Raw genomic sequence first — 57,671 nt, 5'->3', positions numbered from 1 at the left:
TTCTGGTAACCAAAGTCCTTATATAAGATAAATCAATTTTAATGGAGTGTTGTAACTATGAAAATAAAGCTTCTCAAATAGTTATAAGATGCAAGATGTGCAATAAAACAAATAATCTTCAAAAATAAATCCCGATTTCTTTGGATTTCTCAAGAATGTTATATACATTTGCCAACGAGGGTATAACTAATAATAGGCTTATGGTCGTAACTCATTCTTTGAATGGATTTCACTCTCCGTCTACGGAATATATCCTTCTTTTTCGTGACGTTTGAGAGCTGGCTGAAATTAGGACAACATAATTTCAGCCATAAAATTTTATATACATTTTGAGTTATCCACTTTTTAATGCTTATTAATTTTACAGGCCCATGAGACGATATTTAAACTCATTGCCCGACCATCCAGAAAACAACGTGAAGTACCATTACGGTGGTATCAACTCTTCTTACAATCGTATCGGCAGATTGATGCTTCGTGAGGACGGAAGTGGTGCTATCGAGTATTACTATGGTAAAATGGGTGAGGTCTTTAAGACGGTACGTACGCTGATTATGCCTAATCAGGCAGTGGCAACCTACATCACGCAGTGGAAATATGACAGTCATAACCGCCTATTGGAAATGATTTACCCCGATGAGGAGAAAGTAACCTATGGCTGCAACCTCGGTGGGCAGGTAGACCACGTCCGTGGTTACTAGGCTTATTTTAATACTTGAATTATTCTATTTATGTACAAAAATCAGTTATGGCAGTGTTATTCAATTTGTATACTATGAGGAAGATTTTTTTATCGACTACTTTGATAATATTAATTATAAATACTTTGTCTTCATGTAACTGTTTTTATAAACGAAAGACTTTAAGAATTGCAAATAGTATATCTGCAGCAGAATCTCAAGAGCGAGGTGCGCTTGTGTCTATATATAAAACAGATAGAACTGCAATAGTATTTGATAGTATATGTATTCACATAAAAGGATCATTTGTAGAACATCCGTATAATTACAGAGATTACAATAGTGAAGCATTAATAGTTGATAGAGATAGCTACCAATTTATAATTATCTTATCAGATAGTGATAACTTGCAAAGCAAAGGTTATGGAGAAACTTGGGAAATAGATAACATTCCTGCATTTGAAGCACCGTACACGCTTAATTATTATTTTGAAAGGCAAGTTCCACCCGATACCATTGTGGTTACAATCTATGACATTCGTGATTTACCTAAGAAAAAAGTTATAAAGGAAATATCTTTTTACAAGCCACAATAGCAATAGAGAACAGAATGTATAACATTAAAACAGCAAGACTATGGTAAACCATATATAGATTGTTTGAACTTACCCATACAAGGGTATGCCCCAACACCCATATAAGGGTAACGGGCAATGCCCTTGTATGGGTATTAAAAGCCGTAAGCAATAAACAGGAAAGAATAGTGTTTTATATAGTTGATAACCATAAACAATTAAGAACATGCGTAGAAGTACTGGACGTCTCGAAAATCACATGAACACTATGGGATGGAAAATCTCCAATAAACATTATGCGAAATGGAAGAAAATGTGGGAAAATCTTTTAAAGCACCTCAAACTCGCATTGCTCCAATGAATCTTGGTGGTGAGAAAAAACGTAATATGAATGCTGGAAAACAAGATTAAAATCAACAGCTGTATACGGAAGAACTATTTTTTGGAAAGAAACTAAATAAAAGATTAATAATGAGATTTTGTGCTATATTGATACTTTCTGTGATTTCAATTCTAAATAGTTTAGAATTGAAATCACAAACTGTTGTAAAAATTTTAAGCAATGGTTGTAAGGTAGAGAGAAGTTTATTTCTAAACGAAAAAAAATCGGGGTGTATAATAAACGAGGTAGATTGGTTAAATTGTCCGCAGATGATATCAAATATCAAAAGATATTTTTAGATCAATCTTACAGCCTGATTGATTATGGAATAATTCTAAAATATCCCGAGGTCATATATAAAGATGCGTGTATTATTGCTGATATTTTGTCAAGTTATGACCCAAGCGAAATCTTATCGTTTACAAAGCCTATAGGGGAGCGAAAAAAGATTTCTATACAAGATATCAATAAGTATTACACGTATCTTGATGCCAGTGTTGACTATGTATTTAGTATTAACATTATAGTCAAGGATAGTCTTATTACCCAATATAGTTATACTTACAAGCCCAATATGTCTGACGTCATTATTTCATATACATGTGTATTTACTTATGATAAAAATAAACGAATAGTAAAATTAAAAAAAATATATAGACGACACTATGAAACAAAAGAAATCATATATGAAAACAAATAACACACGATTTTTGGTAATGTTCCAAATTGGGACTTGTCAAAATAAAAAGAACAATAAACGTGGCACACAAACGCCAAGCCATCGCAGCAATAAATGAAAGAATGTATAGCATTAAGAGACATTTTAAAAAAGGGTAAATCGCGCACAGGAAAAGTAGAGCAGGGAAATATATATGGTATTCTAAAAGACTCTATGAAGGCATATAATAATTGGATTAAAAACCTTAAAAACAAAGGAAAGGAATTTAGGTTTGAAATCGATAAAGATGTAGATCCAGATAAGGCAATGCCAATACTTGACAGAATAAAAAAATATTCCAACCATAGAAATTGACTTATGAAAAAGTTTGTATTATTTAATTTTTTGTTGTTACTCTTGTTTGGTTGTAAAGACGATACGAATATGATTAAATGTAAAGGAATTCCCGATGTAAATCAAGCGTTTGCTTATATGTATTTCAAAACAGAATATGAAGGATATTTGTTTGGAACCTATACAGAATATGAAGAATTATCAGAAAAAGAATTAGAAAATCCAAATAATATTCCCAAATCAACAGACGAGGCAAATATTTATAAAACTATCGATGGAGGAAAAAATTGGGTTAAAATAAATTCAAGTTTAAATTATAGTTATTTTAACATAGGTACTCAACTAAATGATTATATTTATATTTTACGAAATGATGTGAGAGAAAATTATAATTTTAGTATTGTAGCTTTTGATATAAAAAAGAAAATATTAAAAATTTTACAAATATAAAACCGATATCTGCAATTTGGACTAATAATAGTAAAATATTTTATACGAATAACAGAGGTCCAATAAAGCTATACTCATTAGATAAAAATCAAAATATAGATAGTATTGATATTGAAAATTATGCCTTGCAAGGTTTAGGTATAAACGAAAAGTCATATGCAATTTTTAGTAGTGGTGAAACCTCGTATTTTGGAAGTACAGAAAAAGAAAATAAAGAAATAAGACTTTCTATAACGCCCCAAAGTATAGTAAGACAAGGTAATAATACTATAATAATTGCTGGGAACACGTTAACAGATAAAAATGAAATTTCAATAATAAGCTATAAACCCAATGCACGGCAATCGAGGGTTATAAAAATAATCAAAAATTATTCTATCATTAAAAACTTACAATCTAATGACAAAGCAATAATAGGTTTTATTGGTAATATAAAAGGTGCTTTTACAGAATACGATTTGCTTTATAGTTTAGATAAAGGCAAAACTTGGCAAATCAAAAAGTTAGAAGAGCCAAACTATGTACGCCCCAACTGTCTAATTAATAATATTGTTTATATATACAGTGGTGGTGCTAGAATGCAAAAAATAGTATTATAGTAGTGGTTGTATCTTATAAAACACATACAACACGGTAATGCTTTAATTTGGGAATTATCAGAATAAATATCTGATAATCAATGTAGTTATAAACAATTAGGTATAAAGGTAGAGATCGATTCTCTGCCTTTTGCTATTTTTACGCAAAAAAATGATGAGCCAACAAAAAGTTTTTGGAATTATTGCTGTCCGGTAAAAAACAAACTGAAAGCTCTGTATCTCTTTCCCATCGGTGTTGCAGCCGTTTTACTTATCCAGGGGCTTGGTTTTCAGTTTCAAACTGTAAGCATTATAAAATGTGCTTTTTTGACAAGGAAAGCCCTATAATAACCAAATAAATTAATGAAATCATAAGTTTAAGCCTATTTTATCTAACACAGATAACTTCCAAAAGTTTTATCGGACACCAATAATTAACATTGAGTTTCTTACATTCTCGTTAGTAAATCACTTCAAAGCCACTTTTCAATGAGATATTAATATCGACAAGAGGTTGATAATCAGAACATGCCTTCTTGGTAATATGTTCTAATTGAGTGTCGCAATTAGGAAAAACGAAGCCTTCTCAAATAGCCATGGGATGCAAGATACCCAATAAAACAAAAACCTCAAAATAAATTTCGATTTCTTTGGATTTCTCAAGAATGTTATATACATTTGCCAATGTAGAAATCATCCGCTTACAGTGGACGACAACAGCATGTATTCTCGCATTGCTACGATGCCGATAGCAAGCGCACAGTGAAAACGAGTGGCGAGCATGAAGCCATCTATGTGAATTATCGTGCAAGTCGAGTGCAATACTAAGCTTGCTTCAATGATGACTATTAATGGCACAAAGGATTTAGGAAAATAGGAAAGGGCATCTGCAAGAAAATGTAGTAGATATTCAAGCACTCCAAGATATTCTAAAGAACCTCCAGCTAAACTAACCAAATTACGTGATGGACAGGAATGGAAAAATAAAAAGGAAATATTTGGGAAAAGACAGAAAACATAAAACCCATTATGATGTTACAAATCCTAAAACAGGAAAAAGGTTAACAGGGTTGATTATAATGGTAACCAAATATCACCAAATGGATCTAAAAATAAAACAAAAAATTATGCAACACCCATATAAAAAATACGAGCAGGATAAAACCTGGGCTATAGTAAATAATTTAATAAACGATTTGTTAGATAACAATGATATTGAACTACAGACACCTATAGAGTATGTTGTAGGCTATATATGTAAAGGCTTGTTAGATAGTAATAATCTAAATCGGAGTTGTCAAAAAAAGAATAACAAATATTGAATGAAAAAAGTTGTACTATTAAATGTCGGCTTATTAGCCATCCTTATATAAGTTTGTTTCTCGTATAATCATAGAAAGACAATTGTGAATTGCGAGAAAGAGATAACTGATTTCTCAGTACTGGAAATTAATTGCAGCAGTGGTTATCGGGGTGGCTCAAACCTTCTAATAAAGTTCAACACAAAGCAATATTATGTAGGAATTACTACGAGCCAATGTAAATCATTTAATCCCCAAACAATAAAATTATTTTACGTAAAAAGCAAATAGAAAAATTAAAGAGACAAATGAATCGGGCCAATGAACGTAGAAATTTCAGTGGTGAAAACCATAGTAGAAACCATAAAGGTAATAGGTGATGGACAAATATACTTTTATAACCAATTATCAATATGGGAAAAAAACAGACGTTTTACAAATAGATGCAGTTTCTATGAAAGTTGCAATGAACCAATGGGTTGACGCGTTGGATTTTCCACATATTGGTAATATTAGCAAGTCTAAAGCGAAGCAACATATATATAGTGGAGATATAGAGGAAATACCCTTGAAGAAGTTACATCATATTAGTTGCTTATATGAAAAAGTCAATGGAAAAATAATAGAAGCATATATTGTTCAGCATTGTCATCTTCTTTCAGAATTGCAAACTTTTAATATTATTGTTTTATTTAAGGGAGGAACATATGTAAGACAAATACAAGCAGATGGTTACCGTGAAGCGATTCGTCTTTGGGGAAAATACCTATCTTGGCACTTTTATAATAGCATAGAACGGCAAACAATAAAGGAAGTACTTAAGAATAATTTTGAAGAACTTATAAATTCCCTAATGCCTAAGGTTTGGTCATTCTCCTTAGTGGTAGATAATTCTATATTGGAAATGTTCATAGTAGAGTGTTAGTGAAATGAGAGTCCCATATTCTTTAGTATTTAAATACCTCTTAACACCCATATAAGGGTATTAAAACCGCAAGCAATAAACAAGAAAGAACGACATTAAATGATTGATATGTGTGGAAGAATAGGCATCACCAAGCAGCGCACTTACTTGAAGTATTGCAACGGAGCGGAAACCTTCTACAGCTACTACTCTACACGCAGACGTTTGCAAAACCTTGTAGTGAATGCTAAGGCAGGTACTATTATGAACGATACTTGGGTCTATGGTAAAAAAGAATTTTATGAAGGGATTATTGGATGGTAATGTTGTAACTTCTTTCATAAGAAGTTATAATACAAATATGGATATTAGGAAAATAAAGATGGAAATTATAATTAAAATGATACTGTCACAAATACAACAGGATGGGAGTCTGGCTCCCGATTGCGAAAAGATAATAATCATGATGGATAACACGATGCCATTATACCCTACAAAATGAGAGGAGAAGGTATAAGACTCGGTGGTAACATTAAAGAAATATGAAAATGGACAGAAATAGTAAGGATAGAAGACTAAAATGTATGATTTGCTCTTTATGCGTCATATTAATAATATTTGGCTGTGCTGATAAACAGAATAGATATGGCATAAATTTTAACGACCAAAGGAGTATTATAAAGTTACCTCTATTGGATTCTTCTTGGAAATACTACCCCTCCTATACATCTGAGGGAGGTACTTGGGTTAATCCGCAAAAAAAGGACGGAGTACCTTGTTATTTTCAAAAGCGCAATTTAATAAAGAACAATAGGATAATTTGTGAAAGTGATATATATTTGGGAGACAAAACTTACATGACGATAGATGGAAGTATACGAGAATCTTTGACTGTTACATACTATTTCAAAAATAAGAAATGGGAATACGTCTATCATACAGCTAAAAGAAATTACAATAGTAGTAACAGCCCTTCTCGAATTAAAAAATTATATAATAGCGTTGATATCGTACTATCAAAGTGTGAAGCGGACTCTATACTCTTCTCTTGGGATTTATGATTGAATTGTGAATAGTGATAACCATGTCAATGTTATTGAATATGATTATTTAGGTTCAGCAAAAGAGAGTGTAATCAGACTCTTCTGATAGTTTCTCCAAGTAAGGTTCTTTTGCAGGGTCTTGGGTGATGACCTTAAAAGATTCACCAAGAAGCCTTGCTCGGACAAAGTCGCTCTTTGTCTTTGCTCCCGACTTGCGGTAGAGTCTGATAAGTTTCTGCTGGTCTTCGGGGTTCGGTATTCTGATGTGCCATCTGTCCCATCGTGGGCAGGTGGCACATCTGCCGTCTGGCTTCTTTTGTTTCTGCTTTTTCATTGCTTTCTAATCACGACCTTGGAGTGATTTAATCCCCCATTTGGGGCAAGGGTCTTTGTGGTACAAATGGCAATTTGTGGTACAAAGACACATCTTGCCAGTATAAAGAAATGATATTTTTACTGTTGATATTACCTCCTGCTATTTCCTTACCAAAGTTCAGACTTATCGATTTCATGACTTATTGACTTATTGATTTATCAACTTGTCGACTGAGTTAAGTCTGTAGTTTGGTCAGTGAGTCAATTTTGACCTGAGTTAAAACTAACTTACTGACCAGCTGACTTATTGATTTACTTTATTCTTGACCATACCCTTGACTTAAGTTATGACTTCTTACGACACGTTTTGCCTTGTTAGCCTTCCTTTTTGCGTATTGGGTAATAGTGCCTTTCGAGCATGGCTTGTATGTCGCTTTGCCTGTAGATTATCTTGCCTCCGATTTTGCAATAGGCAATCGTTCCGCTGTCCCGATAGTCTTGAAGTGTACGGGTACTCAGACGTAACAGACTGCAAACTTCCTCGCCCGTAAGGTAAACCTCTCCGCCAAGCATAGGGCGAGCCGCCAAGCAATAACGCTCCAACTTCTTCAATGTGCCCTGCATCAGCTGTGCAAACATCTGCGTCTGAGAGTCTTTCTGTGTAACGATTTCGTTCTCGCCATAGTTCATTCACTTTATGCGTTCAGTAAATCCGTGATATCACTATCCTTGTAATAACACTTGTACCCAATCATTGAATAAGGAATTTTATCCATATCTCTGTATGATTGCAGGGTACGCTTGCTGATGCCGAGTCTGCGACATACGGCTTCGTTGTCGAGCCATTCGTCCTTTTCGGGCGGATTGCCGATGAGTTGTTCGATACGATGGACAAAGTCTGCAAAGTCGGAGCAGTGCTGCTCCCATGCCTTGCGGTCGATAATGATAAGTTTCATTGCATTCTTTTTGTTTTGATTACGTTATTGTTACACGGCAAACAAACTCATATACAGTCTGTTGCCACTATAGTTGTGTGCAAAGGTAAGCGTAGAACTACATTGAACAAAGCAACGCGGAAAAGCAAGGAAATAGAAGGAAGAGAAGTTAGTCTGTCAGTCTGAAAAGCTCCTAAGCTTTTTGTAAATAACTTATAAGCTTTTCATAGAAAGCTCATAAACTTTAAGCGCAAAGGCTGTTAGCTTTCCCTATCAGATTTGGAGCTGTCGCAGAAAAAAATATTATGTTCTGTATAAGAATGGTATGATTGCGGCAATGAGAAAAGGTGCCGATTCGTTTCATATCAACGAAAATGAAAGCAGGTAACTCTCGAGAGTTCGACAATTCGACATATCGATCGTCCGATAGTTCGATAAATAGATAGTTCGAACGATAGACCGTTTGGACGAAGGTAAGATTTATCTATTTCTCTATGGTTAAATAGATAAATCGTCCGTACAATTGACAGGTAGAATGTTTATTCTATGCGCTTGCGTCCAAAGAGCCTGAGTATGCCGTATTCGTTCGGGCATTCATAGCGTTCAGTAGTAGAAATGATTTTACATGCGAGGCTTTGCTATATTCTGCGAGAGGTATATCTCTTACTACATTTACTTACATCTCTATAAGCGTATCAAAATAATTGTTCTATATGCCAAAGATATCGCTAAGAAGAATAAAAAGATATTATAAAAGGACGGATGATAAATCCTTAAGATTGGGTATAATGGTTATTAAATCAACGCTTATAACATACATAGAATCAATAGGTTAAGAAAGGCATTAAAGAAAGTGCCCTTCTTGCTCCAAGAAGGGCGTATTCAACACACAAGAAAGGCATATTCTGCAATCTAATTAAGCCTCTTCTATTTGCTCAAAGGGCATGTGTATGATTTGAAGGCACAAAGAATATTGACAACAAGATAAAATAGTCACTCTCTCCCCCACCCTTTTCTGAATGAAAGGAGATGTCGGACAGGGGTAAGCTCGACATGACCTTGTATGTATAGAGCAAAAGAATTAGTTTCACCTCGTCTCCTATTAGACTCACCCCTACAATCTACAGGACTCTGCTCCTACTCTTCTCCACGCCTACAATCAATGACCGAAGGGAAATAATGGAGAAGGGAAAGAGCTTGAAACATAACCCTTCTTACTTTTGTATACTCCACCATTCATTATATATGAAGATCTTTTTAAAAGTAAAAACCATTTAGAAGGACTAAGATTTGTAGGACACAAAATTCACAGCTGAAACACAGCAAAGAGTACACTGACTGCAAGAAATTTTAATGATAGGTGTTAAACGTAGAATAACAAAAGCAAGAGTCAACTACTTTTTTATTTCTTGAATGGAACAAAAGGGCTTTCACTCAAAAAAACATGTCTTTTATTAAGGAGAAACGAAGTATACAGTTATGGAATTAAAGGAAATTTTAATATAAAATGTAATATAGGACAAAAAAAGTTTGCAATCTCAATAAATAATATTTATCTTTGTGGCCAATAGACGTAATACTCTTTATCTATTGTAGAACCTAAACAATCTTTTAAAGTTTATATACCTATTCTAATATAAGATTTCAGCGAAGAATAAAATACGTATAGTTTAACAAGACAGTTATTCAAAAATGTTTTAATAATCACAAGAGATCTATGGAAAAAAGAATTGCTCTATTCTTGTTTGGTCTGATTCTGTCGTTAGGCACAGCATTCGGACAAACAAAGATTAATGGAACCGTAGTTTCTCAGGGAGATGGAGAAGCCATCATCGGTGCGTCTGTCATGGTACAAGGTACTACGACGGGTACTGTCACTGATATAGACGGCCGTTTCTCAATCGATGTCCCTGCAGGAAAGAAACTCGTAGTCAGTTACATTGGTATGGTCACACAGACCCTTACGCCTAAAGACGGCATGAAGGTTGCCCTAAGCAATGACGACCATCAGCTTACGGAGGTTGTCGTAACGGGTATGACCCAACAAGACAAACGACTCTTCTCTGGTGCAGCCACCAAGATTGATGCTTCAAAAGCAAAACTCGATGGTATGGCAGACGTGAGTCGTTCGCTCGAAGGTCGTGCGGCAGGTGTGAGTGTTCAAAACGTGTCAGGAACATTCGGTACGGCACCGAAGATTCGTGTGCGTGGTGCTACCTCTATCTATGGTTCCTCAAAACCACTCTGGGTAGTTGATGGTGTCATTATGGAAGATGTGACTGAGGTCAATGCAGACAACTTGTCATCAGGAGATGCTGCAACACTTATCTCTTCTGCTATTGCAGGACTAAATGCTGACGACATCGAAAGCTTCCAGATTCTGAAGGACGGCTCTGCAACATCTATCTATGGTGCACGTGCCATGGGTGGTGTGATTGTTGTGACAACAAAGAAAGGTAAAGCTGGTAATAACCGTATTAGCTATACCGGTGAGTTCACGATGCGTATGCGTCCAAGCTACTCACAATTTAATATCATGAACTCACAGGAACAGATGGGTATTTATAAGGAGATGGCTGCTGATGGCTTATTCTCTTTTTCACGCACAATGCGTGCAGCCACAAGTGGTATCTACGGTAAGATGTACACACTGCTGAATACTTACGATGAAACTAACGGACGATTTGGTATTGCAAATAACCCAACTGCAATTAATGATTATCTTCGTGAAGCAGAGATGCGTAATACCAACTGGTTCAAAGAGCTTTTCAGCAATTCTGTCTCAATGAACCATTCTATCTCTATGTCATCTGGTACGGAGAAAGCTCAGTATTACACATCATTCTCATTCATGGATGACCCAGGATGGACTGAGCAGAGCAAGGTTCGTCGTATGACTTACTCTGTCAATGCAAACTATAACCTAAGTAAGAAAGTTTCCTTAAATCTTATTGGTAACACTTCATATCGTAAGCAACGTGCTCCTGGTTCAGTTAATCAAGATGTAAACGTGGTAACGGGTGAGGTAAATCGTGGCTTTGACATCAATCCTTATTCTTATGCTATTAACACCTCACGTGCCTTAGATCCAAATACTTTCTATGTTCGCAACTATGCACCTTTTAATATACATCATGAGTTAGCAAATAATTTCATTGACTTTGATGTTCTCGATTTGAAGATGCAAGCAGAATTGAAGTATAAGCCTATCAGTAAGGTACAAATCGCTCTCCTTGGTGCATATAAGTATTCTATCACTTCTCAAGCTTACCAGATTCGTGAAGGCTCTAACATGGCTATGGCTTATCGCGCTATGGACGACGCTACTATTCGCAATGCGAACCCTTGGTTGTATCTTGATCCAGACCAGCCTAACTCTTTGAAATACTCTGTATTACCTAAGGGAGGTTTCTATGACGAAACAAAGTATCGCATGAATAGCTGGGACTTCCGTGCAACGGCAAGCTATAATGATGTATTCAACGAGAAACATATCTTGAACCTCTATGGAGGTATGGAGATTAACAATACAAAACGTAACCGTAGTTTCTTTGAAGGTGTGGGTATGCAGTACGGATTAGGTTTCTTAGCTAATTACGACTATCATTACTTCAAGCATGCTGTAGAAGAGAATATGTTGTATTATAGTCTCTCTAATAGCTACAACCGTGACGTGTCTTTCTTCGGTACAGCAAACTATTCATGGAAGGGACGTTATGCTGCCAACTTTACAACTCGTTATGAAGGAAGTAACCGACTCGGTAAAGCTCGCACGGCTCGATGGCTACCTACATGGAACGTGTCAGGTGTGTGGAATGCACATGAGGAGCCATGGTTCCAAAAGACATTTAAGAGTGCAATGACACACGCTACCTTACGTATGTCATACTCTCTGACGGGTGATAAACCTGCTGTTACCAATTCGCAGGTGATGATTACAAGTACAAATTTCTGGCGTCCTTTTGCTATTGATAAAGAGTCTGGATTAGAGATTTGGAACTTTGCTAACCCTGATCTTACTTATGAGAAGAAACATGAGTTTAACATTGGTGTAGACTTAGGATTCTTAAATAACCGCTTGAATGTTGTATTCGACTGGTACACACGTAATAACTACGACCTTATTGGTCCACGTACAACAAATGGTACGAAGGGTACAATTACTGAATATGCTAACGTTGCAAGTATGAAGTCGCATGGTGAGGAACTGTCTATCTCAAGTAAGAATATCATGACGAAGAATTTCCAATGGACAACTGACTTTATCTTCTCTCATGTAAATACACGTGTAACCGACCTTGATAGCCGTTCACGTATTATGTCAATGGTGAGTGGAGGCGGTTTCACAATGGTAGGTTATCCTTACCGTGCACTCTTCTCTTGGGATTTCAAGGGACTTAACGAGCATGGAATACCACAGGTTATCAACCAGAATGGCAACCTTACAACAAGTGGTGTGGATTTCCAAAGCTATAACCTCGACCACTTAGTCTATGAGGGTCCAACAGATCCAACGATTACAGGCTCATTTGGTAACACATTCTCTTATAAAGGCTGGCACTTGAGTATCTTTGCCACTTACGCTTTTGGTAATAAGGTACGCCTTGACCCATTCTTTAGCACAAGCTATTCTGATATGTCTGCCATGCCTAAAGAGTTCCGTAACCGATGGACAGAAGCTGGTGATGAGAAGCATACGAATATCCCTGCTATAGCTGACCTTAGATCACTGCAGCAAGATGGCTATTTGTATCGTGCTTATAACGCATACAACTACTCAACGGAGCGTATTGCCAAAGGAGACTTTATTCGTATGAAGGAAATATCACTGAGTTATGATTTCCCTGTACAGATGATAAGACATCTTTCATTAAGTTCATTGAGCTTAAAGCTCCAGGCTACTAACCTCTTCTTGATTTATTCTGATAAGAAACTCAATGGTCAGGACCCTGAATTCTATAATGCAGGTGGTGTGGCTCTACCTGTTCCTCGTCAGCTCACACTGACATTGCGTCTCGGAATCTGATACAAACATATATAATTAGGAGAACTACAAAATGAAAAAGATAAATATTCTATTGGCAGGAGTAGGATTACTGTTTACATTCTCGTCCTGTAATGACTTCTTGGATAAGTTGCCTGATGATCGAGCTGAGGTAGACAACTTTGAAAAGGCTACACAGTTGGTGTCGTCAGCTTATCCTGATGGGTCCACTGATTATATGATGGAGTATTGTAGTGATAACGTAATGGATAATGGAAAAACTTTCAATTATCAAACAAATCAAGACCAACTATTTCGTTGGAAAGACGTGAATACTACAGGAAACGATGACCCACGACATGTCTGGGGAAAGATGTATTATGCTATCGGAAATGCTAATCAGGCTATTGCTGACCTTAGTAAGGTAAAAGATGGCGATGTTGAGGCTGTGAAAGCTGAGGCCTTACTCTGTCGAGCATGGTCAATGTTCCGACTCGCAACCGCTTTCTGTATGGCGTATGACGACTCAAAAGCTGATAAGTATCTCGGATTGCCTTATCCAAAAGAGCCTAACCGTTCAATAGATACACGTGGTACACTTCGTGAACTCTATGAGAATATTAATGCTGATATTGAAGCTGCGTTACCTCATGTAAGCGAATCTTATATGACAGTACCTAAATATCACTTTAATCTGAAAGCTGCATACGCTTTTGCTGCACGCTTTAATCTCTATTACCAGAAATGGGATAAAGCTGCTGAATACGCTTCTAAAGCATTAGGCTCTCAGCCAGCTTCTCTCTTACGCACAGTCTATCGTTATAAGACTCTCGGAGGAAGATGGGCTATTCACGATGCTTACATTAACTCAAGTGAGAATGCAAACTTTATGCTACAGACAGCAGTGTCTTCTGCTGGTGCTGCCACTTTCTATGGAGGATATAAGCGTTTTAATTCAGGTTACGATGTTATTCTTAATGAACTCTACTGGACAAAGATGCCATGGGGAGCAGGCTCTGTTGATAACACGCTTTATGAGTCGCACTTACTCTATGGTAATAGCCAGCAGATTGCTTACCCTCGTTTGTCTAATGAGTTTGAGTATACTGATGCTGCAAGGAGTAGAGGATTTATTCGTACTGTCGATGCTGTGCTCACAGCTGACGAAACATTGCTTGTTCGCGCAGAAGCGGAAATCCACTTGAAGAAGTACACGGAGGCACTGAATGATATGAATCTATGGATTAATGCACACTGTGCTCCTAATGTAGAGAAAAATGGCGTGGTAACGGCAACTCGTCCTACACTGACTCTACAATCAGTGAATGATTTCTTAGCAACAGTACCTTTGGTACCAGAAGAGATCACGAATAAATCGGACTTTGGCTTTAAGAAAGCATTGCACCCACAAGGCTTCTCAATTGACGAGACGCAGACGAACTTACTTTATATCTTGCTACAGATGCGACGTATAGAGACTTGCCAACTGGGAATGCGATTTATGGATATCAAACGTTATGGTATTAGAATAACTCACCTCATTGATGGTGAAGATCCTGTCTACTTCAAATCGGGTGACCTCAGAGGTGCTTTACAATTACCTTCTGATGTAATCGAAGCTGGACTGGAACCTAATCCACGTGAGAATTAAAAAAGGGAGGACAATGTATGAATACTATAAAAATATTTCTTTTCGCAGCAATAGCTGCATTGACTGTTGCTTGTTCGAATGATGATGTTGATGCGAACAACTCTATATTCCCTACACGAGAGGAGAATACAGACTCAACAGCATTTGATAAGTGGTTAAATAAAAATTATACTGAACCTTACAACATTCGGTTCAATTATCTTTATATTGACCAGAATAGTGACATGGGCTATAATGTTAGCCCTGCAGATATTAAGAAGTCTATTGCCTTGGCAAAGATTATCAAACACGTGTGGCTTGATGCATATACCGAATTGATGGGACCTGACTTTCTTAAACAACATTGCTTTAGAGAGTTCCAGCTGATTGGTTCTGCTCAACATAAGAATGACGGCTCTATTGTCCTTGGTTTTGCTGAAGGTGGTATTCGTGTGAATCTCTTTCAAGTAAATTACTTAGACCCTGCACATCTATATATTGAACAAACAAATCCATTTGCTTCGGGTAGTGATTTCGATTTAAATCGTGCTTATTTCCATACAATGCATCATGAGTTCGCACATATCCTTACGCAGTTGAAGGATTATTCTACTGATTTTCGTACAATCACTAAGGAGTATCACTCTGCTGATTGGGTAAACGTAAAAGACGAAGATGCAGGTAAAGAAGGTTACGTAACAGGTTATGCAAGTAGTGAATACAATGAGGACTTCGCTGAAGTGTTCTCATGTTATGTAACGGATACTGATGTAATGTGGCAGAAAAGACTTGCTCAGGCAGTAGCTGCTAATGGTGACGAAACTGGTAAGAAGGCAATTCTCGCTAAATTGAGTATCATTCGTAGTTATCTAAAGGACTCTTGGGGTGTAGATATCGATAAGCTACGTACCATTGTTTTGCGACGTGCAAGCGAAGTAAATAGTCTGGATCTGGAAACTTTAAATTAAGATTTAAGTATGAAAAATGTATATAGGTTATTAATAGCTACAACGGCATTTATACTTGTAGCTTCTTGCACACCAGAAGTGGAAGATGCATTTAATAAGCCTTCAGCTGCACGTATTGCTGAGTCTATCAAAAATACAAAAGATATCTTGACTGCAGCACCTAACGGCTGGCGAATGGCTTATCAAGGTTCTGGTGGCTTCGGTGGATACAATATTCTTTGTAAGTTTGGAACAGATAATAATGTTTTCTGTGAAGAAGAAACAGAGAATGTGAAGGCAACATCGCATTATAAGATTCAACAGGGACAAGGTGTCTTGCTTTCGTTCGACTCTTTTAATAGCGCTTTACATAAGTATTCTGATCCTGTTGGAGTACTGAATGGTAAGGCTATCGGACAAAATGGTAAAGGTTTTGAAGGCGATTTTGAGTTCCGTGTGATGTCTTGTTCAAAAGATAGTGTCGTCCTCGAAGGTCGTAAACATGGAGATCGTGTCGTTCTAACTCCAATGCCTGAAAACCTAACGTGGGCTACCTTCTTCGCAGATGTTAAGAATACAATTTCAGCAATGTACTCAGAGCGTTATAATCTAATCATCGATAATGAGACATATCCTGTTGAAATGAAATATCACACGTTAACTTTCGTCGGCAAAGAAGGCAAGACTATAGAGATTCCTTTCATTTATACAAAAGAAGGTATGGAGATTCTTCGAGAGAGTCCATTGTATGGAAAGAAGATGACCCGCTTTACTTATTCTGCTGATGATAAATGGCTTGATGTTAATGACAAGACAATACAACTTTGTCCACGTGCAGCAACTCCATTGGAAGCTCTTTTCCTCGACGATTGGTCATTTAATACTACTTATAGTAGTACGACAGAAGTGAATATTTGGCGTGATGTAGCCACATACGCAACAAGTCAGAATAATGCTATTGTAACTCTCTTCTTTAGTAACAAGCCAGGTTATCTTAGCTTCTCATCTTACGTTGGGAATGGCTGGGGAGATATCAAAGTAAATTATAGTGTAAGTGGAAATGATCAGCTAACCATCTCTGGTTTTATTACGAGAACTAAAACAGCTGATGAGAAGAATGGCACTAACTTCTATAATAATTTTAGACTGAAGGATATAGCTAACACCTTCCTCACCAATGGTAATCCTACGACTTATACATTAACTATCAATGATTCAAAGCATCCAACGTCTTTACGAATGACAAGTAACGATGATTCTAACAAATCATTCGTATTCGATAGAGGAGTTTGGCGTGTTGATTTCTAAAATAAAAAAAGGGAATGTGTCAAAATAAACACATTCCCTCTTTTTATTCCTAACCCCCAATACACTTTCCGTAAAAAAACCACTAACTTTTTAAAACTGATGAATGTCTTTACAAAAGCATTGCGAGCTCTTTCATAAAAACTCGATTATCTTTGTAAAAAATAAGTACGATAGTTTTGTCATAAAGCAACAACTATTTATGCAAAATAAAGTAAGACCTTTTCACAAAAAAGGGTGATAGATTTTACCAAAAGGTCTGCTCTTTCTTAAAAAAGGATTGACTTCTTTCTTCAAAATCGTTGAGTATTTTCGTTGAGAGGGTAAATCATAGTTCAAAGCGTGGTGATGACCCACCACAAAAGGCTTGGCCATTTCTTAAACATAGATTTGACCGTTTGCAAAGAAAGGGTTAATCCTTATTCAAAGTGTGGTGATGATTCACTATAAAAAGCATGACAAATCCTTAATCATTGATTTGCCTGTATGCTTGCAAAGAATTAATCATTATTCTAAGCATGGTGATGACTCACCATAAAAGGCTTGACCATTTCCTAAACATAAATTTCTCCATTTCCATAGAAAGGGGTTAATCTTTTTTCAAAGAGAGATTTAAACCACCATAAAAGGCTACACCACTTATTAAACATAGATTTGACTGTATGCATGAAAAAGGTTAATCGTTTTTCTAAGAGGAGTAAAAGTCCATCATAAAAGCTTACCGCCTTCTTCAAAAAAGCTCGACTGTTATTGCAAAAAAGATAGATAATTCGAACAAAGAGAACTTTGACAGTTTCTTCAAAAGAGAGGAGATGTCATTTTAAGGCACTACCTCTTTTTATAGTAAACGAATAATGAACATATTAAAAAGAACACACTTAAGCCAAAAGGATAAGTGCGTTCTAATTTATTATATTATATATAATCTAATATGTATACAACTTAGTTGTACCAGATCTCTCCACCAAGCGTTTGGTCTGTGTTGGTGTGTTCCCGACTATTCTGATTCTCGAAGTCATAGTCTTCGAAGAATTCATGTGTTTTGTTTTCTTTCATGTTAAATACCTCCTATTAATTAGACTAATTGGTAAATATATTATGTTATCCACTAAATGGCTGGTACAAATGTAAGTAAAAAGGAAACGAAAGTCAAGTATTTAGTCTAATTATACTAATTATTTAAACATTTTTTACCAACAAAGGCGTTATTTCGTAATAAAACAATGCTCTTTGTAGCATTACATTCACGCTTCGAAGGAATAAAGAATACAAATAAAACTAATACCAAGTATAGGTTAAGATATACTTGGGTGTACATTCACATTTAAACTCAAAAGTAAGATTCTGCCTAAAATTAGTGACAGTTCTTAATTGTGGATTCACTTTAATCTCTTGCAAAGCCAAATGTTCAGAAGAGAAGAGTTTATAGATTGTTTCTTTAGCACACCAAGCAGTAAGCGTATCCAAAGTATTTGTAAACATTTCATCACACCTAAGAAAGCGAGATGCGATACGATTAACTCGATTAGAAAAGTATTCTATATCAATGCCAACCTCATAATTTTGAGATAGAATTACAGCGACATAACCAATAGTATGAGTGATACTAATATGATATCCCTCGACCATTGGCTTCCCATCCTCATTATGTAAGACAGATGTCTCAAAGCCTAAGATTTCTTTTAGGATACGACGTACTCCTTCTTTCTCAGCCTGCTTCCCTTTATCAATCTCCAGCAAACCGATAGTTACCTTACCCTCAGCATCATTCGTTATTCGCACCACAGACTATAACCTTTACTTTACTAATACGTCGCTCTTCTATTTCTAAGACCTCAAACTTATAATCTTTATAAATTAAGACTTCATGTACTGCAGGGAAGTCACCTTTTATCTCTAAAAGTAATCCTGCTAACGAATCAGCATCACCTTCAATATCATCAAACTCATCATCAGGGAGATTAAGAATCTTAAGGAAATCCTTCAAGAGCGTCTTCCCCTCAAAGAGATATGTATTTGAGGCCAACTTAGTATAATTACGTTCGTCTTCATCAAATTCATCATTAATCTCACCAACTATCTCTTCGAGGATATCTTCCAGTGTCACAATACCACTTGTACCACCAAATTCATCTACCACAATAGCTATATGAACCTTATTCTCTTGGAAATCACGTAAGAGATCATCAATCTTCTTTGTTTCTGGCACGAAATAAGGTGGTCGTATTAAGCTTTGCCATCTAAAGTTTGCCCCTTTAGAAAGATGAGGTAAGAGATCCTTAATATAAAGTACGCCACGTATATTATCCTGGTTATCTTGATAAACAGGAATACGAGAATAGTTATTCTCTACAATACACTTCAATACAGTATCATACGAGCAGCGAATATCCAAATCAACAATATCCTGACGAGAAGTCATAATCTCTTTAGCCGTCTCATCACCAAAACGAATAATACCTTGAAGCATACTCTGCTCGTCCTTAATCTCCTCTTTATCTGTTAGTTCTAAGGCTTGTTCAAGTTCATCAACCGACAATTGTCTATTTTCTTTTTGGATAACCTTCTCAGCAAAAGCACCACTCTTCAAAAGTATCGTCTCTATAGGCCAGAACAATCGACGGAAGAACATAATACCTTTAACAGCTTTTCTACAGAAGGCCAATGGTCTACGTCTACTATAAACCTTCGGGATAATTTCACCAAAAAGAAGAAGAAGGAAAGTTAACAAAATGGTTACACAAAGGAATTGCAACCATTCGGCACCAAATGTAAACAAGCTGCCAAAGATGTAATTACACAACATGATGACCGCCACATTAACAAGGTTGTTTGTGATAAGCACCGTTGCCAATGTACGTTCACTATCATCCCTTAACAGTTCAATAAGCTTATCCGAAGAACTTTTATCCGGGTCAAGTGATTCAACATCAGTAGGCGAAAGACTAAAAAAAGCTATCTCCGATGCACTTGCAAAACCTGACAAAAGAAGAAGTAAAATAACCAACAGAATAGCAACAACAACATTGATATCTATTGGATTAACACTTATATAAGAAGAAAAATCTACTAAAAAGCTATCCATTAAAACGGTAAATTAGTTTCATCTATGGTATCAGCGGACCTATCATCAGTCTTATCACCAGACAAATTTTCCGCTTTACGAGACGCCGCAAGCCACTCAAGATTGTCACCATAAATCTCAGTTACATGTCGTCGTACACCCTTCTTATCATCATAAGAACGATAACGTACTCGCCCCTCAATATAGAGTTTATCACCTTTATGAATATATTTCTCTGCATACTTAGCCAATGCCTTGAATAAAACAATATTATGCCAATCCGTATGATCAGGCACAACAGTACCATTAGGAAGTGTATATCCACGTTCTGTTGTAGCCAACGTAAAAGAAGCTACACACTGGTCGGTATCATAGTATTTCACTTCTGGTTCACGACCGACATTGCCAATCAACATTACTTTATTCATAAAAGCATAATAGCAAAAAGGAATGTGGAATTACTTCCACATACCTAAGTATCTAAACTTGAAATTCTTACCTTTAGCTGATGGGAATTGACTTCTATTATCAACTCTGTCTTTTAAGTACTCTACAATGCGATTATAGCAATCCCATCCAGAAACAGCCTTACACTGTGCAACAAAATGTGTATCACGATATTCGTGCTTACCAGAAGTAGGGATTAGAACAACACGCTTGAAATCAAGTTCACCTTCATACCAACCCTCACGTTCCTCATTAAGGTGCATGATAGCAGGACTATCCTTACGGGCCATACCATCAACAGCTGGACGAAGCGCCTTCTTTTGCTTGAAGTCCATCATCGTAGCCGCTTCTGTCTTAATCACAATAAAATAAACACGTGGGCGCACCTTATAACGCTTAGGATAGAAAACATCATTAGAAGCATAATTTCTAATATCATCTTCCAACTCTGGAGTAAGCTGAATATCTGGTATAGAGCTTAGAAAATCTAACGCTTCATCGACGCTATGCACTAATACTTCATTATCGAAATATCGTAAGTATAAATTCATAAAGATAATGCTATGTATGTTTCTCTTTAAAAGAGCGGCAAACGAGACTCGAACTCGCGACCCCGACCTTGGCAAGGTCGTGCTCTACCAACTGAGCTATTGCCGCATTAAAAGGTAAGTAATAACAACTTACTAAACTATTCTATGTGAAGAGGAGGAGACTCGAACTCCCACGAAACAATTTTCACTACCCCCTCAAAGTAGCGCGTCTACCAATTCCGCCACCTCTCCAACATGTCCGTGACATTCTGAATAAAAAAGTGCCCAGAACAGGACTCGAACCTGCACGTCGTGAAACACACGCACCTGAAACGTGCGCGTCTACCAATTCCGCCACCTGGGCATAAACTAAAAGCAAAAGCTTATATATCTTTCAGAATATCAAAGAGCGGCAAACGAGACTCGAACTCGCGACCCCGACCTTGGCAAGGTCGTGCTCTACCAACTGAGCTATTGCCGCATTTAACGTCTCTCTTTCTCTAAAGAGTTAGACAAAAGTCGGGGCGACAGGATTCGAACCTGCGACCGCCTGGTCCCAAACCAGATGCGCTACCGAGCTGCGCTACGCCCCGTTGCTTTTCTTTAATGATTAACTCATTTCCGAATTGCGAGTGCAAAGGTACTATATATTTTCTGTACTGCCAAACTTTTCTACGTTTTTTTCAAGAAAAATTAATGTTTTTGCATTATTCTGTTAACTTTTCTCTGCTCTAATATTAAATAAACTATTGATTATCAAACTATAATAAAGGCATCACTCTATATCCATGTAAACTAAAATAAAATGTCCTTTCCTAACCTATCTACTAAGATCTAACGAACAGACCGCCCTTCTTTCCAAATAAAATTAGAGTATAATGATTAGGTTTATGCTTCAGATATGTGGCGTAATAGAGCTTATAAGGTCAGAAGAAGTAACCCCTCCCCCACCTCAACTACTAATTTTTCTCTCGTCAACCATCCTTGCTGAGAGGGAAATAATGATTGATATTACCCATACAAGTGGAACAATACGATTAACATTGACCTTTTATTAGCCTCCAACAAGAGCTTCATTGTGGCTACTTTCCTCTTCTCCTGTTCCCTTTAATCAGCACATGTTGTCTCGAAGAGGAAGTAAATCCAACGATTTGCAACCGCTACTTATATGTAAAACCGCTTATTACTCTTTGAAGAAAACTCTCCGAGAAGCCCCCACAGAATGATTGATAGCGTAAGAAGAAACACTATACATGATAGCAAAAATTGTAGAGATGTTTTATAAACCACTCCCCTATTCTTTCAAGCAAGGTTCTGAGGTGATATAAGAAAAGGCCCTTCTTCGTTCGAGAACATGCTCTTCTTGCATGTTGAAGACGCCCTTCTTGAGGCAAGAAGAGCATGTTCTCAAACGTTATTCGTAATAAATTGATTTATTGTAAGTTATAAACACGTAATTAATAGACATTACACTCGTCTTTTGAGAGTATTCAACGTTGTTCTATGTAATGGTTTTTCAATATATCAGTTTTTATCTTTTTTACATTGTTCTCAGCTTGTCACAACAGCATTCCATCTTATGCAGCCAGTGTTATTCAAGTTTATTACCCTCGTTTTAGCTTAATTCGTGCAATTCGTAGTTTGCTTTCTCAGTCCACTATAGGCAACAACTGACTATCATTCCTACAAGGAGATAATAACTACGAATAGTACTCACACGTTATATTTCGTCTTCAACTTCAGCTATATCAAGACTCAACACAAAAAGTAGGAAAGCCTCACAAAATAGGTAAATAATGAGTAAATAGAATCGTTTCTACCATAACAACAGACAGTATAGTACATATAGCAAACAGATATGAGAACTAACAAAACATAAAGAACACAATTTGTATTTTATCGCCCTACACATAATATAGGTGTAACTCCTATCGTACATGCCACTGAGAGATAACCATAAGACGTAGTCCTATCGAAGCATTTACACCTTATATATATAGTATATAAAAAAAGAACGAAGAGCTTACTCAATAAGAATAATCTCTTCGTTCTTAAATTATAGTTCCTTTATCAGAATCTATTAGTATCTTATTTTATAATACCTTGTTCCTTAAATATCTTTGTCAACGCCTGAACGCCACGTTCAACCTGCTCTTCAGTATGAGTAGCCATCAACGCAAAGCGTACCAATGTGTCTTGTGGAGCACAAGCAGGAGGAATAACAGGGTTGATAAATACGCCAGCCTCGTAAGCCAATCGCGTAACAATGAAAGTCTTTTCGATATCACGTACATAGAGTGGAATAATCGGACTCTCTGTATCACCAATCTCAAAGCCTTCTTCCCTAAAGCGTTTTAGAGCATAATTTGTAACCTTCCATAACTGCTCCAGACGCTCTGGCTCCTGCTCTAAGATATGAAGAGCTTCCAACGCAGCCGCTGTTGCAGATGGAGTATTACTTGCAGAGAAGATATAAGTACGGCAAGTATGACGAAGATAGTTAATGGTATCCTTATCACCTGCTATGAAACCACCGATAGAAGCCAAGCTCTTTGAGAAGGTACCCATAATAAGATCAACCTCATCAGTCAGCCCAAAATGGTCGCAAACACCTCTACCCTGACGGCCAAAGACACCTAATCCGTGTGCCTCGTCGACCATAACAGAGCAATTGTACTTATGCTTCAACTCTATAATTGCAGGGAGATTAGCAAGGTCTCCCTCCATAGAGAAGACGCCATCAACAACGATCAACTTAACAGCCTCTTTAGGAAGACGCTGGAGAATACGCTCCAAATCCTCCATATCGTTATGCTTGTAACGCAGTTGAGTTGCAAAACTCAAACGACGTCCATCTACAATACTCGCATGATCGCGGTCGTCACAGATGATATAATCACCTCGTCCCACAACCACAGCGAGAACACCAGCATTCACAGAAAAGCCTGTTGAGAAAACAAGCGCCTCATCTTTACCTTCAAAAGCAGCAAGTTCTTTCTCTAACTGTACATGAAGATCGAGCGTACCATTTAAGAATCGACTTCCAGCACACCCCGAACCATACTTATCAAGAGCACGATGAGCAGCATCAATCACACGCTGATCGTTTGGTAAACCCGTATAGGCGTTAGAACCAAACATAAGAATCTTGTTGCCATCAATATCTGTTACTTCTGTTCCTTGCTTACTTGTAATCTCACGAAAGTATGGATAGACACCTGCCTCCATAAACTTTTGCGGCTCGCGGTAGCTTTTGTACTTGTCTTGTAATTGTCCCATTATTTTTTAATATGGTGTAGTCAATGACTACTTAAATATTATTTTCAGGCTGCAAAGATACTAATTTAGAATGACAAAAAAGTCTTTTTGATTAGAAAAGTGGTTTTTAAACATTTTTACTCTCTTAATCTCCACGATATAAACAACAAATATGTATCTTTGTACAAATAAACTATGCGCTGATTATTTGGCACAATGAATAAGAAAAAATAACTTTTATCCTAAACCCAATATCGGGTACAGTCAGTAAAGCAGGAATTCCTGACCTTATTGAAGAACGGCTTGATAAAGATAGGTTTGACTATTGCATAGCAGAAACAAGTTATGCTGGCCATGCAACTGAGCTCGCAAAGGAAGCGGCAAAGGATGGTATTGATATTGTTGTTGCTGTAGGCGGAGATGGTACTGTCAACGAAGTTGGAAGAGCACTGACCCAAACAGACACGACAATGGGCATCCTTCCATGTGGCTCTGGTAATGGACTTGCCAGACACCTAAACCTACCCATGAACCTTAAGAAGTGTATTGACATTCTAAACTACTGCGATATTAAGAAACTTGACTACGGTATCATTAACGAACATCCATTCTTCTGCACCTGCGGAATGGGCTTTGATGCATTCATTTCTATGAAGTTTGCAGAAGCTGGGAAACGTGGTCCTATCACTTATATGCAGAAGGTTCTTGAGGAGGGATTGCGTTATGAGCCTGAAACTTACGTCATTGAAGATGAAGACGGAACGCATAGCTATAAGGCCTTCCTCGTCTCTGTAGCCAATGCCTCACAGTATGGTAACAATGCATACATCGCTCCTCAGGCATCAATGAGCGACGGACTGTTAGATGTTATCATAATGGAACCATTCGACCTCATCGATGCGCCACAAGTTGCCATAGAACTTTTCAATAAGACATTAGATAAGAACCTGAAGATAAAGACCTTCAGATCCAAGCATATACACATACATCGTAAGAGCGAAGGCATCATTCACTATGATGGCGACCCTATTACATCAAGTGCAGATGTAGATATTTCTATTGTCCCTAAAGGCATAAACATCATTGTTAACCCTAAGGGTGGGAAGGACTGTAGACAACCAAATATGTTACAAACAGCCTTTTCTGAGATATTCTACAACTTTGACTTGATGAGACAAGACCTTACCAAACAAAGTAGAAAAGTACAGGCAATCAATAAGAATCTGCTTCGCAAACTAAATATATAGAAACTCCATAACAAGGCGCATGGGCTTTACTTTTAAGCAATTCCATATCGTTGACAACCACACGGCCATGAAGGTCGGGACAGATGGGGTATTGCTTGGAGCTTGGGCACAAGGAGGTAAGAAGATTCTTGACATCGGAACAGGGACAGGACTCATCGCTCTCATGATGGCTCAACGTTTTCCTTTAGCCGACATTGACGCTATAGAGATAGACAAAGGAGCTTTCGAGGATGCTCAGCTTAACGTTTCACAATCTCCGTTCAACGATAGAATAAACATCATCAATTGTTGTCTACAAGACTATCAGCTATGTCATGAAACCTGTACTGAGGACGTTTATGATGCAATCGTCTGTAATCCGCCATATTTCATCAACTCATTAAAAAATCCTTTACAGTCAAGAACGACTGCAAGGCATGCTGACTCCCTCTCTCCACAAGAACTTATTTATTATGCTAAGAGGCTCCTTAAAACAAAGGGAACGCTCTCCATTATCATTCCCTATGACAACAAAGATATACTTGAAGCAGAAGCTATATTTAACGGATTATCAGTATTGAAGCTTGTAAACATTAAGACTAAATCTTCAAAACCAGCTAAACGCTGCTTAATAGAATTTGGGAAGGACGCTACTAAACAATGTGAGACGGAAGAACAAGTGCTGACCACCGATAAGGGGACACGCACAGAATGGTATCAAAATATTACACAAGAATTCTACATCAAGTAGGCATGAAGTAGATAGACAATAAGGTAAAAACATTACCATCTATCTCAAAGAGCTTATGCGTTGTTATATATGCTGTTTAACCATATCAAACAGCAAGCTTAAAGCCCCGAAAAACAGTTTTTCTTATTTACATTGCAACTCATCCTAACCACCATCTCTTCACGCATATAAACCAGTCTTTTTACAAGAGAGCCAATTAAAGCACAATTATTCTTTCAGTCTTTCGGTTTTATTTTGTACCTTTGCAAGCTAAAAGTAGGTATAAAAGAACTTTATGAAACAAAATAGCTCTATTCAAATGATTACTGATTACGAGGGTGATATGCCAAAGTTAGACATACAGGTCGACGGCGAGATACCCGTTTTCGTAACCCGTAACCTCGTTATGTTCCCTGGGATTCTCTCCCCTATCCTCGTTGGAAGGAAGCCAACATTAGAACTTGTTAGACACTTGGAAGAGAATCCAAACACAATCATAGCGATTGTCAGTCAGAAAGATAGCAACATTAACGAGCCTCAAGAGGACGACATCTATACGACAGGTATCTATGCACGCTTCGTTCGTGCCTTTGATATGCCTGGTAATTACGAAGGTAATAACCGCACAGTGATATTGCAAGGTCTTGGTAAGTGTAAGATAAAGAAGATTACAACGACAACACCTTACATGAAGGGATACACTGTGGCTATACCAGAAGAGGCTGAGCCAGAAAAGGACAAAGAGTTTTCTACAGCTGTAGAAGACATGAAGGTGGTCGTAAAGGAATATATCCATGGTAGTGACGACATTCCAGACGATTCACAATTCGCACTTGACAACATTAATAATCCTGTCATTGCAGTGAATTATATTTGCTCAACAATGCCATTCCCTGTGACTGACAAGATTCAAATGTTGGAAGAGAACTCTATCAAGGATCGTCTGTTTTCGTTGATGAAGGTGCTCAATCGTGAAATACAATTCCAGCATCTCCGTCAGGATATACGCTCAAAAACACGTGAAGATCTCGATGAGCAGCAGCGCGAATACTTCCTGCATCAGCAGATTAAGAATATTAAGGAGGAGTTAGGGGATGGCGATTCTGCACCTGACAAGAAGGAGTTGCTTGAGAAGGCAAAGAACAAGAAGTGGCCAGAAGAGGTTGCTAAAGTTTTCCAAAAGGAATTAGACAAACTCGAAACATTAAATCCACAAAGTCCTGACTATAGTGTACAAGTAAACTACTTGCGCACAATGGTTAGTCTGCCTTGGGATGAATATACCAAAGACGACCTTGATTTGAAGCGTGCAAAACGTATTCTTGACAAAGATCACTATGGTATGGACAAGGTGAAGGAACGTATCCTTGAATATATTGCAGTCCTTCAGTTGCGTGGCAATCTAAAGTCACCAATCCTCTGCCTTTATGGTCCTCCGGGTGTTGGTAAGACCAGTTTGGGCAAGAGTATAGCCGAAGCTATGAAACGTAAGTATGTTCGTGTGTCATTAGGTGGCCTCCATGATGAGTCAGAAATCCGAGGACATCGTAAGACTTACATTGGTGCTATGCCTGGACGTATCATCAAGAATATCCAGAAGGCAGGCTCATCAAATCCAGTCTTCATCCTTGACGAGATTGATAAGGTTACTCAGAACACTGTTAACGGCGACCCTTCATCAGCCTTGTTGGAGGTTCTCGACCCTGAGCAGAACAATGCCTTCCATGATAATTACTTGGATATGGACTACGATTTATCAAAGGTCTTATTCATTGCAACGGCCAATGACATCAATACAATCCCACGTCCACTACTCGACCGCATGGAACTTATTGAGGTTTCAGGCTATATCACGGAAGAGAAGGTTGAGATAGCAAAGCGCCATCTCGTACCAAAAGAACTGGAAAATACAGGTTTAGACCAGTTAGAAGAGAAACCAAAATTTGCCAAGGCAACGTTGGAGAAGATTATTGAAAGCTATACTCGCGAAAGTGGTGTGCGTCAACTTGAGAAGCAAATCAACAAAGCTATGCGCAAGTTGGCTTTCAAGCAGGCAATGGATAAGCAACTTCCTTATACGAAGATTACACCTGATAAGTTGGAGGATTTATTAGGTAAGCCACCTTTCACACGTGATATCTATCAGGGCAACAAATATGCTGGTGTGGTAACAGGTCTTGCATGGACCAGTGTTGGCGGTGAGATTCTCTTTATTGAGACCTCTCTTTCTAAGGGTAAAGCAGGTAAGTTAACACTGACAGGTAACCTTGGTGATGTCATGAAAGAGTCTGCTGTCATTGCATTGGAGTATGTCAAGGCACATATCAACGCATTGAACGTTGATTATCGCATCTTTGAACAGTGGAATATCCATATCCACGTACCAGAAGGAGCGACTCCAAAGGATGGTCCTTCAGCTGGTATAACGATTGCAACAAGTATTGCTTCAGCACTTACACAGCGTAAGGTGCGTAAGAACACTGCTATGACGGGTGAAATAACCCTACGTGGTAAGGTTCTTCCTGTGGGTGGTATTAAGGAGAAAATACTTGCTGCTAAGCGTGCAGGAATTACTGATATCGTGATGTGTTCAGAGAATAAAAAGGACGTTGAGGAGATTCCTGAGGTTTATCGTAAGGGTCTTCAATTCCACTTCGTTGAGAACATTCAGCAGGTATGGGACTTTGCGTTGACCGATGAAAAGGTAGAACATCCAGTAGACTTTACGATTGTTGAAGAAAAGAAGGAGGAAACAAAATAATGACATTTGAGCTTCAACATACAGATAATGCCAGCGATGCCCGCACAAGTATCATCACAACCGACCACGGACAGATAAAGACTCCTATCTTTATGCCTGTTGGTACCGTCGGTTCTGTTAAGGGTGTACACTTTGAGGAGTTGCGTAAACAGGTCAAGGCACAGATTATCTTGGGTAATACTTATCACCTTTACCTGCGTCCAGGACTTGATATCATCAAGGCTGCAGGTGGTCTGCATGGTTTCAATGGTTGGGATCGTCCGATCCTGACGGACTCTGGTGGTTTCCAAGTTTTCTCATTGACAGGTATTCGTAAACTGTCAGAAGAGGGCTGTGAGTTCAGAAGTCACATCGATGGTTCTAAGCATATCTTCACACCAGAGAGCGTGATGGATACCGAACGAATTATTGGTGCCGATATTATGATGGCTTTTGACGAGTGTCCTCCAGGGCAGAGTGACTACCAATATGCCAAAAAGAGTTTGGAAATGACACAGCGTTGGCTTGACAGATGTATTAAACGTTTCAACGAGACGGAGCCACTCTACGGTCATAACCAAAGTCTCTTCCCTATCGTTCAGGGCTGTACTTACAAGGACTTACGCTGCGAAGCAGCAAAGTTTGTGGCTGACAAGGGTGCAGATGGTAATGCTATCGGTGGCTTAGCAGTTGGTGAACCAACAGAGGTAATGTATGAGATGATAGAAGTTGTCAATGAGATTCTTCCAAAAGACAAGCCTCGTTACCTGATGGGAGTCGGTACACCACAGAACATTCTTGAAGCTATTGAGCGCGGTGTGGATATGTTCGATTGCGTTATGCCTACCCGCAACGGCCGTAATGCGATGCTCTTCACCTACAATGGTACGATGAACATGAAGAATAAGAAGTGGGAAAACGATTTCTCACCGATTGATCCTGACGGCTGCGATATTGATGTTATCACAAGTAAAGCTTATCTCCATCATCTTTTCAAGGCAGGAGAATTGCTCGCAATGCAGATTGCCAGCATCCATAACCTTGCGTTCTATCTCCGCCTCGTCACGGATGCACGTACACATATTGAGCAAGGTGACTTCGTACAGTGGAAAGCTTCTGTCATTGAACAGTTAGGAAGAAGAATTTAAGAAGAAACCAAATGAGTAAGGTTAAAGAGATTGTTGATAAAGTTAAGAAACTGATTCATCATTTCGGACTACGTGTGATTACACGCTTTCCCGTCTTGAAGAAGGTAGGACATCTACTTCAGATGCTCTCCCCTTCGCGTTATATCGGTATTCTGGACTGGTATATCATTAAGAAATTCATAGGTACATACATCTATGCTATCTTATTGATTATCTCCATTGCTATTGTGTTCGACTTCAACGAGAACCTCTCTAAGTTCACGCAATATCATGCCCCATGGCGAGCAATCATCTTTGATTACTACGCCAACTTCGTCCCTTACTATTCCAATCTCTTCTCACCACTATTCGTATTCATTGCAGTTATCTTCTTTACTTCTAAACTGGCAGGTAACTCAGAGATTATTTCAATGATGGCAGCTGGCGTTTCCATCAGACGACTGATGCGTCCCTACATGATATCATGTGTGCTCATCGCAGGCTTAACATTCTATCTTAACAGTTTTGTGATACCTCATGGGACTGTTATTCGCCAAAACTTCGAGTCTCTCTATCGTAATTCTAAAAAGAACACATCGGCAGAGAACGTACAACTGTTTGTTGCAAAAAATACTACCGCTTATATTCAGCATTACGACGACCAGTATAAACGGGGCTATGGGTTCTCACTTGTAAAGACTAAAAACAAGAAGATTGTTAGCCACATGACTGCAATGGAGATTCAGTATGATACGGTTGCTGACACAAAGTATCATTGGAAGGTAAGTAACTGGAAGATACGTACACTGAAAGGACTAAAGGAGCATATCCAAAGTGGAGCCTCAAAGGACACCGTACTACTCATGGAACCGACCGACCTTGTCTATTCTAAAGGTCAACAGGAGACCTTTACCTCCCCAGAACTACTAAACTATATCTCCAAGCAGACCAGCCGTGGTTCTGGTAATGTAGTACAATACGAGGTTGAGTTCCACAAGCGAATAGCGATGTCGTTCTCCTCCTTCATCCTAACTATCATTGGTCTCTCCCTCTCTTCACGTAAGAGGAAAGGTGGAATGGGACTCTATCTTGGAATCGGTTTGGCACTCAGTTTCGGCTATATCATGCTCCAAACCGTTTCAGCAACCTTTGCTATTAAGGATGACACACCGCCTATATTGGCAGCGTGGATACCAAATATTATCTTTGCTATCATCGCCTACTTCTGCTATAGGCATGCACCAAGCTAAAAAGACGGACAAAACAAAAGTAAAAACTACCCTCATTGAAGAAGGGCAAAACAGTAGAATATGTATTTTGAAGATTTAGATTTAAACGATAACGTACTTGACGCACTATATGACATGCGTTTTGATGAATGTACTCCAGTTCAGGAGAAGTGCATTCCCGAAATATTAAAAGGACACGACGTATTGGGTGTTGCCCAAACTGGTACAGGTAAAACAGCGGCTTACCTACTCCCAGTTCTCTCTAAACTGGCTGATGGTGGCTACCCTGAGTCAGCAATTAATTGTGTCATCATGTCGCCTACACGTGAGTTGGCACAGCAGATTGATCAAGGTATGCAGGGCTTTGCCTACTATCTTAATGGTGTATCTTGTGTTGCTGTCTATGGTGGTAATGATGGTAATAGATACGACCAGGAGTTGAAGAGTCTCGCATTGGGAGCAGACGTAGTGATTGCTACACCGGGCCGTTTCATCTCTCATATCTCTCTTGGAAACGTAGACTTATCTAAGGTGAGCTTCTTCATTCTTGACGAAGCTGACCGCATGCTCGACATGGGTTTTGCGGATGACATCATGACAATAGCAAAGAAATTGCCTGCTACATGTCAGACAATTATGTTCTCTGCTACCATGCCTAAGAAGATTGAAGAACTTGCTAAGACACTGCTAAAGAATCCTGTTGAGATTAAACTCGCTGTTAGTAAACCTGCAGAGAAGATTCAGCAGACAGCTTACGTATGCTATGAGACACAGAAGATGGGTATCATTAAGGATATCTTCAAGGCTGGCGACCTCAAACGTGTCATTATCTTCTCGGGTTCAAAACAGAAGGTAAAGCAGATTGCAGGATCGCTCAATCGTATGCACATCAACTGTGGTGAGATGCATTCCGACCTCGATCAAGAACAGCGCAATGACGTTATGTTTAAGTTCAAGAGCGGACAAATAGATGTACTGGTTGCTACAGACATCGTTGCACGTGGTATTGATATCGACGATATCGCAATGGTCATCAACTATGATGTACCTCATGACGCAGAGGATTATGTTCACCGTATCGGTCGTACAGCACGTGCTGACCGTGACGGAAAGGCAATTACCTTTGTGAACGAAGATGATATCTATTTCTTCCAACAGATTGAATCATTCTTAGAGAAGGAGATTGAGAAGGCACAACTACCAGCTGACCTTGGTGAAGGACCAGAGTATAAGAGCAACGGAAAACCTAAGAAGGGTGGCAATAGTGCCAAGAACCGCCGCCGTAAGGACCGTGATCATCAGAGTCATAAGGACAAGAAACAGGGAAACAACAAGCAGCGCAACAGACGTCCTACACCACAGACTCAGAACAACACTGACGAGAACAACGCGAACCAACAGGAGCGTAAGGCTGGAAACAAACAGAATAATAAAACTCAAAAGCAGCAAGATAACAAGCCTGCAGCAACTGAGGGTAAACCAGTAAACAAGAAGAATAACCGTCAGGGTAAGGGTAAGCAGCAGGAGCGTCAGCCAAAAGCTGAGAACGAGAAGCGCAATGACAGAAAACCTGCTAATAATAAAGGTAATGCTGAAAACACTACCAATCAGCAGAACAAGAAGCCTAACAATAAGCGTAAGAAACGTAACAACCGCCAGCGTACACCAGAAGACAAGTCTGTAAGAAGGAGTACGAAATATGATATTCGTGAGGATTTACCATCAACATCCAACAAAGAATCAGGCTTGAAGGCGCTTATTAAAAAGCCTCTGAAGTGGCTTCGTGGACTTGGTAAGAAGTAAAACAAGTGTGCTTACACATTATTATATAATGCCCATAACCCAAGAACAAGGGTTATGGGCATTGTTTTATTCCCGCCTGCCCATTAATGAATGATACGCATAACAGCACCTTTTTTAGCCTCATCAACATCTTCTATGGGGGTAACTCTGTAATCAAACTCCTCATTGCAAGGAAGGGAAAGGAAGAAAAACCATCTTCTCCTACTTACAAGAAAACTATCACTCGACGCTTCTAAGAGCCCTATGTATTCGTAAAAAATCACTACATTGCATCAAACTGAACTCTCTCTAAGTAGAAGTATATTATCTCTTAAATACGACTTTGTAACATACAACAAATCAAGATGTTACACGTAACCTCAAAGAAGACGCCTCTCTTGATCATAGAAGGGCGTCTTCAACACGCAAGAAGGGCATGTTCTTAAACATTGAAGAGCGTCTTCTTAAACTATGACGAGCATGTATTAGACATGAGAGGAGCGAAAATAGTTGACAGAAAAGTTTTGAAGTCTCCTCCTCCCAGCCCCGCTCAAAAAGAAAAGGGTGCGCCTAACGAGATAAAGTTCACTATGATTATATGGGTCATTAAATGATTTTCATAACAAAGGTATAGACTTAAAGACATGCCAAAATCAGTATATGGAAAGTGAGTTTATAGTTATTGATGGGAGTGAGCACTTGGAGGAGGCTGCGTTCCTCGGCTGACATGAACAGAGTATATACCCATACACTAACAAAATAGAAATATATTTTAGGTGCAAGATATTTTATGTGATTAAAGAGCAAAGAATTATATCGAAAATAAAACATAGCTTTTTCGTATAAAATAATTTTCCTGTCATTACTGTCATCACCTTGTTGTATGTAACTAATTAGCTTACAATATTTTATACGAAATGTTAAATGTGACAGCAAACTAAAATAAAAAAAGTTTAGTATAATAAGGTATTTGATTTACATATATATGTTGTAAAATTGAAGAGCAATCTGACCTTCGGAATGAAAGGTAAGAAAAGGGGGTATCCACACATCCAATCTGTTGCGAAAAGGATTTCTGTTTGTCTATTAAATCAATGAAAGAATACAAACAACAAGGGAATTGTTGACACGTAACGACACTGAAAACCAGAGAAAAAAGAGATTTAATAGCGTTACAAAAAGATACTTTATAATAGAAACTAAGGATAACTAATTAACACTATAACCAAATATTTTACGACAAAATGACAAGTAATTTAGCAAAAAAGTATTACCTTTGCAAGGTGAACAAGCGTAAATATATGACATAAAACATTTCAGGGTATAATAATAAAAACAACTATTTATGAAAGCAACAGAAGTCGTAGAGAGATTAAAACAGCGTTTTCCAAATGAGCCAGAGTATATTCAGGCTGTTTCACAGGTATTAGATACGATCGAAGATGAATATAATAAACATCCAGGTTTTGAGCAAGCCAATCTTATCGAGCGACTCTGTGTGCCAGACAGAATCATAAAGTTTCGTGTAAACTGGGTTGATGACAGGGGAAATGTACAAACTAATATGGGTTTTCGTGTACAGCATAACAACACTATTGGACCTTACAAAGGTGGATTACGTTTCCATGCATCAGTTAATGAGTCTATCTTAAAATTCCTTGCCTTTGAACAGACATTCAAGAACTCACTAACAACACTCCCTATGGGTGGCGCTAAGGGTGGTTCAGACTTTTCTCCTCGAGGTAAGTCAAATGCAGAGGTAATGCGTTTCTGTCAGGCTTTCATGAGAGAATTGTGGAATTACATTGGTCCAGACTGTGACGTTCCAGCTGGTGACATCGGTGTTGGTGGACGCGAAGTTGGCTATATGTTTGGACAATATAAGAAACTGACGAATCAGTTTGTTGGTATCCTTACAGGTAAAGGTCAGGAGTTCGGTGGTTCCCTCATCCGTCCTGAAGCAACAGGATATGGTAATGTATACTTCTTACAGAACATGCTCAAGACTCGTAATATTGACCTTAAAGGTAAGACTGTCCTCGTCTCTGGTTCGGGTAATGTAGCACAGTACACAATAGAAAAGTTGCTTGAATTAGGTGCTAAGCCCCTTACCTGTTCCGATTCTGATGGTTACATCTATGATCCAGATGGTATAGATGAGGAGAAGTTAGCTTATATAATGGAACTTAAGAACATTGAGCGTGGACGTATTCGTGAGTATGCTGAGAAGTATAATGTGAAGTATGTTCCAGGAGGAAGACCTTGGTCTGAGAAGGCTGACATCGCAACTCCATGTGCGACACAGAATGAAATCAACGGAGAAGCAGCTGCTGAACTCGTAAAGAATGGTGTTATCGCTGTGACAGAAGGTGCAAACATGCCTTCAACACCAGAGGCTGTAAGGGTCTTCCAAGAAGCAAAAGTGCTTTATTGCCCAGGTAAGGCAAGCAATGCTGGCGGTGTAGCTGTATCAGGACTTGAGATGAGTCAGAACTCAGGACGACTAAAATGGAGTCGTGAAGAGGTTGACCAGAAACTCCATCAGATTATGGATGATATCCATGCAAACTGTGTCAAGTATGGTACAGAAGCCGATGGATATATCAACTATGTAAAGGGTGCTAACGTTGCAGGCTTTATCAAGGTTGCTAAGGCAATGATGGCGCAAGGCGTTATTTAGGTTTTCTACGCCTATCAAACGCAACTAAAAAACAGGAGCACACAGCTTTAACCATAGAGAAGGTTCATAGTATTTATTCAAAACGATATAAGATAGAATACTTAAAAGGACGTTCAAAGGGTTTAGCCTGTGTGCTTCTGACATATTTCGTACTATCACCAGCATAATTCTTATACGACACAAAAGATTATTAAACAATTCCCTATTGACCTTGAAAACACCCCTACTCAACTCCCCCAAGCTACAAACATACTTTGAAACATAACAAGACAAGTTCGTTTATTTCCGTAGAATTTAGTACTTTTGTAGCTGAATTAAAATTAAGATTATGAAACTTTCAACAATAGTACTTTCCATTATGTTAGGACTCAGTTCTTCAACTATGGCACAACAGAAGGATGTTACCATCAAACTTATCGAAACAACTGACGTACATGGTTCTTTCTTTCCATACGATTTCATCACTCGAAAGCCTAAGAGCGGTTCTATGGCAAGAGTCTATACATTAGTAGAAGAACTGCGTAAGAAGGATGGAAAAGACAATGTCTATTTATTGGATAATGGTGATATCCTACAAGGTCAGCCTATCTCCTACTATTATAATTACGTTGCACCAGAGAAGACTAACATCGCTGCAAGTGTGCTTAACTATATGGGATATGACGTAGCAACAGTAGGAAACCACGATATTGAAACAGGACACATGGTTTATGACAAATGGTTTAAGGAGCTGAAGTTCCCTATCCTTGGTGCAAATATTATCGACACAAAGACTAATAAGCCTTATATCTTACCTTATTATACTATCAAGAAAAAGAATGGTATTAAGGTTTGTGTCATTGGTATGCTCACCCCTGCTATACCTAACTGGTTAAAAGAAAGCATCTGGAGTGGTCTACGCTTTGAAGAAATGGTCTCTTGTGCCAAGCGAACAATGGCTGAGGTGAAGACGAAAGAGAAGCCAGATGTTATTGTTGGTTTATTCCATTCTGGTTGGGATGGAGGTATCAAGACACCTGAATACGATGAAGATGCTTCGAAGAAAGTAGCAAAGGAAGTGCCTGGTTTTGATATTGTTTTCTTCGGTCATGACCATACTCCACATAGTTCTATTGAAAAGAATATTGTTGGTAAAGACGTAATCTGTCTTGACCCTGCTAACAATGCACAACGTGTAGCGATAGCAACATTAACCCTTAGACCTAAGACTGTCAAAGGTAAGCGTCAATACACCGTAACAAAAGCTACGGGTGAATTAGTTGATGTAAAGGATCTCAAAGCTGATGATGCTTTCATTCAACACTTCCAACCAGAGATTGATGCTGTAAAGGCATGGAGCGATCAGGTAATTGGAAGATTTGAAAATACTATCTATTCAAAAGATAGTTACTTCGGCAACTCTGCTTTCAACGACCTTATCCTCAACTTGGAGTTGGAGATTACTAAGGCAGATATTGCTTTCAATGCACCTTTATTATTCAACGCATCTATCAAAGCAGGTCCTATCACTGTTGCAGATATGTTCAATCTTTATAAGTATGAGAACAACCTCTGCACCATGCGTTTGACTGGTAAGGAGATTCGTAAGCATCTTGAGATGAGTTATGATTTGTGGTGTAACACGATGAAGAACCCTGAAGACCATCTTCTTTTACTATCTAATACCCAGAATGATGCACAACGTCTTGGCTTCAAGAACTTCTCATTCAACTTTGATTCAGCAGCTGGCATTGATTATGAAGTCGATGTTACAAAACCTGATGGACAAAAGGTACGTATCCTTCGCATGAGTAATGGAGAACCATTTGATGAGAATAAATGGTACACAGTAGCAGTTAATAGCTATCGTGCTAATGGTGGTGGCGAGTTATTAACCAAGGGTGCTGGTATTCCACGTGACTCTTTGAAGAGTCGAATCATTTGGGAAAGTCCAAAAGACCAACGCCATTATTTAATGGAAGAGATAAAGAAAGCTGGTGTGATGAATCCACAGCCAAACCATAATTGGAAGTTTATTCCAGAGACATGGACCGTTCCAGCTGCAGCACGTGACCGTAAACTTCTTTTTGGAGAATAAACAAATCAGAAGGGAAAGTAACCAAAGAGCAATAAACATAATGACAGTTTAGAGTTTAAGGTTAATAGAATTAGGCAAAAAATAATACTGAGACCAATGAAGAAATACTGGTTTGTTTTCTGTAAGACAGATATCATGCTTGAGAAAGTGGGTAAAGGCTATACCATTCCACTTTCTGAAGAAGCTCCAGTAACACTACATCCTTGGACACACGTACTGAACGTCACACCAATAGAAGACGGTACAGAAGTGAAGGCAGTCATGATCGACCAACCAATTACAGACAATCCTCTGTATGAGATGTGTGGCTTACGTCCATCCTTCTACCACCTTTCCAAAGAACTTTATCTCAAGGCTGGTAAGTGTCATGAACTACTTTACTGGGATAATAACACTAACTTCTGTGGCGTTTGTGGTGCACCGATGAAGATGCACACCGATATATCAAAGCGTTGTACGAATTGTGGAAAAGAAGTATGGCCACAGTTAGCAACAGCAGTCATCGTTCTTGTACACCGAGGCGACGAAGTCCTTTTGGTACATGCTCGTAACTTCAAAACTGATTTCTATGGACTGGTAGCAGGCTTTGTTGAGACTGGTGAAACACTCGAAGAAGCCGTACATCGTGAGGTAAAAGAGGAGACAGGGATTGAAATAAAGAATCTTCGTTACTTTGGTTCACAACCTTGGCCCTATCCTTGTGGTCTGATGGTAGGCTTTAATGCCGATTATGACGGTGGAGACATTCATCTACAACAAAGCGAACTATCCAAAGGAGCCTGGTTTACAAAGGACAACCTACCAACCATTCCTGAGCCTTTATCAATAGCGAGAATGATTCTTGATGATTGGATAAATAAAACATCAATATAAACTAAAGAGTATTTAAACCTTAAAACAATGATGACTTTCTTAGAAAAAGCCCTCGGCTTTAACCCCAAGTCGATGAAGCTCCGCACTGAGATTATTGCTGGAGCAACGACATTCTTAACTATGAGCTATATCTTAGCAGTTAATCCAAGTATCCTTGCGACTACTGGTATGGACAAGGGAGCGCTCTTCACGGGTACAGCTCTTGCTGCTGCCATTGCTACATTGCTATTAGCATTTATGGCAAAACTACCGTTTGCACAGGCACCCTCTATGGGTCTTAATGCCTTCTTTGCCTATACACTCTGCGTATCATTAAAGTTTACATGGCAGCAGTCGCTTGCCATCATGCTCATTGAGGGTATTCTCTTCATCGTAATTACCTTTTTCAATGTGCGAGAGATGATTCTCAATGCCATCCCAACGAATTTACGCTATGCCATATCAGCTGGTATTGGTATGTTCATTGCCTTTATCGGTCTGAAGAATGCAAACATTATCGTTGATAACGATGCAACCCTCGTAGGCTTAGGAGCCTTCACACCTACCTGTATTCTTGGTATCATCGCTATCTTACTCAGTGGTGCACTCATGGCAAGAAACGTCAAAGGCTCTTTGTTCTGGGGTATCATCATCACGACAATTATCGGTATACCAATGGGCGTAACGGTTTTTCCTAACGGATGGTTACCTGTTTCTGCACCACAAGACATAACTCCTATCTTCTGTAAGTTTGATTTCTCAAGTCTTCTGAACCTCAAGACAGTATTGGTAGTATTCTCTCTTCTATTGATTAACATCTTTGATACTATCGGTACGCTGATGGGTTTAGCTGATAAAACAGGTATAGTTGAACCAAATGGCAACATCCCTCATGTAAAGGAAGCCATGATGAGTGATGCTATCGGTACAACCTGCGGTGCTATGTTGGGTAGTTCAACGCTGACAACATACGTTGAGAGTGCCAGTGGTATTGCGGAAGGTGGCCGTTCTGGAGTAACAGCATTCACAGTAGGTATCTTCTTCATCATTGCTCTCTTCCTATCCCCTATCTTCTTACTCATCCCAAGTGCGGCAACAAGTGGTGCTTTGGTCATGGTAGGTGTACTGATGATAGACTCTGTGAAGAAGATTGATCTCCAAGATATAACAGAGTCCTTCCCAGCCTTTATCACGATGATAACAATGGTACTTTGCTATTCCATCGCTGATGGTATTTGCTTAGGAATCCTCGCATACGTATTCATGAAGACTTGTACACGTCGGTGGAAAGATCTGAACTGGACACTCATCATCTTGGCTATTCTCTTTGTCTTGAACTTTATAAAAGGCTAAACACCTTATTATATAGACATCTCTCTCCCTATGAGCAATGACCTTACTCATAGGGATTTTTTGTCTCCATCATCATAATAAATCAACTTCTTAAACTATAATCCTATGCTATACAAAGAAAAAGAACAAAAAAACTTGATAAAGTTTGCACAGTTCAAATAAAATGACTACTTTTGCAACCGCTTACGAAAAGTAAGGGCGTTTAGCTCAGCTGGTTTAGAGCATCTGCCTTACAAGCAGAGGGTCGGCGGTTCGAATCCGTCAACGCCCACCATTTTGGGTAGTTTCCAGAGTGGCCAAATGGGGCAGACTGTAAATCTGCTGCTTCTAGCTTCGGTGGTTCGAATCCATCACTACCCACAAAAGAGTTGTAATTAAATGATTACAACTCTTTTGCTTTCTATACCAATTACCATCAAACCGCTGACGCAACATCCCGGCTCAGTAGAACTTTTGGAGGACTGTTGAGGACATTCTCTTTTCATACAGAAATATACCTATAATACTATAATAATTTTTATTTTACTTTGCTGTCACTTTTAATACTTAGTGTAAACATTCTACAAATCAATAAGTTAGGAGAATATATTACATAACAGAAGTGACCGGAATTCATGTATCTGTTAACAATAGTGATTGTAGCAGTGTTTGCTATCGGTTGAATTCTACAAGCTCAAATTGGTTAAATAAATATAATAGAGCATCACATTCACTTTTTTTCCTAAGGAACTTTACCGTTATCTACGAAAATTTAGTAGCTTTACAGCGCATTTGAAATATTGCACTATGTGTTATTATGTAACAAACAACATTTTTGAAAGTAAAACAAAAAAAAGCATTATAAATTTTATATGAAGAAATTATCTATTCAAGAAGAAGCAATTATGCAAAAAGTGTGGAAGCTAAAAAAATGTACGGTAACAGAGATTCTAAAGGAACTCCCAGAACCTACACCTCCTTACACCACAGTAGCTTCTGTTATGAGGAACCTTAAACAAAAAGGGTATATATCCCAAGAAAAGCAGGGCATTGCATACAGTTATTTACCAGCCATAGAGGAAGAGGAGTACAAGCATCGCTTTATGAGAGGTTTTGTACATGATTACTTCAAAGATTCATTTAAAGAGATGGTGTGTTTCTTTGCCAAAGAGGAGGATCTATCGTTTAAAGATTTGGTAGACATTATTCATGAGATAGAGAAAGGAAAAGAGTAACACTATGATATAACAGCTACCTGCATTAAAGATAATGTATAAAAAATATTTGGATTATGCTTTCATACCTTGTTGAAATAAACATTATTACCATCTTTTTGTATGGTTTTTATCGCCTATTGTTTACTAATGATACTTTCTTTAGCTGGCGAAGATTTATGTTGTTGAATATATACCTTATAGCTTTATTAGTCCCTTTTGCTGATTTTAGTAATTGGATTAGTATTCGTGAGGCTACTCAAAATATGGCTAATACATATGCTGAAACTGTCTTGTCAGAAGCTCCTTCTCCTCCATCCAAAGCCACGGTGCTGTCATGGAATACTGTACTTTTGTGGATATATATGGGTGGTGTTTGCATCTTTCTGCTACGCTTTGTAATTCAACTCATTGGAATATACAGATTAGCAAGAAAAACAGAGGTAAGTATCATTAAAGGGGTTAAGGTACACATTATCGAGAAAAATGGGAGCCCTTTTTCTTTCTTCCAGTGGATTTTTATTAATCGAGAAGTACTGTATGAATCGCAACTACAAGAAATATTAATTCACGAACAGTGTCATGTAGAACAGAAGCATTCCATAGATGTTATGCTATCTGAATTATTTACTATCGTATGTTGGTTCAATCCTTTTGCATGGTTATTAAAAAGAGAAATCAGACTCAATCTTGAATACCTTGCAGATTTTCATGTTGTGCAAGTAGGATGTGACCAAAAGAGTTACCAATATCACTTGTTGGGGATGACTTATCATAAGAATACACCTACTATTCTAAATAATTTCAATGTTTTGCTTCTTAAAAAGCGCATAAAAATGATGAACAAACGTAGATCAAGAGTAATAGTAAAGGCAAAATATGCCCTTCTTATTCCAGCAATAGCTACACTATTAGTCGTCAAAAATATTGAGAGTGTAGCGCACTCATTAGTATCAAACAAAATTGTAAATAATGAAGTGATTGTACCTATTTATACAAAAGCAAACAATGCACTTCAAAAGAAACCATTTTTTTCATCAAAGATTTCAAAAGAAGATAATATTAAAAAGCTCAAAGAAGAAGTACATGAGGTGTCACATGATAAAATAAATGCTATTGCCAAAAAGAAAGCTATAAATAATACTGCTCCGAGTAATGTAATCAAAGATTCTCATGTTGACATAAAAGATTCAGAATTACCAGAGAAAAAAGTACTAATGTACGTATATATAATATCTCTTTTGCTGTTGACGCAAAAGGTTCTGTTTCGTCCCTGAATGTAACGCATATAAAAGACACTTTATATAATCAGAAGGATTTACAAGAAATAGAAAAAATGTCAAAAGATAAACCTAATAACACCAAAAATAAGACTATAAAAGCTATATATAACCTTCCTATTTCTTTTAAGTTATAGCAACAATTATATCACATACTCTTTAGACCAATGTAAATTGGGCTAAAGGGGTGATTAAAATAATCAAACATACTCTTCATTTATAAAAAATATGAATATGAAAAACCTAAAATGGGCACAAGTCGTCTTACTTGCTTTATTAATATTACTACCAAAACAAATATCAGCTTATCAAAAAAAAGTATTACTTTCCCCAACACGAAATTATACTATTCATGGTCGTATTGTAGACTCTTTTACAAACCTCCCTATATCAAATGTTAAACTAACTTTACTATCAGCAGATAGTACAGTAATAGATACATGTCGCACCTTTATATGGAACGATAAAGCTGTTCATCCCGACTCCTATTTCTATATGCAAAAGAATTTGAGTGAGGGAAAATACATTTTTAAAATAGAACATCCTGATTATTTTACAACTTTTGTCGACAAAGAACTACTATTCAAAAGTAGAAACACAAGCATTGACATGCAAGACATTCCTATCAAGAGAAAAGGAATGGAAAATAAAGAGCATATGTTAGGCGAGATTGTTGTTAAGAGTACAAAAATTAAGATGGTAATGAAGGGTGATACTATTATATATAATGCAGATGCCTTCAATCTCCCTCAGGGAAGTATGCTTGATGCGCTAATCAGACAATTACCAGGCGCCACACTTAATAGTAATGGAGAAATATTCATCAATGGTCGAAAATTAGATTATCTTACACTTAACGGTAAAGATTTCTTCAAGGGAAATAACAAACAATTAATAGAAAATTTGCCAAACTATACTGTTAAAAATCTAAAGGTCTTTGAAAAAAGTACTGATAGAAGCCAGGCTATGGGTGTTGATATTGATAGGAAAGACTACATCATGGATATCTCACTAAAGAAAAAATATGAAAAAACTTTTATAGCTAACTTTGATATTGCTGGTGGTACGAACAGCAGGTATGCAACCAAAGCGTTCGGATTATATTTCACACCACGATTGCAGTTATCTATTTTCTCAAACATTAATAATGTGAATGAAGACCGCAAACCCGGAGAAAAGGGAGATTGGGATCCAACCAAGCTACCAAACGGTCAAGTTATACAAAGAACAGTAGGTCTCAACGCTGCTGTTAGCAATGAAAAAAACACATTGGAAAATAATATGTCTACAAGTTTCACATGGAGAGATACACATAATATCAGTCAAATGATAGCTGAATCTTTCTTAACTGGAGGAAACAACTTTAATCGTAGCATCTCAGATGTTAAATCCAAGAACTTTATTTATGACTTTCAAAATAATTTAAAGATTTCAACGCCCTTTTTCCTAAAATCAACCATAAGCTTAAATTACAATAAATTTGATAATTGGGGAACTGTCCGTTCAGCACGCTTCAATGCAGACCCATCAACAATCGGTAGTACAGAAGCAATATTAGATACGATATTCTCCTCTTCAAGAAACAGACTTGTAAATGATTTTGGTGTAAACCGATTGTCTTCTAAAACATATGGATTCGGTCATTCACTTACAACTTTCGCCAATGTTAATGCATATAAACAGTTGCCATCTGGTGATCGTATATCAGCATTGATAGAAGGTGACTATTTAAATACTACAAATTCAATGTTCAACAATTACCAGTTGAAGTACTTAAAAAGCAATGCTATAAGTGACTACCGCAATCGATATGACAACACTCCATCTTACTCCTACAATTATCGTGTAGGACCACAATATACATTCGTGATTCCTAATGGATTTAGACTTTTCACAGGATATCAATATCAGCAAAAAGGAAGTTACCGAAACAACCAAAAATACAGATTAGACAAACTATACAAATGGCAGGAAGAAAATCACGATCTTGGCAGTTTACCTTCTTCTCGTGATTCACTCCTACTCGCATTAGATGCTAACAATAGTTACAAAGGGTATTATATAAGTAAGCAAAATTCGGTTTCACTCGGATTTGGTTGTTCAAAATCTAAGAATCACAACAATGTGTTCTTCAATACAAACGTGTCTGTTGGTTACAAAAGTGAAAAGCTTGACTATCGTAATTCATTGCTAAACACTTCTGTCAAACAATATAATTGGGTTGCAGGATTGTCTCTAAATATGGGATTTACAATAAACAAATACAGTTTTTACGGTACTATCACTTCGAAAATGGAAACACCAGATCTTTACTCAAAAATTACCCGATCTGACAATTCCAATCCTTTAGCTATCTCTTTAGGTAATCCGAATTTGAAAAATAGTAGAAAAACAAATGTATCTTTAACCTTTAGTTATAACAACAATAGGCGATTTAAGCTACCGATGGCATTTATAAATATCAATATTCATCAGAATGCTGTTGCTAATGGTTTTACTTACAACCCTACAACGGGTGTATATACATATAAACCACAAAATGTTAAGGGAAACTGGTATGGCAATATTGGATTATATGATACTTTTCCTTTAGATAATAAAAACTACTTCACATTAGTAAACGCAATTGTCTATAGCTACAACCACAATGTAGACTTCACAGGAGTAACAGGTCAAACAGAAAGTATGTTGAGTAAAGTGAATAACCATTGGTTAGAGGATAATCTATCTTTAAATTATCAAAAAGGAGGATTGACCTGTAGCTTGGTTGGCGAAATGAAATGGAGATATGCTAATAGCAGACGTAAAAATTTCTCAACTATACGTACCTTGGATTTTAATTATGGTATGTTAGGTTCATACAAATTTAAATTTGGATTAGAAACGGGTATGGATCTTAAGATGTTTAGTCGCCGAGGTTATTCTGATCCTCTTATAAATGCTAATGATTTAATTTGTAACGTATACATTAGTAAGAGCTTCTTAAAAGGAAAACTGGCAGCCAAACTCGAAGGGTACGATATATTTCATCAACTCAAGAGCATAAGTTATGAGATAAACGGACAAGGAAAAACCGAGACACGTTTTAATGCTATTCCAAATTACTTAATGTTGCATCTAATTTATAAAATGAACATAAGTGGGAAAAAGTGAAATTAGTCGTTCATTTAAAAATATATTTCAGCGTGAAGTTTCTAAAAGTAACTTCACGCTATCTTTTTAATCCATATCGGTCATTAGAGGCTAAACATATTTTGTTTTATTATCGAGCAGATTGTTTGGATTTGTAACGCAGGCATAGCGAGCTACGTCAAGTTACACCCTCTTTCTCACAAACAAAATGCAGCTATATTACTATAATAATGTTGATTTCACTTTGCTGTCACTTTTAACACTTCACATAAACATACTACATATCAACGGATTAGAAGTATATTTCGAATGACAGAAGTGACAGGAAATTTTATTCTAAAGAAATCACATTGTTATACAAAAGCAGGACTATGGAGTTTAAGTATGAAATGAGTATTATACCACAGAAGCATTCTTGATGACAAATCCTAAGGAGTTATCCCACATTAGCGATTTGCCTTGTCTACACACACGCCTACTATCGCAAATAAGACACAATAAATCTTCTTTTTAACGAGCAAAGGGCAAACACATATCGTGCGGAGGCTCAACACACATGGTGCGAGCGGCAAGTACTAATCACTTGGAAAGTATATAGTCTTCCGCCCAACCTACTATATTTAAAGCAGAAAGAACTATTTACATATTACTCTGTTGTGAAAGAAAAAGCAAACCCTACTAATGATGTGCTGACAAAGTTATAGAAATAAAAAAGACTCCCAATACTGAGAGCCTTTTGAGGTGCCTAGCGGAATCGAACCGCTCTACATGGTTTTGCAGACCATTGCCTAACCTCCCGGCCCAAGCACCATTCTATTACAAATCATAATTGCGATTTGCGAGTGCAAAGATAATCAATTATTTCGGTTTAACCAAACAATTCAGAAACTTTTTTCAATAAAGATTACGTAAAATCTTCTTCATGTAAGATACCAAGAATCTTTCACAGACATCGAGCAAAAAGATAAGTTCAAGTAATCCTATTGATAGGTTTCTTAAATGAAACTATTTAAAACAAGCGGGCTTCTTACGACCTTCCAATTTCTGCTTTTTCTTTAACTGATCATGAATGGTACAACCCGAGCATCCATGGCATGGATCACTTGCTGCTCGAAACGATTGCCACGTACGATAAACCACATAGCCTACAGCTGATAAAATCACTATGGCTAAGACAATATACTGCCACATCTTTTCCTACTTATTCTACTTTTCACACTGGAGTATTAGTAGTATCTTCCGTAAAGATATCTTCTGCAACCTCCATCTCATCATCATCAAACCACTTTGACAGCTTTTCGCGTGCCTGCTTTTTCATATCATCATCAACAGAAGACCACACCTTATTTAATACGTAAAGCAAAACACCAAGGTCGTCTGATAGTCCTGCAATAGGAATAGCATCAGGCACAGCATCAAGCGGTGAGATGAGATAACCCAATGCACCAATGATAATAGCCTTATCCTTAAGTGACACCTTATCACTTTGTATCAAATAATACAAAATCAATGCCACATATACCAACTTAGCACCAGCACGCTTTGCTACACGTTGAATCTTATCAAAGAAACCCTGTTGGGTAAACTTATCCTTATACTTTTGAAAATCAGGTAATTCCATACTACAACTAAATCATTAACAAAACTTACTTAAAATCCATAACTCGGTCTACATAAGCCTTCGCCTCTGGATAGTCTTGATTAGCACGACGAATCTTGTTACGCACTAAAACTTTCATCATTACTCTATAAAAAAGGAAGAGAACCAAGCCCACACCGATAGCTGCCAACACATTCAGTATTCCTTTAAAAGGCAGCGAATCATCTGGAAATGCCGACATTATCAATATCGGTAAGCACAAAAGGAAGCCCGCTATTGTATAACGCGAACGCTCTGTACCCTCACTGTCCAAAGCCGCTTGGTAATCAAAAAGATAATTAGAAAGTTCCTCCTCACTTACATTAGCTGGTAACTGAGGGAAGCCCACTTCGTCTTTATGATTTCTGATTTTATTTTCTACTGTGTGTTGAAAATCATCCAACACAGTTACATACTGTTCTTCTAAATCTTTCATGATTTTCCAATGCTTTTATATTAATAAAAAACTCCCAACTCTCCTCCATCATTCCAAACAGAATGGGAGAAGATGGGCGTATATGAAAGAAAAATAAAACAGTGTTCCTATAAGCCGGGTTCTGTTTCTTCCTCATCTTTCGATAATAGGAAGATGCCTGTCATTTATCTATATTACAAGTCACCTTGCAACTAAAGCATTCTACCCTCCGTTGTGCTTACGCTTGGGCGGGCTACCCTCAAACAACGGTTTACATGAACTTGCAGCTCCTGAACGGCACAGCCAGACGATCACCCGCCTGCTGGTAGTCTCTTACACCACCTTCTCACCCTTACCACACATTACTGCATGGCGGTTATTTTCTTCTACCTACATCTACTGTCACCAATAGCTTCTATTTTCGGAAGCAGGATGCCCTATGCTGCCCGGACTTTCCTCTCGCATCCATTACAGATGCCAGCGACAGAGCCGGAACACTGCCTTATCCGAATGCAAAGATAATGGAAAACATGGAAAAGCCAAAATATTTCAATGATAATCTAAACTTAGCCAAGAAAAGAGATAGTATAAAAAGACAGAAAGAAGTTATTGTGTGAACCTAAACACATAGACATTAAGATAATTATAACAACATAATAGCATATCAAGCTATAAACAAGATTCTTAAAGCTACCTTTACACCTATTATACCTATGCTCTACGTATTATAAAACAATGCTTTACACACATTAGAGTATATCTTCACAAAAGTATTTTCATGACAATAAAAAAATCTTTTCATGAAAATAATCACGTCATACAGTAGTTTTTTGCATCTCTGCCATACCTTTCAGTACCTATAAGTATTAAATAATGTGCTCATCCAAAGCCCTCTCCAAAGAGTGGAGTTACATCAACCACATGACACAATGACTTACATTTCCTTTCATTTTGCCAACTTATTAAAACTATAAGATGACAATTAGGAACAAAACAACTACCCAAAACAAATAAATGCAAAATTTACATCACATCAGATTAATAGTCGTTAAGTGTTAAATTTTAATTGTTAAAATCGGATAAAGATAACTGACAAATTGTCGGTTTTACAAAATTTGCTCCTATATTTGCATTTCAGAATATGTCAACAAGACATTTACAAATAATGACGGCTTGACACATAAAAAAGTAATTAACGAACAAATAATTAAGAATATGAAGAATTTATCAAAGTATTTGGCAGGCGCGGCATGTGTTACAGCCCTCGCCTTTTCTACTGGCGCCTTCATCAAAGTGTATGCTGCAGAAGCACCAGTTGTAGCTCCTGGTCAGCCAGTTGACCTCACATACGCATCTGAGAAAGCGCTTCCAGCTGTCGTTCACATTAAGTATGTACAGAATTCTAAGACACAAACCGTTGAGGTTCAAGATGACCCATTTGGTGGTTTCTTTGACCCATTTGGTTTCTTTGGAAATCCTAACCAAGGTAATGGCTCACGCCGTCAGCAGGTTCAGACTCCTAAGAAGGAGGCTACAGGTAGCGGTGTTATCATCTCACCTGATGGTTATATCGTAACGAATAATCACGTTGTTGAGGGTGCTGACGAATTGACAGTCACACTGAATGACAACCGTGAGTTCTCTGCTCGCATCGTTGGAACTGATAAGCAGACTGACCTTGCACTGCTAAAGGTAAACGCAACGAACCTCCCTACCCTTCCTATTGGCGACTCAGACAAGCTGAAAGTTGGAGAATGGGTAATTGCTGTAGGTAACCCTTACAACCTCAACAATACCGTAACGGCTGGTATCGTAAGTGCTAAGTCACGTGGTTTGGGTGCTACTCGCAATGGTATCGAGAGCTTTATCCAGACTGACGCAGCCATCAACCAGGGTAACTCTGGTGGTGCATTGGTTAACACTCAGGGTGAGTTAGTAGGTATCAACGCTATGCTCTACTCACAGACAGGTGCATATAGTGGTTATGGTTTTGCTATCCCAACATCAATAATGAATAAGGTTGTTGATGATATCAAGAAGTATGGTAGCGTACAACGTGTAATGCTCGGCATTCAAGGTGGTGACGTACTGAACTTCATCAACGCTCAGAAAGAAGAAGGCAAGAACGTTGACCTTGGTACAAATGCTGGTGTTTACGTTAGCGAGGTTTCAGAAGAAGGAAATGGTGCAGCCTTAGGTTTGGCAAAGGGTGATGTTATCACTAAGTTTGACGGACAGAAGGTGACACGTATGTCTGAGCTTCAGCAGGCACTCAACAGCAAGCGTCCTGGCGATAAGGCAACCGTTACTTTCATCCGCAATAAGAAAGAAATCTCAAAGACTATCACACTGAAGAATGCACAGGGTACGACAAAGGTAATCGAGCAGGCTGATATCGACGTTCTTGGTGGTCAGTTCCGTCCAGTACAGGATGCCCTTAAGAAGCAGTTGAATATCAACTATGGTCTTGAGGTACTGAAGGTTAACAATGGTGCATTGAAGTCTGCTGGAATCAATCGTGGCTTCATCATTCAGAATGTAAACGAGACCATGGTGAAGAACATTGACGACTTGCAGAATATTGTTAAGAAGGCATCTACCAGCAAGGACCCTGTACTCTATGTACAAGGTATCTACCCAACTGGTAAGAAGGCATACTTCGCAATTCCGCTTGCTGACTAACAACAGATAACTTTCGACGAAGATGTCGATAAATGATAGGTCCCCCATCCTTGTAAGATAATCAAGAATGGGGGACTTTTTATGCTTTAGCTGCTCACGATAAAGGCAGAAAAAAGCATAAAGATAGCCAACCTAAACAATGATACAACAAAGAGGTACAAACCATGAGGATAAAACTTACCATACAACATTAAACTTTCTTAGGTCAGTTTTTTACTTTTTTATTTGTTTAACTCATTGAATTTGTGTAAATTTGCCATCACTTTATATAATACTAAGCACATGAGACAGCTGAAAATCACAAAATCGATTACGAATCGAGAGAGCGCTTCTCTCGACAAGTATCTACAGGAGATCGGTCATGAAGAAATGATCACTATTGAAGAAGAAGTTGAGCTTGCTCAAAAAATCAGAAATGGTGATCGAAAGGCTTTAGAACGTCTTACAAAGGCCAACCTACGTTTCGTTGTCTCTGTTGCTAAGCAGTATCAAAACCAAGGTCTCTCACTGCCCGACCTCATCAATGAAGGAAATGTAGGACTCATTAAGGCAGCTGAGAAATTTGACGAGACCCGTGGGTTCAAGTTTATCTCATACGCTGTATGGTGGATAAGACAAAGTATCTTACAGGCAATAGCCGAACAAAGTCGTATCATTAGGCTACCACTAAATCAAGTTAGTTCTGTCAACAAAATCAATAAGATATTGACTCAATTTGAGCAAGAGAACGAGCGACGACCCAGTATTGATGAGATAGCACAGAACACAGACTTACCAGAAGACAAGATTGTTGATGCGATGAAGGTTAATTCCCGTCATGTATCGGTTGATGCGCCTTTCTATGACGATGAACAGAGCAGTCTGTTAGACGTTATCCCCAACGACAACACCCCTTCTACTGATAAGGAATTAGTTGAGGAGAGTTTACGTGACGAGATCGGAAGAGCTTTACAAATTCTCGAAGATAGAGAGAAGGTGGTTATTGAAGCTTATTTCGGTATAAACCAACGAGAAATGACCTTGGAAGAGATTGGCAGTAAGTATAATCTCACACGTGAACGTGTTAGACAAATAAAGGAGAAAGCAATACGACGCCTACGCCAGCAAACCAATAGTAAGATATTGAAGGCGTATTTGGGGCAATAACATAACATTATAATATATTTATAAATTAAGATGAAAGTACGTCAGGTATTAATCATAGCGGTAGTACTCCTACTGGGATGGGTAAATAGTAGTAATGCAAAAGGATATAAACCTGCAAAAGTCTATATGTTTGGCTTCGCAGCTTCTTTTAATGATTCAACGGTCTACATGACCAACGTACAGAAGATAGATGCTTACCTTGCCAACGACCGCACGAATTTCCTTGCTAATCGTGAAGACTACTCCTATCAGCTTCGTTATTACCTTCAGAGTACTGGTTTACAGAACTTTCCAACCTGCGTAACGATGTATGCAGAAAATGAAAGTAAGGCTATGAAGAAGTTCATAGCCTTAAAGAATAAATACGAAAAGGGTAAGAAGAAGTTTGATGTTAAGTTGATTTCTGACTCTGAGTTCAGATATAAGGCTGTAACACCAGATAACTATACTCCAAACGTAACTCCTCAAGTGAATACGACACCTGCAGTTCAGTCAAAGGAAGCCCAAACACAAGAGAATGGAAATAAATAACTTTAGAATAGCTGACTTTGATATACAGATTATCTTCCGTGAGACGGGTGTCAATGGAATGCACTTACTAAGTTCTTTTGAACCTTTTAGGATTAAGGAAGTATCGGAGGATGTCTTTTTCCGACTGACTGTTGACGATACGCTTCGTCCTATCCCAAAAGATAGAAGACAACGTATTCGTGCCTTTGATACAGGAAACGGTGACACTGTTGTCGACCGTGTTGATGATGGTAGTTATCAGTATATTATCAAAGACATTAATGGTGCTGACTGCTGTCTTCTACAGAGCAATAAGGATTTCTCTGATTGCCGTTGTGCACTCAATGGTAATAAGAACATGCGTACATTTGGACTGAACAATGCCTTAATGCTTATCTTTGCTTTTGCTGGTGCACATAAGAAGACATTGTTGATTCATGCTTCCCTCGTTCGTAACAACAACTATGGCTATGCTTTTATAGCTAAGAGCGGAACAGGTAAGTCTACACAGGTCAGTATGTGGCTACGCTATATTCCTGGCAGCGACCTTATGAATGACGATAATCCCATTGTAAGAATTATTGATGGTGAGACGTGGATATATGGTAGTCCTTGGAGTGGAAAGACTCCATGCTATCGGAATGTCAAGGCACGCTTAGGAGCTATCACACGAATTGATCGTGCAAAAATAAACTCTGTAGAGAAACCTAATCCTATTGCGGCCTTTGCTTCACTCCTCCCCTCTTGTTCAAGTATGAAATGGGACTCTGACATCTATAATGGAGTTTGCGATACAATTACAAAGATAGTTGAAACAGGAAGGGTTTTCACATTGCACTGTTTACCAAATCAGGAAGCAGCAGAGGTCTGCTATCAAACGGTAACAAAAAGGTAAGGCTTACGTCAAAGAATGACTACCACTACTTTTATGTTCCAGCTTACTATCAAACAGTAACAATAGATAAAACTTATGTCAAAAACAGTACTTACGACTTCTGAAATCCAGTTTGCTAATGCTGAGTTTCTACCAGAAGTTGTCAAGATGTTAAATGAAGGACATACTGTTACGTTACGCCTTCGAGGCTATTCTATGCGTCCTTTCCTTGAGAACGATCGTGACAAAGCGTTATTGGTGAAACCTTCAAGTATCAAAGTTGGCGACCCTGTCTTGGCTGAAGTAAATCCTCTTCACTTTGTCTTACATCGCATTGATAGTATAGAAGGAGACAACGTGACTTTACGAGGCGATGGAAACCTTGGTGTCGAACATTGCAAAAAAGAAAATATCGTAGGTGCCGTCATCGGTTTCTATCGCAAAGGAAGAAAAGAAATGGACGCTACCGACGCATGGAAATGGAGAACATATAGCTATATATGGACTCGACTCCTACCGCTACGGAGATATCTCTTAGGTGCTTATCGACGGATATGGATTCCTATCTTCGGTACAATTTGACCAATATAAAACGAAAGATAACAAAATAAATTATCAATAAGAATGAAAGTAAAAAAATGGTTTCAACCTCCGTGAAGTATGCGGAGAGCATATCATCGTTGCTGAAGGAGACGAGAACATCGACTTTAGTAATATCATTTCAATGAACGAAAGTTCTGCATACCTGTGGGAAGAGGTGCAAAAAATGGGCACTTTTACAGTGAATAATCTCGTTGAACTCATCTGTAATCAATATGAAATCGACGAGACAACGGCCCGTAAGGATGCGATAGCACTTGCTGCACAATGGGGCACTGCTGGTATCATTGAGGGTGATGACATTCCTGAAGACCAGTCAACCAACGAAAAAGAACTTACTGCTGAAACGAAAGACGCTATTAAAGAAGATGTACTTAAGCAAGAGGATAAACCTAAGAAGAAAGGTTTCTTCAAGCGTCTTTTTGGATAAAAAAGATTGAGGAATATAGGATTAAGAACGTAATAAGACCGTTCGCTTTCAGATAGAGCATAAAAAAAGAGGGTGTCACCACCCTCTTTTTATTTAATATCTAAAACTTACATTACATCATACCGCCCATTCCAGGAGCTGCTGGCATTGCTGGAGTATCCTCAACCTTGTCTACAATAAGACATTCTGTTGTCAAGAACATACCTGCGATTGAAGCAGCATTCTCAAGTGCTACACGAGACACCTTAGCTGGGTCGATAACACCTGCAGCACGAAGATCCTCGTAAACATCCTTGCGAGCATTGTAACCGTAGTCACCCTTACCCTCACGAACATTGTTTACTACTACAGCACCTTCACCACCTGCATTAGCGATAATCTGACGGAGAGGCTCCTCAATAGCACGGCAAACGATATTGATACCAGTCTGCTCGTCAGCATTCTCACCCTTAAGGTCCTTCAATGCTTCCTGAGCACGGATGTAAGTGGTACCACCACCAACAACTACACCCTCTTCCATTGCAGCACGAGTAGCGCAAAGAGCATCGTCAACACGGTCCTTCTTCTCCTTCATTTCTACCTCAGAGTTAGCACCAACGTAGAGAACAGCTACACCACCAGAGAGCTTAGCCAAACGCTCCTGCAACTTCTCCTTATCGTATGAGCTTGTTGAAGCTGCAATCTCGTTCTTAATTTGAGCCACACGGTCCTTGATTGCTTCCTTCTCACCAGCACCATCAACGATTGTTGTATTGTCCTTAGAAATGGTAACCTTCTTAGCTGTACCCAACATCTCAAGAGTTGCCTTATCAAGTGAAAGACCCTTCTCCTCGCTGATAACTACGCCACCGGTCAACACAGCGATATCCTCAAGCATTGCCTTGCGACGGTCGCCAAAGCCAGGAGCCTTAACAGCACAAATCTTCAAGCCTGCACGCAGACGGTTTACAACCAATGTTGTCAATGCCTCTGAGTCAACATCCTCTGCAATGACCAACAATGGACGACCACTTTCTGCAGCTGGCTGGAGGATTGGAAGGAAGTCCTTAACGTTTGAAATCTTCTTGTCGTAGATGAGGATGTATGGGTTCTCCATATCACACTCCATCTTGTCTGTATCTGTTACGAAGTAACCAGAGAGATAGCCACGATCGAACTGCATACCCTCAACAACGCCGATACTTGTCTCACGGGTCTTGCTCTCTTCGATAGTGATAACACCATCCTTAGATACCTTACGCATAGCATCTGCAAGCAACTTACCAATTTCAGGGTCGTTGTTAGCACTTACAGTAGCTACCTGCTCAATCTTGTCATAGTTGTCACCAACTACCTCTGCAGAAGCCTTAATATGATCAACAACCTTAGCTACAGCCTTGTCGATACCACGCTTAAGGTCCATTGGATTTGCACCTGCTGTAACATTCTTCAATCCTTCAGTAACGATTGCCTGTGTGAGGATTGTTGCTGTTGTTGTACCGTCACCTGCGTCGTCACCAGTCTTGCTTGCAACACTCTTAACGAGCTGTGCACCTGCATTCTCAAAGTTATCCTCAAGCTCTACCTCCTTTGCAACGGTAACACCGTCCTTAGTAATCTGTGGAGCACCAAATTTCTTACCGATAACAACATTACGACCCTTAGGACCGAGTGTTACCTTCACTGCATTTGCCAACTGATCAACACCACTCTTCAAGAGTTCACGTGCGTCTGAATTGAATTTTATCTCTTTTGCCATTTTGTTTATTCCTTATTATTATTGTTTAGTTATGCTTCGCTTATCGTTCACCTTATATATATAAGGTAAGAGTATTACATTCTTTAATAAGCAAAGGCTATTTTATTCAACAACTGCTAATACATCACTCTGACGCATCATCAGATATTTCTCTCCTTCATTCTCAAGTTCTGTACCAGCATACTTACCATAGAGTACCTCGTCGCCAACTTTGAGAACCATCTCTTCATCCTTGGTACCATTACCAACAGCTACAACCTTACCACGCTGTGGTTTCTCCTTGGCTGTGTCTGGAATTATTATACCACCAACTTTCTCTTCTGCCTGTGCTGGGAGTACAAGCACTCTGTCTGCTAAAGGTTTAATTGTCATAATCGTATATTTTAAGATTTTGTTTATCATTACTCTACGACTCCTAAAAATCGTTTCGCCTTACTTTATACGAAAAGTATGCCAAAAGGACGTACTGACATCTTCACGAATATTATCTGACAACCTGTCAGTTATTCTTGCCATTTAGACTAAAAAACAAAATAAAGAATTATCTTTGCATTAGAAAAAGAATATGGTAAAACATTAAAGAATTTATTATGAAACAGATTACTAAGACTATTACAAGTGAACTTCAAGCACTGTCAAATACTGAAAAACGAGAGATTTTCCCGAAGTTCTTTAAGGCTGGCAAAGGAGAATATGGTGAAGGCGACCGCTTCTTAGGTGTTACAGTTCCCAATATCAGAGCTATTGCCAAGTTACACAAAGACATTTCCATAGAGGAGATACGGGATCTGATACAGTCAGAATGGCATGAAGTGCGCCTTTGTGCCTTAATCATAATGGTAGAGAAAAGTAAGAAGAAAGACGAGGCTTTACGTCAACAGCTATTTGAACTCTACCTTTCTCAAACCGATAGAATTAACAACTGGGACCTTGTTGATCTATCTTGCCGCTTCATCATAGGCGAATACTTACTTGACAAATCACGTGACATTCTTTATCAATTAGCTCAAAGTCCACTACTATGGGATAATCGTATCGCCATCGTTTCAACCTATGCTTTCATCCGTAAAGGACAGTTAGAGGACACCTATGTACTGAGTGATATAATGATGCACCACCCTCACGACCTCATGCACAAAGCTATTGGCTGGATGCTTCGTGAGGCTGGGAAGCGTGATGCTAATCGTCTTTATAATTATGTAATGAGCCATCGAGCAGACATGCCCCGCACCATGTTGCGTTATGCGATTGAGAAGTTCTCACCCGCAGAGCGTTCTATACTTATGAAACGTGGCTGACCCTCTTTTCTCTTTCGCCCACCTTCAAAACTTTAGTCCAATGCGTGTCAAAGACTGAAGGACGTAAAGAAGAGAATCAACGTTTTAAGTTAAAGGTGAAAAGGCGAAGAGGCAAAAGGACTTAACCCTCATAATTCAAGCCTTATGCAAAGATGTTTGTAATTATATCAAGGTCATACGTAGCGCAAGGAAAGATAAATGTTTTTATATTTTTTAGCTAATTTCTTGTTTGTTTCATATATTCTCACTACCTTTGCGGCCAGTTAAAATAAAATTAACTCGTAATAACGATGAGAGTCATAAAGAATATTAATTCGGCAAATGTTTGCACTTTATTAGGAAATAAAGGTGTAGGCTCTATTTGTGCTGTATTAAATTCTTTAACGAAGAAAGACGAAAAAAATATCGCAAATTATTTGGTAATTCCAAATAATTTTGTACTCTCTCTCTCTCTCTCTCTCATATAGGCCAGGCCTAACCTCCCCTACTTTTTTCTTCACGCATACGCGCGCGAGGCGTGCCGTGCCAACCCCTGTAAACAAAGGACTTTTCAGAGTTTCCTTTGTTCGTCTTTTTTGTGTCCCTACGTAAACGAAAT

General features: G+C 38.3%; 44 protein-coding genes, 8 tRNA genes, 1 other RNA gene and 1 pseudogene. 34 read left to right on the top strand and 20 right to left on the bottom strand.

What is annotated here, in order from left to right:
• The first annotated feature begins 371 nt into the window (after positions 1-371).
• The 8 genes from HMPREF0666_RS08385 (at position 372) to HMPREF0666_RS08345 (ending at position 6,206) form a co-directional block, all read left to right on the top strand.
• Positions 372-701: a hypothetical protein gene (locus tag HMPREF0666_RS08385; protein WP_009011971.1), complete on the top strand. Its 330-nt coding sequence runs from the start codon at positions 372-374 to the stop codon at positions 699-701.
• 74 nt (positions 702-775) lie between these two features.
• Positions 776-1,276: a hypothetical protein gene (locus tag HMPREF0666_RS08380; protein ID WP_232214084.1), complete on the top strand. Its 501-nt coding sequence runs from the start codon at positions 776-778 to the stop codon at positions 1,274-1,276.
• A 1,154-nt stretch (positions 1,277-2,430) separates the two neighbouring features.
• Positions 2,431-2,670, top strand: a complete 240-nt coding sequence (locus tag HMPREF0666_RS08370) for a hypothetical protein (RefSeq protein WP_009011964.1) — start codon at positions 2,431-2,433, stop codon at positions 2,668-2,670.
• A gap of 3 nt (positions 2,671-2,673) precedes the next feature.
• Positions 2,674-3,099, top strand: coding sequence for a hypothetical protein (locus HMPREF0666_RS08365; RefSeq protein WP_009011963.1), 426 nt, complete (start codon positions 2,674-2,676; stop codon positions 3,097-3,099).
• A 125-nt stretch (positions 3,100-3,224) separates the two neighbouring features.
• Entirely contained in the window at positions 3,225-3,698 is a 474-nt protein-coding gene (locus tag HMPREF0666_RS08360; RefSeq protein ID WP_009011962.1) for a hypothetical protein, read from the top strand.
• Positions 3,699-4,675: 977 nt separating this feature from the next.
• Positions 4,676-4,999, top strand: coding sequence for a hypothetical protein (locus tag HMPREF0666_RS08355; protein ID WP_157600267.1), 324 nt, complete (start codon positions 4,676-4,678; stop codon positions 4,997-4,999).
• A 358-nt stretch (positions 5,000-5,357) separates the two neighbouring features.
• Positions 5,358-5,903, top strand: coding sequence for a hypothetical protein (locus tag HMPREF0666_RS08350; protein WP_009011960.1), 546 nt, complete (start codon positions 5,358-5,360; stop codon positions 5,901-5,903).
• A gap of 108 nt (positions 5,904-6,011) precedes the next feature.
• Positions 6,012-6,206 (top strand): hypothetical protein, encoded by a 195-nt coding sequence (locus HMPREF0666_RS08345; RefSeq protein ID WP_009011959.1) that lies wholly within the window; start codon positions 6,012-6,014, stop codon positions 6,204-6,206.
• Positions 6,207-7,025: 819 nt separating this feature from the next.
• On the opposite strand, the pseudogene HMPREF0666_RS08330 reads toward HMPREF0666_RS08345, so the two are convergent.
• The 3 genes and pseudogenes from HMPREF0666_RS08330 to HMPREF0666_RS08320 form a co-directional block, all read right to left on the bottom strand.
• Positions 7,026-7,259 (bottom strand): annotated as a pseudogene (locus HMPREF0666_RS08330) (hypothetical protein); the annotation flags it as partial.
• Positions 7,260-7,615: 356 nt separating this feature from the next.
• Positions 7,616-7,930 carry a helix-turn-helix domain-containing protein gene (locus HMPREF0666_RS08325; protein WP_009011954.1) on the bottom strand — a complete coding sequence of 105 codons (315 nt, stop codon included), beginning with the start codon at positions 7,928-7,930 and terminating at the stop codon, positions 7,616-7,618.
• Between the two features lie 5 nt (positions 7,931-7,935).
• Positions 7,936-8,196 carry a helix-turn-helix domain-containing protein gene (locus HMPREF0666_RS08320; protein WP_009011953.1) on the bottom strand — a complete coding sequence of 87 codons (261 nt, stop codon included), beginning with the start codon at positions 8,194-8,196 and terminating at the stop codon, positions 7,936-7,938.
• A gap of 1,696 nt (positions 8,197-9,892) precedes the next feature.
• Between HMPREF0666_RS08320 and HMPREF0666_RS08315 the strand changes: the two genes are divergently transcribed.
• Genes HMPREF0666_RS08315 through HMPREF0666_RS08300 form a run of 4 tightly spaced genes read left to right on the top strand, consistent with a single transcriptional unit; the run spans position 9,893 to position 17,044 of the window.
• Positions 9,893-13,201: a SusC/RagA family TonB-linked outer membrane protein gene (locus HMPREF0666_RS08315; protein WP_009011952.1), complete on the top strand. Its 3,309-nt coding sequence runs from the start codon at positions 9,893-9,895 to the stop codon at positions 13,199-13,201.
• 31 nt (positions 13,202-13,232) lie between these two features.
• Positions 13,233-14,810: a RagB/SusD family nutrient uptake outer membrane protein gene (locus tag HMPREF0666_RS08310; protein ID WP_009011951.1), complete on the top strand. Its 1,578-nt coding sequence runs from the start codon at positions 13,233-13,235 to the stop codon at positions 14,808-14,810.
• 17 nt (positions 14,811-14,827) lie between these two features.
• Entirely contained in the window at positions 14,828-15,757 is a 930-nt protein-coding gene (locus HMPREF0666_RS08305; protein WP_009011950.1) for a putative zinc-binding metallopeptidase, read from the top strand.
• 9 nt (positions 15,758-15,766) lie between these two features.
• On the top strand, positions 15,767-17,044 hold the full coding sequence (locus HMPREF0666_RS08300; protein WP_009011949.1) for a DUF4302 domain-containing protein: 1,278 nt from the start codon (positions 15,767-15,769) through the stop codon (positions 17,042-17,044).
• 1,275 nt (positions 17,045-18,319) lie between these two features.
• On the opposite strand, the gene HMPREF0666_RS08295 is transcribed toward HMPREF0666_RS08300, so the two are convergent.
• The 10 genes from HMPREF0666_RS08295 to HMPREF0666_RS08250 form a co-directional block, all read right to left on the bottom strand.
• A complete protein-coding gene (locus HMPREF0666_RS08295) occupies positions 18,320-18,823 on the bottom strand; it encodes a 4'-phosphopantetheinyl transferase superfamily protein (protein WP_042856207.1) in 504 nt (167 codons plus the stop codon).
• Positions 18,807-20,126, bottom strand: a complete 1,320-nt coding sequence (gldE, locus tag HMPREF0666_RS08290) for a gliding motility-associated protein GldE (RefSeq protein ID WP_009011945.1) — start codon at positions 20,124-20,126, stop codon at positions 18,807-18,809. The genes HMPREF0666_RS08295 and gldE overlap by 17 nt, the downstream gene beginning before the upstream one ends.
• A complete protein-coding gene (locus HMPREF0666_RS08285) occupies positions 20,126-20,533 on the bottom strand; it encodes a single-stranded DNA-binding protein (protein ID WP_042856189.1) in 408 nt (135 codons plus the stop codon). The genes gldE and HMPREF0666_RS08285 overlap by 1 nt, the downstream gene beginning before the upstream one ends.
• Before the next feature lie 30 nt (positions 20,534-20,563).
• The gene (locus HMPREF0666_RS08280) at positions 20,564-21,103 is read right to left on the bottom strand and encodes a hypothetical protein (protein WP_009011943.1); all 540 of its coding nucleotides are present in this window, start codon (positions 21,101-21,103) and stop codon (positions 20,564-20,566) included.
• 33 nt (positions 21,104-21,136) lie between these two features.
• Positions 21,137-21,209, bottom strand: a tRNA-Gly gene (locus HMPREF0666_RS08275).
• Between the two features lie 41 nt (positions 21,210-21,250).
• Positions 21,251-21,334 (bottom strand) — tRNA-Leu (locus HMPREF0666_RS08270).
• 30 nt (positions 21,335-21,364) lie between these two features.
• Positions 21,365-21,446: transfer RNA gene (locus HMPREF0666_RS08265), tRNA-Leu, on the bottom strand.
• A 44-nt stretch (positions 21,447-21,490) separates the two neighbouring features.
• Positions 21,491-21,563 (bottom strand) — tRNA-Gly (locus HMPREF0666_RS08260).
• A 38-nt stretch (positions 21,564-21,601) separates the two neighbouring features.
• Positions 21,602-21,675 (bottom strand) — tRNA-Pro (locus tag HMPREF0666_RS08255).
• Positions 21,676-23,170: 1,495 nt separating this feature from the next.
• Positions 23,171-24,361: an aminotransferase class I/II-fold pyridoxal phosphate-dependent enzyme gene (locus HMPREF0666_RS08250; RefSeq protein WP_009011942.1), complete on the bottom strand. Its 1,191-nt coding sequence runs from the start codon at positions 24,359-24,361 to the stop codon at positions 23,171-23,173.
• Between the two features lie 209 nt (positions 24,362-24,570).
• Here HMPREF0666_RS08250 and HMPREF0666_RS08245 point away from each other — a divergent pair, with 209 nt between their 5' ends.
• The 15 genes from HMPREF0666_RS08245 (at position 24,571) to HMPREF0666_RS08175 (ending at position 45,762) form a co-directional block, all read left to right on the top strand.
• Positions 24,571-25,587, top strand: coding sequence for a diacylglycerol kinase family protein (locus HMPREF0666_RS08245; protein ID WP_042856188.1), 1,017 nt, complete (start codon positions 24,571-24,573; stop codon positions 25,585-25,587).
• 19 nt (positions 25,588-25,606) lie between these two features.
• On the top strand, positions 25,607-26,317 hold the full coding sequence (locus HMPREF0666_RS08240) for a tRNA1(Val) (adenine(37)-N6)-methyltransferase (protein ID WP_009011940.1): 711 nt from the start codon (positions 25,607-25,609) through the stop codon (positions 26,315-26,317).
• A gap of 274 nt (positions 26,318-26,591) precedes the next feature.
• Positions 26,592-29,057 (top strand): endopeptidase La, encoded by a 2,466-nt coding sequence (lon, locus tag HMPREF0666_RS08235; RefSeq protein WP_009011939.1) that lies wholly within the window; start codon positions 26,592-26,594, stop codon positions 29,055-29,057.
• Positions 29,057-30,184, top strand: a complete 1,128-nt coding sequence (gene tgt, locus HMPREF0666_RS08230) for a tRNA guanosine(34) transglycosylase Tgt (protein ID WP_009011938.1) — start codon at positions 29,057-29,059, stop codon at positions 30,182-30,184. The genes lon and tgt overlap by 1 nt, the downstream gene beginning before the upstream one ends.
• 11 nt (positions 30,185-30,195) lie before the next feature.
• Positions 30,196-31,413 carry an LptF/LptG family permease gene (locus HMPREF0666_RS08225; RefSeq protein WP_009011937.1) on the top strand — a complete coding sequence of 406 codons (1,218 nt, stop codon included), beginning with the start codon at positions 30,196-30,198 and terminating at the stop codon, positions 31,411-31,413.
• Between the two features lie 60 nt (positions 31,414-31,473).
• Positions 31,474-33,195, top strand: a complete 1,722-nt coding sequence (locus tag HMPREF0666_RS08220; RefSeq protein ID WP_009011936.1) for a DEAD/DEAH box helicase — start codon at positions 31,474-31,476, stop codon at positions 33,193-33,195.
• A 1,324-nt stretch (positions 33,196-34,519) separates the two neighbouring features.
• Positions 34,520-35,854, top strand: coding sequence for an NADP-specific glutamate dehydrogenase (locus HMPREF0666_RS08215; protein WP_009011934.1), 1,335 nt, complete (start codon positions 34,520-34,522; stop codon positions 35,852-35,854).
• A gap of 328 nt (positions 35,855-36,182) precedes the next feature.
• Positions 36,183-37,931: a bifunctional UDP-sugar hydrolase/5'-nucleotidase gene (locus tag HMPREF0666_RS08210; protein WP_009011933.1), complete on the top strand. Its 1,749-nt coding sequence runs from the start codon at positions 36,183-36,185 to the stop codon at positions 37,929-37,931.
• 96 nt (positions 37,932-38,027) lie between these two features.
• Positions 38,028-38,804, top strand: coding sequence for an NAD(+) diphosphatase (nudC, locus tag HMPREF0666_RS08205; RefSeq protein ID WP_009011932.1), 777 nt, complete (start codon positions 38,028-38,030; stop codon positions 38,802-38,804).
• Positions 38,805-38,834: 30 nt separating this feature from the next.
• Positions 38,835-40,136 carry an NCS2 family permease gene (locus tag HMPREF0666_RS08200; protein ID WP_009011931.1) on the top strand — a complete coding sequence of 434 codons (1,302 nt, stop codon included), beginning with the start codon at positions 38,835-38,837 and terminating at the stop codon, positions 40,134-40,136.
• Between the two features lie 196 nt (positions 40,137-40,332).
• Positions 40,333-40,410, top strand: a tRNA-Val gene (locus tag HMPREF0666_RS08195).
• 4 nt (positions 40,411-40,414) lie between these two features.
• A tRNA-Tyr gene (locus tag HMPREF0666_RS08190) sits at positions 40,415-40,496 on the top strand.
• 491 nt (positions 40,497-40,987) lie between these two features.
• Positions 40,988-41,350 (top strand): BlaI/MecI/CopY family transcriptional regulator, encoded by a 363-nt coding sequence (locus HMPREF0666_RS08185; RefSeq protein WP_009011930.1) that lies wholly within the window; start codon positions 40,988-40,990, stop codon positions 41,348-41,350.
• 56 nt (positions 41,351-41,406) lie between these two features.
• Positions 41,407-42,606 carry a M56 family metallopeptidase gene (locus HMPREF0666_RS08180; protein WP_009011929.1) on the top strand — a complete coding sequence of 400 codons (1,200 nt, stop codon included), beginning with the start codon at positions 41,407-41,409 and terminating at the stop codon, positions 42,604-42,606.
• Positions 42,607-42,843: 237 nt separating this feature from the next.
• Entirely contained in the window at positions 42,844-45,762 is a 2,919-nt protein-coding gene (locus HMPREF0666_RS08175; RefSeq protein ID WP_009011928.1) for a hypothetical protein, read from the top strand.
• Between the two features lie 718 nt (positions 45,763-46,480).
• Here HMPREF0666_RS08175 and HMPREF0666_RS17330 read toward each other — a convergent pair.
• From HMPREF0666_RS17330 to rnpB, 5 genes are all read right to left on the bottom strand, one after another.
• Positions 46,481-46,551, bottom strand: a tRNA-Cys gene (locus HMPREF0666_RS17330).
• A gap of 195 nt (positions 46,552-46,746) precedes the next feature.
• Entirely contained in the window at positions 46,747-46,932 is a 186-nt protein-coding gene (locus tag HMPREF0666_RS16605) for a FeoB-associated Cys-rich membrane protein (protein WP_009011927.1), read from the bottom strand.
• 22 nt (positions 46,933-46,954) lie between these two features.
• The gene (locus tag HMPREF0666_RS08170) at positions 46,955-47,362 is read right to left on the bottom strand and encodes a YkvA family protein (protein WP_004360837.1); all 408 of its coding nucleotides are present in this window, start codon (positions 47,360-47,362) and stop codon (positions 46,955-46,957) included.
• Between the two features lie 25 nt (positions 47,363-47,387).
• Positions 47,388-47,816 carry a hypothetical protein gene (locus HMPREF0666_RS08165; protein ID WP_009011926.1) on the bottom strand — a complete coding sequence of 143 codons (429 nt, stop codon included), beginning with the start codon at positions 47,814-47,816 and terminating at the stop codon, positions 47,388-47,390.
• Between the two features lie 94 nt (positions 47,817-47,910).
• Positions 47,911-48,296, bottom strand: an RNA gene (rnpB, locus tag HMPREF0666_RS16130) — RNase P RNA component class A.
• A 714-nt stretch (positions 48,297-49,010) separates the two neighbouring features.
• On the opposite strand from rnpB, the gene HMPREF0666_RS08160 reads away from it, so the two are divergent.
• The 6 genes from HMPREF0666_RS08160 to HMPREF0666_RS08135 all read left to right on the top strand — a co-directional run bounded on the left by HMPREF0666_RS08160 (position 49,011) and on the right by HMPREF0666_RS08135 (position 54,037).
• On the top strand, positions 49,011-50,477 hold the full coding sequence (locus HMPREF0666_RS08160) for a trypsin-like peptidase domain-containing protein (protein ID WP_009011925.1): 1,467 nt from the start codon (positions 49,011-49,013) through the stop codon (positions 50,475-50,477).
• Positions 50,478-50,759: 282 nt separating this feature from the next.
• Positions 50,760-51,623, top strand: coding sequence for an RNA polymerase sigma factor RpoD/SigA (locus HMPREF0666_RS08155; RefSeq protein WP_009011924.1), 864 nt, complete (start codon positions 50,760-50,762; stop codon positions 51,621-51,623).
• Positions 51,624-51,653: 30 nt separating this feature from the next.
• Positions 51,654-52,154 carry a hypothetical protein gene (locus HMPREF0666_RS08150; RefSeq protein ID WP_009011923.1) on the top strand — a complete coding sequence of 167 codons (501 nt, stop codon included), beginning with the start codon at positions 51,654-51,656 and terminating at the stop codon, positions 52,152-52,154.
• Positions 52,141-53,028, top strand: coding sequence for a hypothetical protein (locus tag HMPREF0666_RS08145; RefSeq protein WP_009011922.1), 888 nt, complete (start codon positions 52,141-52,143; stop codon positions 53,026-53,028). The genes HMPREF0666_RS08150 and HMPREF0666_RS08145 overlap by 14 nt, the downstream gene beginning before the upstream one ends.
• A gap of 75 nt (positions 53,029-53,103) precedes the next feature.
• Positions 53,104-53,589 carry a S24/S26 family peptidase gene (locus HMPREF0666_RS08140; RefSeq protein WP_009011921.1) on the top strand — a complete coding sequence of 162 codons (486 nt, stop codon included), beginning with the start codon at positions 53,104-53,106 and terminating at the stop codon, positions 53,587-53,589.
• Positions 53,590-53,680: 91 nt separating this feature from the next.
• Complete coding sequence (locus HMPREF0666_RS08135) at positions 53,681-54,037, top strand: PqqD family protein (protein WP_050803238.1); 357 nt, start codon at positions 53,681-53,683, stop codon at positions 54,035-54,037.
• Between the two features lie 112 nt (positions 54,038-54,149).
• Here HMPREF0666_RS08135 and groL read toward each other — a convergent pair whose 3' ends face one another.
• Together groL and HMPREF0666_RS08125 are read right to left on the bottom strand one after the other, a co-directional pair.
• Positions 54,150-55,775, bottom strand: a complete 1,626-nt coding sequence (gene groL, locus HMPREF0666_RS08130; RefSeq protein ID WP_009011919.1) for a chaperonin GroEL — start codon at positions 55,773-55,775, stop codon at positions 54,150-54,152.
• Between the two features lie 102 nt (positions 55,776-55,877).
• Complete coding sequence (locus tag HMPREF0666_RS08125; protein WP_009011918.1) at positions 55,878-56,147, bottom strand: co-chaperone GroES; 270 nt, start codon at positions 56,145-56,147, stop codon at positions 55,878-55,880.
• Positions 56,148-56,365: 218 nt separating this feature from the next.
• Here HMPREF0666_RS08125 and HMPREF0666_RS08120 point away from each other — a divergent pair, with 218 nt between their 5' ends.
• The gene (locus tag HMPREF0666_RS08120; RefSeq protein WP_009011917.1) at positions 56,366-57,073 is read left to right on the top strand and encodes a DNA alkylation repair protein; all 708 of its coding nucleotides are present in this window, start codon (positions 56,366-56,368) and stop codon (positions 57,071-57,073) included.
• Positions 57,074-57,671: the final 598 nt, after the last annotated feature.

The sequence above is a fragment of the Prevotella sp. C561 genome (genome assembly GCF_000224595.1).
GTDB lineage: Bacteria > Bacteroidota > Bacteroidia > Bacteroidales > Bacteroidaceae > Prevotella > Prevotella jejuni.
The sequence above is the reverse complement of the archived record's forward strand: the minus strand, read 5'-3'. Positions and strand labels throughout refer to the sequence as shown.

Excerpts from the sequence above, each read along its gene's own strand:
- HMPREF0666_RS08370 (WP_009011964.1), top strand. The coding sequence starts at position 2,431 with ATGAAAGAATGTATAGCATTAAGAGACATTTTAAAAAAGGGTAAATCG.
- HMPREF0666_RS08150 (WP_009011923.1), top strand. The coding sequence starts at position 51,654 with ATGAAAGTACGTCAGGTATTAATCATAGCGGTAGTACTCCTACTGGGA.
- HMPREF0666_RS08140 (WP_009011921.1), top strand. The coding sequence starts at position 53,104 with ATGTCAAAAACAGTACTTACGACTTCTGAAATCCAGTTTGCTAATGCT.
- HMPREF0666_RS08180 (WP_009011929.1), top strand. The coding sequence starts at position 41,407 with ATGCTTTCATACCTTGTTGAAATAAACATTATTACCATCTTTTTGTAT.
- HMPREF0666_RS08145 (WP_009011922.1), top strand. The coding sequence starts at position 52,141 with ATGGAAATAAATAACTTTAGAATAGCTGACTTTGATATACAGATTATC.
- HMPREF0666_RS08345 (WP_009011959.1), top strand. The coding sequence starts at position 6,012 with ATGTGTGGAAGAATAGGCATCACCAAGCAGCGCACTTACTTGAAGTAT.
- HMPREF0666_RS16605 (WP_009011927.1), bottom strand. The coding sequence starts at position 46,932 with ATGTGGCAGTATATTGTCTTAGCCATAGTGATTTTATCAGCTGTAGGC.
- HMPREF0666_RS08215 (WP_009011934.1), top strand. The coding sequence starts at position 34,520 with ATGAAAGCAACAGAAGTCGTAGAGAGATTAAAACAGCGTTTTCCAAAT.
- HMPREF0666_RS08160 (WP_009011925.1), top strand. The coding sequence starts at position 49,011 with ATGAAGAATTTATCAAAGTATTTGGCAGGCGCGGCATGTGTTACAGCC.
- HMPREF0666_RS08125 (WP_009011918.1), bottom strand. The coding sequence starts at position 56,147 with ATGACAATTAAACCTTTAGCAGACAGAGTGCTTGTACTCCCAGCACAG.
- HMPREF0666_RS08250 (WP_009011942.1), bottom strand. The coding sequence starts at position 24,361 with ATGGGACAATTACAAGACAAGTACAAAAGCTACCGCGAGCCGCAAAAG.
- HMPREF0666_RS08175 (WP_009011928.1), top strand. The coding sequence starts at position 42,844 with ATGAAAAACCTAAAATGGGCACAAGTCGTCTTACTTGCTTTATTAATA.
- HMPREF0666_RS08185 (WP_009011930.1), top strand. The coding sequence starts at position 40,988 with ATGAAGAAATTATCTATTCAAGAAGAAGCAATTATGCAAAAAGTGTGG.
- HMPREF0666_RS08365 (WP_009011963.1), top strand. The coding sequence starts at position 2,674 with ATGAAAAAGTTTGTATTATTTAATTTTTTGTTGTTACTCTTGTTTGGT.
- HMPREF0666_RS08305 (WP_009011950.1), top strand. The coding sequence starts at position 14,828 with ATGAATACTATAAAAATATTTCTTTTCGCAGCAATAGCTGCATTGACT.
- nudC (WP_009011932.1), top strand. The coding sequence starts at position 38,028 with ATGAAGAAATACTGGTTTGTTTTCTGTAAGACAGATATCATGCTTGAG.
- HMPREF0666_RS08200 (WP_009011931.1), top strand. The coding sequence starts at position 38,835 with ATGACTTTCTTAGAAAAAGCCCTCGGCTTTAACCCCAAGTCGATGAAG.
- HMPREF0666_RS08170 (WP_004360837.1), bottom strand. The coding sequence starts at position 47,362 with ATGGAATTACCTGATTTTCAAAAGTATAAGGATAAGTTTACCCAACAG.
- HMPREF0666_RS08380 (WP_232214084.1), top strand. The coding sequence starts at position 776 with ATGAGGAAGATTTTTTTATCGACTACTTTGATAATATTAATTATAAAT.
- HMPREF0666_RS08315 (WP_009011952.1), top strand. The coding sequence starts at position 9,893 with ATGGAAAAAAGAATTGCTCTATTCTTGTTTGGTCTGATTCTGTCGTTA.
- tgt (WP_009011938.1), top strand. The coding sequence starts at position 29,057 with ATGACATTTGAGCTTCAACATACAGATAATGCCAGCGATGCCCGCACA.
- HMPREF0666_RS08325 (WP_009011954.1), bottom strand. The coding sequence starts at position 7,930 with ATGAACTATGGCGAGAACGAAATCGTTACACAGAAAGACTCTCAGACG.
- HMPREF0666_RS08320 (WP_009011953.1), bottom strand. The coding sequence starts at position 8,196 with ATGAAACTTATCATTATCGACCGCAAGGCATGGGAGCAGCACTGCTCC.
- HMPREF0666_RS08210 (WP_009011933.1), top strand. The coding sequence starts at position 36,183 with ATGAAACTTTCAACAATAGTACTTTCCATTATGTTAGGACTCAGTTCT.
- HMPREF0666_RS08310 (WP_009011951.1), top strand. The coding sequence starts at position 13,233 with ATGAAAAAGATAAATATTCTATTGGCAGGAGTAGGATTACTGTTTACA.
- HMPREF0666_RS08300 (WP_009011949.1), top strand. The coding sequence starts at position 15,767 with ATGAAAAATGTATATAGGTTATTAATAGCTACAACGGCATTTATACTT.
- HMPREF0666_RS08155 (WP_009011924.1), top strand. The coding sequence starts at position 50,760 with ATGAGACAGCTGAAAATCACAAAATCGATTACGAATCGAGAGAGCGCT.
- HMPREF0666_RS08385 (WP_009011971.1), top strand. The coding sequence starts at position 372 with ATGAGACGATATTTAAACTCATTGCCCGACCATCCAGAAAACAACGTG.
- HMPREF0666_RS08285 (WP_042856189.1), bottom strand. The coding sequence starts at position 20,533 with ATGAATAAAGTAATGTTGATTGGCAATGTCGGTCGTGAACCAGAAGTG.
- HMPREF0666_RS08225 (WP_009011937.1), top strand. The coding sequence starts at position 30,196 with ATGAGTAAGGTTAAAGAGATTGTTGATAAAGTTAAGAAACTGATTCAT.
- gldE (WP_009011945.1), bottom strand. The coding sequence starts at position 20,126 with ATGGATAGCTTTTTAGTAGATTTTTCTTCTTATATAAGTGTTAATCCA.
- HMPREF0666_RS08350 (WP_009011960.1), top strand. The coding sequence starts at position 5,358 with ATGGACAAATATACTTTTATAACCAATTATCAATATGGGAAAAAAACA.
- HMPREF0666_RS08165 (WP_009011926.1), bottom strand. The coding sequence starts at position 47,816 with ATGAAAGATTTAGAAGAACAGTATGTAACTGTGTTGGATGATTTTCAA.
- HMPREF0666_RS08240 (WP_009011940.1), top strand. The coding sequence starts at position 25,607 with ATGGGCTTTACTTTTAAGCAATTCCATATCGTTGACAACCACACGGCC.
- groL (WP_009011919.1), bottom strand. The coding sequence starts at position 55,775 with ATGGCAAAAGAGATAAAATTCAATTCAGACGCACGTGAACTCTTGAAG.
- lon (WP_009011939.1), top strand. The coding sequence starts at position 26,592 with ATGAAACAAAATAGCTCTATTCAAATGATTACTGATTACGAGGGTGAT.
- HMPREF0666_RS08120 (WP_009011917.1), top strand. The coding sequence starts at position 56,366 with ATGAAACAGATTACTAAGACTATTACAAGTGAACTTCAAGCACTGTCA.
- HMPREF0666_RS08220 (WP_009011936.1), top strand. The coding sequence starts at position 31,474 with ATGTATTTTGAAGATTTAGATTTAAACGATAACGTACTTGACGCACTA.
- HMPREF0666_RS08280 (WP_009011943.1), bottom strand. The coding sequence starts at position 21,103 with ATGAATTTATACTTACGATATTTCGATAATGAAGTATTAGTGCATAGC.